Genomic DNA, 54901 nt, shown 5'->3' with positions numbered 1-54901 from the left:
GCAGGTCGCCTTCAGCCAGTGGCTGCTGCAATTGCCTGAGGACACCCTGGTCGAAACCGATAGCAAGACGCTCTGTCCGGCCTGCGGCGCGCCGCCGGTGGCGGGAATGATCCGTCACCAGGGCAAGCACGCCGGCCTGCGCTACCTGTCCTGCTCACTGTGCTCCTGCGAATGGCACTACGTGCGGGTCAAGTGCAGCCACTGCGCCGAGAGCAAGGGCCTGGCCTATTACTCGCTGCAGCACGAAGGCGCCGCCAGCGACCAGGCGCCGCTCAAGGCGGAGACCTGCCCCGGTTGCCAGTCCTATCTCAAGCAGTTCTACCTGCAGCACGACAAGCATGCCGAGGCTCAGGCCGACGACCTGGCCAGCCTTGCGCTGGATATTCGTCTTGCCGAAGACGGCTACCTGCGCATCGCACCGAACCTGCTGCTGGCGCCGGGAGGCTCTTCGTAGGGCGGATAACCGCGAGCGGTTATTCGCCCTACACTGACTCCAGCCATCGTCCCCAGCACAAGGTTCGTTCATGACCTCGGTACGCCTGCCCTCCATCGACCGCCTTCTGCGCAGCCCGGCCTGCCAGCCACTGCAGCGGCGCTATGGCCGCGAGGCCCTGCTCAAGACCCTGCGCGACCTGCTCGACGAACTGCGCGAGCCCGCGCGCCACGGCCAGTTGGCCGCCGTCGAGCTGGAAGAGTCCGTACTCGCCGGACGCGCCGGCGAACGTCTCGCAGCGCACCACGCCAGCCGCGTGCGCCGGGTGTTCAACCTAACCGGTACCGTGCTGCACACCAACCTTGGCCGCGCGCTGCTACCCGAGGAGGCCATCGAAGCGATCACGCTGGCCGCCCGCTACCCGCTCAACCTCGAATTCGATCTCGCCACCGGCAAGCGCGGTGACCGCGACGACCTCATCACCGGGCTGATCCGCGAGCTCACCGGCGCCGAAGCCGTCACCGTGGTCAACAACAACGCTGCCGCCGTGCTGCTGGCGCTGAACAGCCTGGGTGCGCGCAAGGAAGGCATCATCTCCCGTGGCGAACTGATCGAGATCGGCGGCGCCTTCCGCATCCCCGATATCATGGCCCGTGCCGGCGTGAAACTGGTCGAGGTCGGCACCACCAACCGCACCCACGCCAAGGATTACGAGGCCGCCATCGGCCCGCGCTCCGGCCTGCTGATGCGCGTGCACACCAGCAACTACAGCGTCCAAGGTTTCACCGCCAGCGTCGCTACCGGGCAACTCGCGCAGATCGCCCGTGCCAACGGCCTGCCGCTGCTGGAGGACCTGGGCAGCGGCACTCTGGTCGACCTCACCCGCTGGGGCCTGCCCAAGGAGCCCACCGTGCAGGAAGCCCTGCGCGACGGTGCCGACATCGTTACCTTCAGCGGTGACAAGCTGCTGGGCGGCCCGCAGGCCGGGCTGATCCTCGGCAGCAAGGAACTGATCGGGCGGATCAAGAAAAACCCGCTCAAACGTGCCCTGCGGGTCGATAAGCTGACCCTCGCCGCGCTGGAAGCCGTACTCAACCTCTACCGCGACCCGGATCGCCTCGCCGAGCGCCTCACCAGCCTGCGTCTGCTCAGCCGCGCGCAGGCCGATATCCGCACTCAGGCCCAGCGCCTGGCTCCCGCCCTGGCTGCGCTGCTGGGCGAGCGCTGGAGCGTCGGCGCCGTGGATGCCCTGGGCATGATCGGCAGCGGCGCCCAGCCGGTCGCGCGCCTGCCCAGCGCCGCGCTGTGCCTGCGCCCGAACCAGCCCAAGCGCCAGCGCGGCCGTGCGCTGCTGGAGCTGGAAGAACGTCTGCGCTGCTTGCCGATTCCGGTACTTGGCCGCATCGACGACGACGCCCTCTGGCTCGACCTGCGCCAGCTCGACGACGAGCCCGCCTTCATCGCGCAACTGCCGTTGCTGGGCGAGGCCGAGGCGTGATCGTCGGCACTGCCGGGCACATCGACCACGGCAAGACTTCCCTGCTGCGCGCCCTCACCGGCATCGAAGGCGACCGCCGCCCGGCCGAGCGCGAACGCGGCATCACCATCGACCTCGGCTACGTGTATGCCGACCTCGGCGACGGCGCGCTCACCGGCTTCATCGATGTGCCGGGTCATGAACGTTTCGTCCATAACATGCTGGCCGGCGCCAGCGGCATCGACCTGGTGCTGCTGGTGGTTGCGGCCGACGACGGCGTGATGCCGCAGACCCGTGAACACCTCGCCATTGTCCAACTGCTAGGCATCCGCCGCGCCGTGGTCGCATTGACCAAGGCCGACCGGGTGGCGAGCGAACGGGTGCAGCAGGCTGCCGCTGAGGTGCGGGAACTGCTCTCTGAAGGGCCATTTTCCGGCGCCCCGATCTTCCCGGTGTCCAGCGTCAGCGGTGAAGGTATCGAGGCGTTACGTGGAGCGCTTGCCGACGCGGCCCGCGAGACTCGCGAACGCGCTGCAAGCGGCGGGTTCCGGCTGGCCGTGGACCGCGCCTTCAGCGTCAGTGGTGCCGGTATCGTCGTTACAGGAACGGCCTTTGTCGGCACCGTGAATGTTGGCGATGAACTGCTGCTGGGCAGCGCCGGCCGGCGTGTTCGCGTGCGCGGCCTGCATGCGCAGAACCGCCAGTCGCAGCAGGCCCACGCCGGTCAGCGCGTCGCGCTGAACATTGCCGGCGAGCGCCTCGGCGTGGAGCAGATCCGCCGGGGCGACTGGCTGCTGGCAGCGGATCTGCACGCGCCGACCACGCGCATCGATGTCGAACTGCGGCTGCTGCCCGGCGAAATCCGCGCCTTTGCACACTGGACGCCGGTGCATGTGCATCTCGGCGCGCAGGACGTCACCGGTCGCGTCGCCCTGCTCGAAGGCGAGCGCCTGTTGCCGGGCGAGCGGACCTTCGCGCAACTGGTACTCAATGCGCCGGGCCACGCGGTGCACGGCGACCGCTTCGTCCTGCGCGACCAATCGGCCCAGCGCACTCTGGGCGGTGGACGTGTGCTGGATCCCTTCGCCCCGGCGCGCAACCGGCGCAGCGCCGAGCGTCTCGAACAACTCAGGGCATTGCAGGGCGATGGCCTGGAGAGCGCGCTGCCGATTCTTCTGGCACAGGCCCGCAATGGGCTCGACCCCGCCGTGCTGGCGCGCCAGTTCAACCGCCCAGGCGAAGCGGATCTGCCTGCCGACGTGCTTCGCATCAACACCCGTCTCGGCCCCAGGCTATTCGCCGGGGAGCGCTGGGGCTCACTGCAGCATCAACTGCTCGACGCCCTGCAACGCTTCCACGACGACGCCCCCGACGAACTCGGCCCGGACCGCGACCGGCTGCGCCGTTACGCTTTCCCGCAACTGGAGCGTCCCGTTTTTGTCGCCCTGCTGGAAAGCTTGCTGGCAACCCAGAGCATCGATAGCAGCGGCCCTTGGCTACATCTGCCGGACCACCGTGTGCAACTGGGCGAGGCCGACGAGCGCTTGCGCGACCGGCTCTGGCCGCTGCTGCTGGCCGGTGCGTTCGACCCGCCCTGGGTTCGCGATCTTGCCCGCCAACTGGCCGTGGAGGAGGGCGACGTTCGCCTGTTGCTGCGCAAGCTCGCTCGCCTGGGGGAGTTGCACCAGGTGGTGAAGGACCTGTTCTACCCGGAACAAACCGTGCGCACACTCGCGCGGCATGCTCTGCAACTGCGCGACGAAGCCGGCATCATCCGCGCCGCGGCGTTCCGTGATCGCATCGGTACAGGACGCAAACGCTGTATCCAGTTGCTGGAGTACTTCGACCGCATCGGCTTCACCCGCCGCTTCGGCAACGAACGGCGCATCCGCGAGGACTCCGCTTTGGCGATCCAGGAGTGATGAGCGGGGGCGTGGTTCTACTCTTTCGACTCGTTCATCCCGCCAGACGCGGCGATCTCCGTTGGCGTCCGCTCCAGCGCGGCGATCAGCTCCATGTCCTGGCGCAGTCGCAGAGCCAGGGCGGCGACGCCACGGAGCGTGTTCCAGTCCGTCCGCGGCACCTTGGGAATCGTCAGGATCGATTCCTCAACGGCGGACTCGTAGATCGAAATCGTCATCTCGCCGTAGTTCTCGAGATGGCACTTGCAGCGGTACGGCAAAAAGCTGCTTTCAAGAATTCGCTTGGCCTGGAGATAGGTTTGCATGATGGGTCGCTCCGCCACTTGGCTCCCGGGCAGGAACGCACAGGATGTAATTGGATCATCAAGATAGCCGCTGAAACGGTGGTGGGCGTAGCATTTCGCGACGTCTGGAGCGAGCACCGGGCGGGCCTGTTCACAACGGCGCGGCGGCATAGCGCACCGTAGGGCGCCTGGGATGTGCTAGGGTTCGGTCGCGGCAGGATCTATCCCCGCCAGCAACTCCCGCAATGGAAGCTCCACGGCGGCCGGCGCAGCAAACAAAATGGAAGGCAATCACGCCCGGTGGCGTGGCCGGGCTTCAAACCCGGTGGGGGACGGCAGCCGTTCCTGGGTGGGTTCGACTCCCACTGCCTTCCGCCAATTTCCTTGCCTACAGCCCGCATGGTTCCGGGTTTCCGGTTCAGCCTGGGAAGACACTTCGACGTATCGAAAAACTTTCAGTGCGGTGCACCCGCGCCAGCCAGCATCCAGGACGGGATGTCGTTCCTGCCGCGCAGGAAGCGCCATACGTCGATGTGGTCGTCGCGCTCGATGCAGAAGGCCAGATATCGCTGGCGACACGTATCCGGTGGCTCACATGAAGAATGGGAGATGCCGTGGTGTTCGTTGCCACGGCTTATCCGGGGCAGGCTATCACTGCCCCCACATCATCCGCTGTTGCTGCGCCGAGTAATCGTCGCTCTGCAATTGCACGCGAGTGGGCTGGCGTTCGAGGTTGTCTTCGCCGAAGGATTCACGCACCGGGGACTCGATGGCGTTGAAGTGGCTGTAGCGCGGGGCATCGGCGCAGCCGGCGAGGGTGATGCAGGCGAAGGTGACCACGGAGAGCTTGAGCATGGGGGCGTCCTCCAGAAGTGAGCTTCGAGCTTCTGCCGGGAGGATTAACGGTGGATTAACGTGGCGCCTCCGATGCTGCTCGACTGCCCCGGTCAGTCCAGTACGTTGTGGAGTACCTCGTAGATCAGGCCGGTGGCGAGCGTGACGAGAATGAGGTCTGTGCCTGCTTGCTGCCATTCGTAACCGTCGTAATGAGGGAGGCGGCCGATCAGGCGGCCGTCGAGTTTCTTGGCGATGCCGGGAGGCAGCGGTTTGCCGCGAGCGAGGTTTTTCTGGATGCCGGGCGGCAGCGAGGCCCCGGGGCTCCAGTAGTTGCGATTGTCATCGAGGATGACGCGCACGCCGCCGATATCGATCTGTGGCCCTCCCTGCCAATTGCCACCGCTCTGATTCTGGTTGCCGTGCTGGGCACCCTTGTCATGTCCCTTGCCCTTGCTGTTCCCCGGATCTGCCAGCAGGGTCGGGGATGTGCCGAATACGGCGAATGCCAGCAGGGCAGCCACTACGGATTTTCGTCTGGATTGGTGCATGTCGACTCCCAAGGGGCGCTGGTTCATCGGTTAAGCATAGCGTGCACGCGGGGCACTGCAGCAGCCCGTTTCGCTACTGCACTGGGAAGTCGAAATAGGTGTTCGGGTACGGCTCGGCTTTGAGCGTGTAGTGCCACCACTCGGCGGCGTAGGGTTCGAAGCCGTGGCGCAGCATGGCCTGGCGCAGGGTTTCGCGGTTGCGCGTCTGGCTGGGAGTGATCAGCGGGGTACCGTGCCGGGAGATGGGGCCGAAGAAGTCGAACGGGCTGCCCATGTCGAGTTCGTCGCCGTTGCCGGCGTCGACCAGCGTGAGGTCCACGGTGCTGCCGCGCGAGTGGCCGGAGTGCCGGGCGATGTAGCCGTCGCGGAACAGGCTGCGTTTGTCGATGCCAGGGTAGTAGCGCGCCTGGTTGCGGGTGTCCTGTAGGTTGGCGGCCCAGCGCTTGAAGGCCTCCACGGCGCGCTGCGGACGGTAGCCGTCGAAGATTTTCAGGGCCAGGCCACTCAGGGCGAGGTCTTTTTCCACAGCGGCCAGCGCCTGGGCGGCGGGTTCGGCAAGGATGATGCGGGGCGTGAGGTAGCCGTCGATGGGCTGGCCGACGAAGTTGTCGCTGCCAGCGTAGCGCACATCGTAGCGGGCGGATTTCAGGACTTGGTCGAGGTAGACGAAGCCGGGCTGCGAGGGCTGCTCGGCTCGCAGCGGCAGACAGACGGACAGAAGCAGCAGGAGCGGGAGACGCCAGTATCGGGCCGCGCCTGCGCAGGTCACGGACGCAGGGCCTGGACCCCATCGTCGTCGGGGTCGAAGTTGTCCAGGTACATGCGTTGGGCGAAGGCATCGAGCGCCTGCCGGCCCTGCAGAAAACGATCACGGACGGCGGCCCAGTCGTCGGGTTTCATGCGCACCATCCAGCCTTCGCCGTAGCAGTCCTGATTGATCAGGCCGGGGCGGCGCACCACGGCTTCGTTGCTGGCGAGGATGTCGCCGGCCAATGGGCTGCGGGCGGAGGAGGCGGCCTTGGCGAATTCGACGACGCCGAAGCTGCGGTCGGCGTCGATGTGCCAGCCGTCGCGCTTGGGGGTGAAGGCGAATATCTGGCCGTACAGCGCGCAGCCGTAGGCGGTCAGGCCCAGGGTGACGGCGCCGCCGGGCTCTTCGCGCAGCCAGAGGTTGTACTCCGGGGCGTAGAGCAGGCCGTCGGGGAACTCCAGGCCGTGCAGCTTCACAGGGTCAGTACCCGATCGTATTCGAGGATCATCCGCGCCAGTTCACCACCACTGGCGACTTCGTCGATCTCCTCCATGAGCCGGCTCTCGTCGATGGGCACGCCCGGTGCGCGGCACATCAGCAGGCGAGCACCGGCTTCCTTGGCCTGCTGGATGAAGTGGCTGACGGGCTCTCCGCCTTCGGCGGCGTAGAGGTGGTCGGACACGTCCTGGAACGCCAGGCGGGTGCCCTCGCCGCTGAGGAACAGGGTGACCTGGGCGTCCATGCAGGCGAGCAGGGTGGCGGTGTAGAACGGCGCGGCGCAGCGCGCCGGGGTACTGGGGCCACTGCTGACGATGATCAGCACCCGCTGTTGGTCAGGCGTGCTCAAGGGTTTTCTCCAGTTGTATCAGGGCGACGCGCCGGCCTTGCGGGTCGATGCGCTCGACGATGGCCTGCGGACGGTAGCCCAGCCGGGTGTAGAGCAGCAGACCGGCGGCGTTGGCGTTGAAGCAGGACACCTTCATCAGCCGTGCCTTGTACTGGTCCCGGGCGAGTTTCTCCATGACGTCGATCAGGTACTGCGCCACACCATGCCGTCGCGCCCAGGGCGCCACCATCATGTTGCCCAGGGCGCAATGTTCGTTGAGTTGCCACTGGTAGAAGTTGGCGAAGCCCGCCGGGCGCCCCTCCAGCGTGGCAAGGGTGCTGCCACGGCGTTCGGCGATGGCGGCGGCAAGCTGCGCGACTGTCAGCGGCCAGCTCGCCTTGGGGTAGCAGTAGAAGAGTTCGTCGCGATCCTGCGCAAAAAGCACTACCTCGTCGAGGTCGCTGGCAAGGGCGGGGCGATGATCGAGGGCTGGATGTTCCACGGCTGTTCCCGGCTCAGTGGGGAGGATATTGCGAGAGGACTTTCTGCACCGTCTCGCGGATCGCCGCTTCGCGCTCGGCGGGCGATGGCGGGCTGCTGCGCATGACCTGCTCGCCGCTGCCGCGCCAGACCAGTTTGCCATCCTTGCCATCGAACAGGTCGACCTGGATGGTGGCGACCTTGTAGGTGACGGTGCGGGTTTCGGCCATCGGTGGCGGCCCCCAGTAGCCGCCCCAGTAACCACCCCAGTAGCCGCCGTAGTTGGTGGTGACCTGGTCCTGGCGCTGGTCGACGATCAGGTAGGCGCGCACTTTGACGTCGCCCCGATTGCCGTCCTGGGCCTGGCGCAGGCCGCGTTGTTCGAGCTGGTCGGCGACCGACTGGCTGATGCGTTGTTCGGTGAGGTCGCTCTTGATCCGCGGGTCGTCCGGACGGTATTCGAACGAGGGTTGCGCCCAGCTCCAGGTCTGGTAGAGGGCGAAGTCGCGGGTGGTGTCGTAGTCACGGCTGAGACTGGTGGTCTCGCAGGCGGCCAGGCTCAGCAGAAGGCCCAGCAACAGCAAACGGCGGATCATGGTGGGAATACTCCTGACAGAGTTTCCATCCAAGCGCAGAGTCTGCGCAAAGGCAAGCGGCAGAGCGCTTGAGCGGTGTCGCCGGCGGGCCAGGGCTCAGCCTGGCGGATAGCCGTCCATTGCCTTGCGCGCGGCTTCGCGCAGGGCGCGGGCCTGGTCGTTCTGGCTGTCGCCTTTCTCGTACTCGGCGCTGCCGCTCCACACTTGCTGGTGGCTGCGGGCGTCGAACAGTGCGATGCGGACCACACTGACGGTGACCACATAGGTGCGGGTGACGGGATAGTAGCCTCCACCGTACCAGGGATCGCCCCAGCCGCCGTAGTAGCCGCCGCCGTAATAGTCGGTGACCTGGCGGGTGCGCTGCTCGCTGGAAAGGTGCGCGCTCACGTAGAGGTCGGCCGGCGCATTGCCGCGTGCCGGGCGCAGGCCGCGCTGGTCGAGCGCTTCGCTGACCGCGTCCTGCAACGGGCCGCCGAAGCCGCTGCCGTCGTTCCAGCTCCACGAGCGGTAGTGCCCGTAATCCAGTGGCGGCGCCGGATAGCTGCCGGGGTCGAGGCCGGGGTTCGCCGCCGACGCTGGCGCGGGCGGCATTGGCAGCGAGGTGGCGGTGTAGGGATTGCTGCCCTGGCAGGCGGCCAGGGCGCCCAGGAGCGTTAGCAACAGCAGGCGACGCGACATGACGGACTCCCGCACGCGGATGACGATTGGCGTGCGCTAGCGAAACTATGCACCTATTCCTGTGGCCGGCACAGCCAGTGCAGGTAGCGGCCCAGCCCCGCGAACGCCGGATGCCGGCGGTATTGCAGTTCCATTTCCACCAGGTCCAGCGGTTCGGCCTTGTGCTGGAACTCCACCGGCATGTAGTCGTGGAACACGCGCACGCCGCTGCGCGCCTCGATGCTCCAGTGTCCGCTCATGGCCGCCTCCAATGCGCGGGGATCGAGCGGCTCCTGTGGGGTAAGGCTCTGTCCTTCGCCGGCAAAGCGGTTCTTGCGCAGCTTACGGAAATGGCCCTTGAGCAGGTTGCGGTAGATCAGCGCATCGCGGTTATAGAAGGCCAGCGACAGCCAGCCGTCGGTGTGGGTCAACTGATGCAGCACCGGCAGGATTGCCAGCGGCTCGGCGAGCCATTCGAGCACGGCGTGGCAGATCACCAGGTCGTAGGGTTGGTTGAGCTGGCCGAGCAGGTCCTGCCAGGGCGCCTCGATGAAGGTGGCCTCCAGGCCGGCTTCCCCGAAGCGCTGGCGTGCGCCTTCGAGCATTGGTGCGGCTGGCTCGGCGAGGGTGACGTCATGTCCCCGGCCGGCCAGCCACAGCGACATATGGCCGAGCCCCGCGCCGATATCCAGCACGCGCAGCGGGCGTTCCGGCAGCGCTTCGGCGAGGTCGGCCTGGAGCACCGCGAGACGGATCGCGCCCTTCGCGCCGCCATAGATCTTCTCGGCGAAGCGCGTGGCCAGTTCGTCGAAGTGGCGGTCGCCCTGGCTCATTTGGCGCCCCCTTCGATGAAGCGTCGCTCACTGTCGGCCAGCTTGGCGCGTACCGCCTGCTCCATGTCGATGCCCAGCTCGGCGCACAGCAGCAGGAGATACAGCACGATGTCGCCAATTTCCTGGCCGGCGTGGGCGAGCTTTTCCGGCGGTAGCTGGCGCGATTCGTCCTCGCGCAGCCACTGGAAGATTTCCACCAGCTCGGCCATCTCGACGCTGGCGGCCATCGCCAGGTTCTTCGGGCTGTGGAAGCGCTGCCAGTCGTTGTGGTCGCGGATCGCGTGCAGGCGCGCGGTAAGTTCTTCGAGGTTCATGCAGGTCTCGCGGGAAAGGCCGGGACCGCATAGCTTCGGGCTTCGCGCCCGAAGCATCAAGGCGTTGCGTCAGCCTTCGAGGGGCCGCCAGGTTCCGGCCATGTGCGGCAGGTCGTCCTTGCCGCGCAGGCTGAACTGCCCGGATGGCGCCGCTTCGCTGGCCAGCAGGGAGACGGAGGATGGCAGCAGCACGGGCTTCTGGAAGCGCACGTCGACCCGATAACCGGCCATTGGCAGACGATCGCCCAGCGCTGCGAGGCTGCGTGCCTTGTTCCACAGGCCGTGGGCGATGGCACGGGGGAAGCCGAACAGCTTCGCGCTGAAAGCTGAGAGATGAATCGGATTGTAGTCACCGGCCACTCTTGCATAGCGCCGGCCGATGTCCGCCGGGCAGTTCCACTGGTCGAGCGGTTCGAGCGGCAGTTCGGCGAATTCCTCGCGCGCCGGCGGCGCGCCGTCCATCCGCATGCCGCGGAACAGGACGCGGCTGTCGCCTTCCCAGAGCAGCCCCAACTGGTCGTGCAACTGGGTGATGATGCTGAAGGTCACGCCTTTCTCATGGGGTTGCAGGTCCGCCACGCGCACGCTGACGTTGAACGGGCCCAGCCCGCCCAGCGGTCGTAACACGCTGATACGGTTTTCCAGGTGCACCAGACCCAGCAGCGGGAAGGGGAAGTTGGGCGCGGTGAGCAGCCCCATCTGCAGGCCGAAGGCGAGGATATGCGGGTAGGTCGGCGGCAGCAGATGGTTGTCGCTGAAGCCGCAGACCTTGCGGTAGCGCTCCAGGTGCTTCGGATCGACCGTCACCGGGCAACGCAGGCCGCGGGTCGGCAGGCTGCGGCCACGCACGCCGCGACGCAGGGCGGCGCGGATGAACAGGCCGGGCAGGGCGGGTGGAGCGGACAGGTCGAGCCAATCGCGGGACATCGGGTATCTCCTGGCAAGTAGTGACCTCAGATTAGCCGCCGTCCGTTGGCGGACATTGGCCGTGGCTACGCGGTGCACGGCAGGCAGGTCAATGTGACCCACGGATTGCCCGGATATTTCCCGCAAGCCGTTTCGCGATTCTCTTGAGAGGCGATGGGAAAGCTGCCTAAGATGGGCCCGCCTCATGGATAACTAGAAAAAACACCATGCGTGATCTGACCGACGATGTGGCGCTGATGCGCCCGGTGATCGACGCCCTGCGGGCCAGCGGCACCGATCCCGACCGAGTGCTGGCGCGCGTCGGCTTGCCTGCCGGCACCCTGCCCGCCGGACGCTTTCCGCACAGCGCACAGAATCTGTTCTGGAAGGCTGCCGCCGACGAGTGCGGAGAGGAGCACGTGGGCCTCTACCTGGCCGGACACCTGCCTGCTTTCCACGGTCTGCTGCTGGAATACCTGTTCCTTTCCAGTGCGACGTTCGGCGAGGGTCTGCGCCATGCGCTGCGCTATGTGCGCCTGCTCTCCGATACCCTGAACGCGCGCCTGGAAATCGAAGGCGAGCGCGCCGTGCTGCTGCTCGGCCAGACCGCTGGGACCAACCGGCATTTCCCGGAAATGCTCGCCGGCGCGGTGATCCGCCTGTTCCATGCCCTGACCGAGGGTGAGTTCAAGCCCCGCGAGGTGCAACTGATGCACAGCGAGGGCGCGCCCGCCGAGCGTTACCGCGAGGTCTACGGTTGCCCGGCGACGCTGTCGGCGGACCGTTACGCCCTGGTGTTCGATGCCTGCGTGCTGGACAAACCTTCGCGTCATGCTGCGCCGGAGTTGCTGCGCATGCACGAGTCGCTGGCGCGCCGGCAACTGGCGGAAGTCGAACGCCTGGATCTGGTGCGCAAGGTGCGCGAGCTGATCGGTGTGCTGCTGGTGGATGGCGGCGCGACGCTCGAACAGGTCGCCGCGCGCCTGGACATGCCCGCCCGCCGGCTGCGCGAGCGCCTGGCGATGGCGGGGGTGCGCTTCAACGATCTGGTCACGGACTACCGCTGCCGCCTCGCCAAGGAACTGCTGCTCAAGACCGACGAGCGCATCGAGGTGATCGTCGAGCGCACCGGCTTTTCCGAGCCGAGTACTTTCTACCGCGCCTTCAAGCGCTGGGTCGGCGAGACACCGGTGGAATTCCGCCGCCGTGGCCGTCCGCAGACGCCGGCGGAGTGATCGAACACCTTCGAGCAGCCGCGTGAGTAGGCTTTGCGCGCATTTCCAGCCCAGGAGTCTCCCGATGCAAAGCCCAACCCGCAATACCCTGTTGTTCAGCACCGTTCTGTTGGGCTTGAGCCAGCTCTCACTGGCCGATGAAACGGGCGAGACGGCGTTCTCCCGCCTGGATCGCGACGGCAATGGCTATATCGAAGCGAGCGACATGTCGGCGATGCGCGAGCGGATGTTCCGCCGCCTGGACCGCGACAGTGACGGCTTCCTCAGCCGCCAGGAACTGACGCCGCCGGCGCAGAGCAGCCATCCCGCGCCGAGTGCGGTGGTCTGGCCCGATGCGAACGGTGACGACAAGGTCAGCATGAGCGAATTCCTGGCCCAGGAGCCGGCGTTGATTCTGCGCGGCGACCGGGACGGCGACCATCGGCTGAATGCCGATGAGTTCCGCCAGTTGATCGCCTCGCGCGGCAACTGAGCGGCCGGGGCGAGGGGCGCGAGCGCCGCTGAGACGCCCCCTCGCGCGGGAGCGGACGACTCCGCCCCGTGCAGGTTTCGATGCGGTGGGGGATCAGGCGCCCAGCAGGCTCTGCCCGCACACTCGCAGCACTTGTCCGCTCACCGCGCCGGAGCCCGGCTGGGCGAACCATGCCACCGCTTCGGCGACATCCTGCGGCAGACCGCCCTGGCCCATCGAGTTCATGCGCCGGCCCGCTTCGCGGATGGTCAGCGGTATGGCGGCGGTCATCTGGGTTTCGATGAAACCCGGCGCCACCGCGTTGATGCTGATGCCCTTCTTGCCCAGCGCAGGCGCCCAGGCTTGCGCCAGGCCGATCAGACCGGCCTTGCTCACCGCGTAGTTGGTCTGCCCGAGATTGCCGGCGATCCCGCTGATGGAGGCCAGCAGCACTACGCGGCCGTCATCGTGCAGCTTGCCGGCGTCCAGCAGTGCCTGGGTCAGCACTTGCGGGGCCTTGAGGTTCACGTCGATCACCGAGTTCCAGAATGCCTCGCTCATTTTGGCGACGGTTTTGTCGCGGGTGATACCTGCGTTGTGCACGACGATGTCCACGCCATCGGGCAGCGCTTCGATCAGTTGCGCGCCGGCGTCCGTTGCGCAGATGTCCAGCGCCACGCCACGCCCGCCCAGGCGTGCGGCGAGTGCGTCGAGTGCGTCCTTGGCTGGAGGCACGTCCAGCAGCACTACGTCGGCGCCGTCGCGGGCCAGGGTCTCCGCGATGGCCGCGCCGATGCCGCGGGCGGCGCCGGTCACCAGGGCGCGCTTGCCCACCAGCGGGCGGCTCCAGTCCTGTACCTGCTTCCCGTAGGCCGAAATACGGATCACCTGGCCGGAAACATAGGCGCTCTTGGGGGAGAGGAAGAAGCGCAGCGCGCCTTCTAGCTGGTCTTCCGCACCCTTGCCGACGTATACCAACTGCACGTTTCCGCCACGGCGGATTTCCTTGCCCAGGGAGCGGCTGAAGCCTTCCAGGCTGCGTTGCACGCTGGCGGCGATGGGGTCCTTGAGGGATTCCGGCGCGCGGCCCAGGATCACCACATGGGGGCACTTGTCCAGGCCCTTGAGCGCGCCCTGGAAGAACGTGCGCAGCGAAAGGGTCTGCTCGAAACGGGTCAGGCCGCTGGCGTCGAAGACGACAGCCTTGAGCCGGGGGCCGTGCTCGGCGGTCCAGCGCGGCAGGCCGTACTGGCCGTCGGCGAAGGAGAACACCGCGTCGGTCAGGCGTTCGCTGAAGGGCAGCACCGCTTCGTTCAGGCTGCCTTCGCCGCCGAGCAGCAGGGCTCCGTCAACCGGCCGGGTGCGCCCGGCGCTCCAGCGCTCCAGGCGCGCCGGCGCAGGCAGGCCAAGGGCGCCGACCAGGCGGCGGCCGACGTTGGAGTTGGCGAAGGCGATGTAGCGATCGGTCATGGAACGGGCTCCTGCACGGATTCTCGAAGTGGGGACCACTCTACGCAGCCGGTGGTTCGCCGCAATTGACCGTGCTGACCTGCGCGACGGCGGGGCGGCCAATGCGACGCGACCGGCTAAGGTTAGGCTCTGTACGCAACGTCGCCGAGCGGCGGCCGGGCCTGCGCCCGGCTCTGCCACGGCGCTTCGCCTCAAGAGCCTAGTCCGAGCGTACAACGTCGCTCACCCAGTCAGGAGCCTTGCATGACCCAACTGCGCCGGGTCGCCATCGTCGGCGGCAACCGAATTCCCTTCGCCCGCTCCAACACCGTGTACTCCACGGCGAGCAACCAGGAGATGCTGACCTCCGCGCTGGACGGCCTGATCGAGCGCTACAAGCTGCACGGCGAGCGCCTGGGCGAGGTGGTCGCCGGCGCCGTGCTCAAGCACTCGCGTGACTTCAACCTGACCCGCGAGTGTGTGCTCGGCACGCGGCTGGCGCCGGAAACCCCGGCCTACGATATCCAGCAGGCCTGTGGAACGGGGCTCGAGGCCGCCATCCTGGTGGCCAACAAGATCGCCCTGGGGCAGATCGACAGCGGTATCGCCGGCGGAGTGGACACCACGTCCGACGCGCCCATCGGGGTCAACGAGGGGTTGCGCAAGATTCTGCTGGAAGCCAATCGCGGCAAGTCCAACGGCGAGAAGATCAGGAGCCTGCTGAAGATCCGCCCGCGTCACCTGATGCCGCATATTCCGAAGAACGGCGAACCGCGCACCGGGTTGTCGATGGGCGAGCATTGCGAATTGATGGCGCAGACCTGGGCCATTCCGCGCGATGAGCAGGACAAGCTGGCGTTCGAGAGTCACCACAAGCTGGCCGCCGCTTACGAAGAAGGTTGGCAGAACGACCTGATGACGCCGTTCCGCGGCCTGGTGCGCGACCAGAACCTGCGCCCGGACATCAACCTGGAAAAGATCGGCACCCTGAAGCCGGTATTCGAGCGCGGCCCGCGCGGCACGCTGACTGCGGCCAACTCCACGCCGCTGACCGATGGCGCCTCCGTGGTGCTGCTGGCCAGCGAGGAGTGGGCCAAAGCCCGCGGCTTGCCGATCCTCGCGTACTTCAAGGATGGCGAAGCGGCGGCGGTGGACTTCGTCGGTGGCCATGAGGGCCTGCTGATGGCGCCGGTCTATGCGGTGCCGCGCCTGCTGGCGCGCAACGGCCTGACCCTGCAGGACTTCGATTTCTACGAAATCCACGAAGCCTTCGCCGCCCAGGTTCTGTGCACGCTCAAGGCCTGGGAGGACGCGGAGTACTGCAAGGAGCGTCTGGGGCTCGATGCGCCGCTGGGTTCCATCGATCGCAGCAAGCTCAACGTCAAGGGCAGCTCGCTGGCCGCCGGCCACCCGTTCGCCGCTACCGGCGGACGCATTGTCGCCAACCTGGCCAAGCTGCTGGAGGCCGCCGAAAAGGGGCGCGGGCTGATCTCTATCTGTGCTGCAGGCGGCCAGGGTGTGACCGCGATCCTGGAAAGGTAATCCAATATGTCGGGACGGTCGTTCCGTTCCGCGATGTAACAGCAACTCCGTGACTTCAGGCGGTGCCGCGCAAGCGGTGCCGCCTTTTTTTTACCGTGCGGTGTAGCCCCTGGCGCTGCACTTGCGTTCTAGAAAGCGCATCAGCCGCCCTGCAGCATTCCGGGATGGATGCGCTGGGCGAATGGCGTGGAAAGTATCAGCGAGGTCCGGCTGGTGCCGAATTGCGCCAGGCGGTCGATCAGTTCTTCCAGCTCGCGGGTGCAGCTCACCGCGACCTTGAGCATCACGCAGGATTCGCCGGTGATGCGGTAACAGTCGATGATCTGCGGGATTTCCAGCAACGGGTCGAGCATGCTGCTGCTGCGATGGTCGTTCAGCCGCATCTCGATCAGGCACTGGATCGAGCGCCCCATCTTCGTCAGGTCTACGCTCGCGTGGTAACCGGTGATCACCCCGTCGGCTTCCAGCCGCGCCACGCGGTCGGCGACGGCCGGGGGCGAAAGGTTGATCCGGCGGGCCAGTTCGGCGAAGGACAGGCGGCCGTTTTCCAGCAGTGCGGCGAGCAGGGCGCGGTCGTATTTGTCCATTGCTTGAGCCTCGTTTGTCGATTCAACGGATATGTATTCGAAAATCCGTCGAATAAAAAGTGTTATGCCTGCTTTAGCGTTGTCTGTGCCTTATATGGCGATGAAGGCCCTCATAAAATGAAGCGCTCTGCCTGTCTTGTCGAGCCCCACTCATGACCACTATGCCCATGCCCAGAGCCCGCGTATCCCTGACGCTGATAGCCGCGTTCTTCGCCCTCTATTTCATCTGGGGGTCGACTTACCTTGCCATCAGCATCGGTGTTGCATCCTGGCCGCCGATGCTGATGGCCGGCTGCCGCTTCGTCATCGCCGGCGCTCTGCTGTTCGGCTGGATGCTGTGGCGCGGAGCACCATTGCCCAGCTTCAGGCAATGGCTGTCGGCGGGTGTGATCGGCATTCTGCTGCTCAGTTTCGGCAATGGCGGGGTGACGGTCGCCGAACACTGGGGCGTGGCCTCCGGTGTGGCGGCGCTGGCTGTCGCCACGGTGCCGCTGTTCACCCTGGTGTTCGGACGCCTGTTCGGCAATACCACCACGGCGCTGGAGTGGGCGGGAATCGCACTCGGGCTGGCCGGCATCGTGCTGCTCAACCTCGGCTCCAACCTGCAGGGCAGCCCGGCTGGCGCTGCGCTGATCATCTTTGCGGCTGCCTCCTGGGCCTTCGGTTCGGTATGGAGTCGCCGTCTCTCGCTGCCGGCCGGCCCGATGGCCAGTGCGGTGGAGATGCTGGTGGGCGGTGCCGCGCTGCTGCTGGGCAGCCTGCTCAGCGGCGAGCGCATGACCCAGATGCCGACTGCCGCTGGCTGGGGGGCGCTGGCGTACCTGGTCGTATTCGGCTCGATCATCGCCTTCAGTGCCTACATGTACCTGCTGGCCAATGTGCGCCCGGCGGCGGCTACCAGCTATGCCTATGTCAACCCGGCAGTGGCTGTGATGCTCGGCGTGGTGTTCGCCGGCGAGCATATCGGCCTGCCCGAGGCGCTGGCGATGGCAGTGATCATCGGCGCTGTAGTGCTGATCGGACTGCCGCAGTGGCGGAGCAAGGACGCCGCCTGAATTGCGGCATGAGGTAAGCCCGAAAAGTTATTTCGCGCCGCCTGCTCATTTCGCTAGGGTATGAAACGGCCTCCGCGCGGAGGTCGTTCCATCCTCCTTTCAGTACACCCGCGCGCTACACGCACAGGCCACTGACCCACTCTCCGATCAGAGGTGTGCATGAGCCTGGCGGCGCCACTTCCCATGTTTTCCGTAGCCCATCCCACGCAACGCTGGAGCCAGGCTCTGCGTGCATCGAACCTGCTGTCGCTATCGGTACCGCGCGAGTATGGCGGCCGCGGCGCGGGCTGGGACGAAGTGCTGCAGACCGTGCGCGATCTGTCCGAGCGCGATGGCACCCTGGCGCGCCTGTTCGCCGTGCATCACCTGCAACTGGCCAGTGTGTTGTTGCTGGGTAGCCGCGAGCAGAGCGAACGCCTGCTGCCGCGTAGCGTCGAGTGCGAGTGGCTTTGGGGCGAGGCTGTGAACCACCAGGAGCGCCGCCTGCTGGCGCGGGAGCATCGGCGCGGTGGCTTCCTGTTGCAGGGCGGTCGGCACGACTGCTTCGGCGCGGAGGCGGTGGACTGGCTGCTGCTGTCGGCCTGGCATGCGCCGAGCGATGGCTTGCTGATCGCCGCGCTGCCGACCGATCGGGATGGCCTGGACCGCTTCGAGCCCAATGGCGGCAGCCTTCTGCGCTGCCACGAAGTGCGCCTGCATCCCGAAGACATCCTGCAGCCACCGGGCCTGCCGTGGACGCCCCGTGCGCAGTTGCGGGGCAGCCTGGCGGCGCTGCTGCAGGCCAACCTCGCCCTGGGGCTGGCCATGCGCGTCTGCGATGGGTTGCCTGCGCGCACGATGGTGGGCGGTTTGCGGCGGATCGTCGGGTTGGGGCTGCGCCTGTCCGAGCAGGCCACCGTCTCCCTCGAGTCGGCGCTGCTGGCCGGCAACAGCCTGAGCTTCACCCGCGGCGCCGCGCTGGCAACGCTGGTGGCGGAAACCGCGGTGGTAGCGCAGCAGGCGGTGGAGCTTGGATTGCGCCAGGAGGGTGTGCGCGCCAGATTGCTCGCCGGAGCGACCTGAGGCGCCGTATCACAAGGTCTGTAGCGCTTTCGAGACAAGCGCGGCTGCTCATAAGTTAAGAACTAAATATTATTTATTCGAAGTTTTTTATATCGCTAATCTAGCTTTACCGGACCGCCGGACACCGTTTCACCCATACGAATCCCGTCCCGTGGTCCGTCCCTCTCTGGAGGCCGGCCCCGCCGTTACCCCAGAGGAAACACCATGAACAAACCTCGTTTCGTACGCCGTGCCCTGGCCGGCGTCGCTGTTGCGGCCGCGCTGTTCTCCCAGACCGCCGCCTTCGCCGACATCACGCTCGGCTACCAGACCGGCATCGACCCGACCAAGGTTCCCCAGGCCGATGGCACCTATGAAAAGGTCATTGGCGAGAAGCTCGACTGGCGGCGTTTCAACAGCGGCCCGGAAGTGATCGCCGCGATCGCCTCGGGCGATGTCCAGCTCGGCAACATCGGCTCCAGCCCGCTGGCTGCGGCCACGTCCCGCGGGCTGCCCATCGTCGCCTTCATCGTCTCCGCGCAGATCAACTCGGCGGAAGCGCTGGTGGTGCGCAATGGCAGCAAGATCGAGAAGCCCGAAGACCTGGTCGGCAAGACCATCGCCACGCCGTTCGTGTCCACCTCGCACTACAGCCTGCTGGGCGCGCTCAAGCACTGGAAGATCGATCCGGCCAAGGTGAAGATCGTCAACCTCAATCCCACCGAGATCGCCGCCGCCTGGCGCCGTGGCGACATTGACGGGGCCTTCGTCTGGTCGCCCGCGCTGGGTGAGATCAAGAAGTCCGGCAAGGTGCTGACCGATGCCGCCGAAGTTGGCCAATGGGGCGCGCCGACCTTCGAGGTCTGGGTTGCCCGCAAGGACTTCGCCGAGAAGCACCCCGACGTCATCGCCAAGTTCGCCAGGGTGAGCCTGGATTCCTTTGCCGACTACAACGCCCACAAGGCCCAGTGGACCGCCGACTCCGAGCAGGTGAAGAAGATCGCCCGGCTGACCGGCGCCGATCCGAAGGACGTGCCCGAACTGCTGGCGGGCTCCGCATTCCCCGAAACCCAGGCGCAACTGTCGTCCGCGCTGCTGGGTGGCGGCACCGCCAAGGACATCGCCGGCACTGCCGCCTTCCTGAAAGAACAGAAGCGCGTGCCTTCGGTGCTCAAGGACTACTCGCCCTACGTCAGCGCCGAATACGTGCGCCAGGCCGAAAGCGTGCAGGTCGGGCAGCGCTGATCACGTGCTCTTCGCAGGAGCGGGCGTGCTCGCGAATACCGGCTGGCATTGAAGCTCCGGCCGGTCCGCGGGCAAGGACCAGGCACCCCGCGCTCCTGCAAAGGGCGCAACGCATTTCTTCTCACCCTACGGAGGGCAGAACATGAGCCGTCTGACGGCCGAGGCGGTCAGCCTCACTTTCCAGCAGCAGGGGCGCGAGCGCGTCGTGCTGCAAGACCTCACTCTCAGCCTGGCCAAGGGCGAATCGCTGGTGGTGCTCGGCCCGTCCGGCTGCGGCAAGTCCAGCCTGCTCAATGTGCTGGCGGGCTTCCAGGAGCCCGACCGTGGCCGCGTACAGATCGATGGTCGGACGCTCGACGGCCCCGGTGGCGAACGCGGCGTAGTGTTCCAGGACGATGCACTGATGCCCTGGCTGACGGCGCTGGAGAATGTCGCCCTGGGCCTGCGCATCCGTGGCGTCGGCGCTGCGCAGCGCAATGCCCGTGCCCAGGAGGTGCTGAAGCTGGTGGGGCTGTCGGAGCACGCCGACTACTCGATTTCGCAACTCTCCGGCGGCCAGCGCCAGCGCCTGGGCCTGGCCCGCGCGCTGGCGGTGGAGCCGGATTTCCTGCTGCTCGACGAGCCTTTCGGCGCCCTCGATGCGCTGACCCGCGAGCGCATGCAGGTACTGACCCTGGACCTCTGGCGCAAGACCGGCAAGGGCCTGTTCCTGATCACCCACAGCGTCGACGAGGCGCTGTTCCTGGCCACCGACCTGGTGGTGATGGACGGCCCGCCTGCGCGGGTGGTCAAGCGCCTGTCGCTGGACTTCGCCCAGCGCTACGCCGCCGGCGAGCCGGTGCGTTCGATCAAGTCTGATCCCGAAATCGCGCGCCTGCGCCAACTGCTGCTGGATCTCTTCCTGGAAGAGGCACTGGATGAACAGGAGGCCGAGCATGCCCACTGAAACCCTTGCCGGAAAACTCCCGGCTGCCGCGCCGAAAGCCCGCATCGTGCCGCGCGACCGGCGCCGCTGGGCCGCCGCCGGCAGCGTCGGCGGCATCCTCGTGCTCTGGTGGCTGGCTACCCACCTGGGTTGGGTCGACACGCTGTTCCTGCCCGCGCCTGAGCAACTGCTGGAGGCGTTCCGCCGGCTGCTCGAGGAGGGCTACGTCGATGCCAGCCTCTGGCAGCACGTCGGCACCAGTCTGCTGCGTGTGCTGCTGGCGCTCGGCGCGGCGGTGCTGACGGCGATTCCGCTGGGCATCCTGATGGGCATCAATCCGCTGGTTGGCGCTGCGTTCGATCCGCTGGTGGAGTTCTACCGTCCGGTGCCGCCACTGGCCTACCTGCCGCTGATCGTCATCTGGTTCGGCATCGGCGAGCTGTCCAAGGTACTGCTGATCTACCTGGCGCTGTTCGCGCCGCTGCTGATCGCCACCGCCGCCGGTGTGCGCCGCGTGGACAAATCGCGCATCCAGGCGGTGCGCTGCCTGGGCGCCAATCGCTGGCAGGTGGTGCGCCACGTGATCCTGCCCAGCGCGCTGCCTGAAGTGCTCACCGGCCTGCGCATCGCCCTGGGTGTGGGCTGGTCGACCCTGGTGGCCGCCGAACTGATCGCCGCCAATCGTGGCCTGGGCTTCATGGTGCAGTCCGCCGCGCAGTTCCTCGCCACCGACGTGGTGGTGCTGGGCATTCTGCTGATCGCCGCCGTCGCGCTGAGCTTCGAGCTGGGGTTGCGCTGGGTGCAGAAGCGCTTCGCCTCCTGGGAATAGAACCGACCGCTGCCTTTCAGACACGCCGAACCGACTCCCTCGCCCAGATGGCGAGGGCCGGGGGAGAGCATGCCTCTTCCCGTGAACCTCACGAGAGAACACGAACATGACCAGCCTGACCATCGAACCCATCAGCCCGGCCCTGGGTGCCGTCGTTTCCGGCGTGCGCCTGGCCGATCCGCTGGATGACACGGCGCAGCGCCGGATCGAGCAGGCACTGCTCGACCACCAGGTGCTGTTTTTCCGCGATCAGCCATTGAGCCCGGCCCAGCAGGCGAGCTTCGCCGCGCGTTTCGGCGATCTGCACATCCATCCGATCTACCCCAGCTCGCCGGAACAGCGCGAGGTGATCGTGCTCGACACCGCCGTCACCGACGTTCGCGACAACGCTATCTGGCACACCGATGTGACCTTCCTGGAAACCCCGGCGCTGGGTGCCGTGCTTGCCGCCAAGCAGTTGCCGCCCTACGGTGGCGACACCCTCTGGGCCAGTGGCATCGCGGCTTTCGAGGCGTTGTCCGGGCCGCTCCAGCGCCTGCTCGACGGGCTCACCGCGACCCATGACATCAGCAAGTCGTTCCCCCAGGAGCGCTTCGGCGCGACCGACGCCGACCTGGCTCGGCTGGAGGAAGCGCGCCGCAAGAACCCGCCGCGATCGCACCCGGTGATCCGCACGCATCCCGTCACCGGGCGCAAGGCGCTGTTCGTCAGCGACGGTTTCACCACCCGCATCAACGAGCTGGAACCGGCGGAAAGCCGCGCCATCCTCGACCTGCTGTTCGCTCATTTCGCCCGCCCGGAGTTCACCGTACGCTGGCGCTGGAGGGAAAATGACGTGGCGTTCTGGGACAACCGTGTCACCCAGCACTATGCGGTGGACGACTACCGGCCGCAGCGGCGGGTGATGCACCGTGCGACCATCCTCGGGGACAAACCGTTCTGACTTGTCCTGTCCATGACATCCGCAGGGCTGCTCGCCGGGCCCTGCGCGGTTTCGATGACACGCGGTTCGCCAACGCGCGCTCTGCACGGGAGAACGCCGCGGCTCGGAAATTCCTTCATTCCCCCTGACTTGAGACAACGACGCCGCACCGCAGACCGCATTCGTCGCCATTCCGGGTCGCGACGAATGGCGCGCTGACCTACGCTTTGGCAGTTCCGCTTCATCAAGAGACTGCCTACATGCAAGAACGGATTCCCGACGAATCGAATCTCGCCGAACTGACCCTGCGCGGTCTGGTCCTCGGCGCGCTGATCACCGTGGTATTCACCGCGTCCAATGTGTACCTCGGCCTGAAGGTCGGCCTGACCTTCGCTTCGTCGATTCCCGCAGCGGTCATCTCGATGGCCGTGCTGCGCTACTTTTCCGGCTCCAACATCCTCGAAAACAACATGGTACAGACCCAGGCTTCGGCGGCCGGCACCCTGTCCTCGATCATCTTCATCCTTCCCGGCCTGTTGATGATTGGCTACTGGAGCGGCTTCCCCTTCTGGCAGACCGCGGCGATCTGCTCCATCGGTGGCATTCTCGGTGTGCTCTACACCATTCCGTTGCGCCGGGTGATGGTGGTGCAAAGCAACCTGCCGTACCCCGAAGGTGTGGCGGCGGCGGAAATTCTGCGGGTCGGCAGCCAGGACGAAGATGAGCAGCAAGCCGAGGGCCGGGCGAAGAAAGACACGGCGCCGGGCCTGCGCGACATCCTTTCCGGCGGCCTGGTCGCCGCTGCCTTCAGCCTGCTCAGCAGCGGCTTCAAGTTGCTCTCCGAAGGCTTCAGCTACTGGCTAACCGCCGGGCAGGCGGCATTCCGCCTGTCCACGGGCTTCTCCCTGGCGCTGGTCGGTGCCGGCTACCTGATGGGCATCACCGCAGGCATAGCGATCCTCATCGGCGTGGTGATCGCCTGGGGCGTTGCGGTGCCGCTGCTTTCGGTGAACAGCGTGCTGGCCGCCGGCCAGAGCATGCCGGAACTGGCTACCAGACTGTGGACCAGCCAGGTGCGCTTCCTCGGCGCCGGCACCATCGGCATCGCCGCATTGTGGACCCTGGCGACGCTGTTCAAGCCGATGGTACAGGGCGTCTGGGCGTCGCTCAGCGCTGTGCGCGGTCGTGGCGAAGTGAGCGACCTGCGGACCGAGCGCGACATGTCGGCGAAGTGGATCGCTGCCATTGCCGCGTTCCTGCTGGTGGCGCTGTTCGTGGTATTCGCCTACTTCCTCGGCGAGGCCGCGCCGGACCTGCATGGCTTCGGCTTCTGGGGGCTGGTGGCGGTCTGCGTGATCTTCGCCTTCTTCTTCGGCTTCCTGATCGCCGCCGCCTGTGGCTACATGGCCGGCCTGGTCGGCTCGTCGAGCAGCCCGATTTCCGGCATCGGCATCATTGCGGTGATCCTGGTGTCGCTGCTGATCCTCGGCGTCGGCTCGCTGGAGACCGGCTTCCTCGACCGAGAGGGCGGCAAGCTGGCCATTGCCCTCGCGCTGTTCACCACCTCGGTGGTGATCGCCATCGCGGCGATTTCCAACGACAACCTGCAGGACCTGAAGACCGGCTACCTGGTGGGGGCGACGCCGTGGCGGCAGCAGGTGGCGCTGATCGTCGGCTGCCTGGTTGGCGCGCTGGTGATCCCGCCGGTGCTGGAGTTGCTGTACAACGCCTACGGGTTCACCGGCGCCCTGCCGCGCGAGAGCATGGACCCACAGGCCGCGCTGGCCGCGCCGCAGGCGACGCTGATGAAGGCCATCGCCAGTGGGATTTTCCACAACGAACTTAACTGGAACATGATCCTGATCGGCGTGGCCCTGGGCATCGCGCTGATCCTGGTGGACATCCTCCTGCGTCGCACCGGCAAGGCCAGCCTGCCGGTGCTCGCGGTCGGCCTGGGTATCTACCTGCCGCCAACCATTGGCATGACCCTGGTAGTCGGGGCGGTGCTCGCCTGGCTGCTGGAAACGGCACTGAAGAAGCGCGCTCAGGCGGCCGGGGTGAGCGAGGATAAGTATGCCGACGAGCCCAGGCGCCGTGGCGTGCTGCTGGCTTCCGGGCTGATCGTCGGCGAGAGCCTGATGGGGATCTTCCTCGCCGGGGTGATCGGCACCACCGGCAAGGACGCGCCGCTGGCGCTGGTCGGCGCCGGCTTCGAGGAAACCGCGCAATGGCTGGGGCTGCTGGTGTTCGTGGCGATCTGCGTGCTGTTCTATCGCAAGGTGCTGACCGGCACGCGCGGCTGACCCATCGCTGTGCAGCGAAAAGGCGCCTCCGGGCGCCTTTTTCCTTTGTGCCGGGGTCAGCGCACCAGGTGCAGGAACTGCAGGTGCCGTTCGTACTGGTCGAGCATGTCGTTGATGATCTGCTCCTTGCCGTAGCCCATCAGGTCATAGTCCTGACTGCCCTCGGCGAGATGTACCTCGGCGCGGAAGTAGCGGCGGTTTTTCAGGTGCAGGCCGCCCATGCCGGCACGGGCGAACGATGGTGTGAAGTAGCCGCGCATCGATACCTGGTAGAGGAACGGATGCTGCTCGCCGTGGCCGATCTCAAGGCCCAGTTCCAGGTTGCTCGGGTCGAGGTCGCTGTCCACGCGCAGGCCCTTCTCCTGGAACACCTCAGCGACCTCGGCGATGGCCGGGGCGACCACGCCGGTCATGAAACGATAAACCTCGTCGCGGGTCGGGAAGTGCACCGCCTGGGAGATGCGCCGCTTCCAGCCGCCGGGCTTGGCGGACGGTGGGGCGAGGGAGTGGGCACGTGCGCGCTGGCGCTGCGATTCGAGGTAGAACGCCTTGTGCAGGCCCCACATCATCAGCAGCAGGATCAGCGAGAAGGGTAGCGATGTGAGCACCACCGCTGACTTCAGCGCGTCGATGCTGCCGGCGAACAACAGGCCGCCAGTGACCAGCGCGGTGGCCACGCCCCAGAACACTCGCAGCCATTTCGGCCCATCGTCGTCGGTGTCGCCGCCGTGGGCGGAGAGGGTGGAGAGCACTACGGTGCCGGAGTCCGCCGAGGTGACGAAGAACACGAAGCTCACCAGCACGGTGACGGCGATCACCAGGCGGCTGCCGGGATAGTTCTGCAACAACTGGTAGAGCGCCATCGAGGGCTCTTCCACGGCGACCCGGCCCAGTTCGCTGAAGCCGTGGTTGAGCACCTGGTCGAGGGCACTGTTGCCGAAGATCGACATCCACGCCAGGGTGAAACCCAGGGGGATGAACAGCACGCCGAAGACGAACTCGCGAATCGTCCGGCCACGCGAGATGCGGGCGATGAACAGGCCGACGAAGGGGGCCCAGGCGATCCACCAGGCCCAGTAGAACACGGTCCAACCGCCCAGCCAGTCGCCGCCCTCGCCATAGGCGTAGAGGTCGAAACTCTTGGTCGGCAGGCTGCCGAGGTAATCGCCGATGTTCTGCACCAGGGTATTGAGCAGGTGCTGGGTGGGGCCGGCGAACAGCACGAACAGCAGCAGCGCGCAGGCCAGCAGCATGTTGATGTCCGACAGCAGCCGGATACCTTTGTCCACGCCGGAGACGGCGACCAGGATGGCTGCGCCCATCATCAGCGCGATCAGCGTCATCTGCACCGGATGGCTATGGGCGATGCCGAACAGGTAGTCCAGGCCAGCGTTCAACTGCAGCACGCCGAAGCCCATGTCCGCGCCCAGGCCGAACACCGTGGCGATGATGCCGAAGCAGTCCACGGTATAACCAATGGGGCCGTTGATGCGCTTGCCAATCAGTGGATAGAGCGCCGAGCGCAACGCCAGCGGCAGGTTGTGGCGGTAGGCGAAGTAGGCCAGCGCCATCGCCACCAGGGCGAACACGCCCCAGCCATGCAGGCCCCAGTGCAGGAACAGCAGTTGCATCGCCTGGCGCGCGGCTTCCCGCGTGCCAGCATCGCCCTGGGGCGGGTGCAGGAAGTGCGTCAGCGGTTCGGAGACGCAGAAGAAGAACAGCGTGATGCTGATGCCGGCGGCGAACAGCATGCCAGCCCATGACAGGTAGCTGAATTCCGGCTCGTCGTGGTCGGCGCCGAGCTTGATCTTTCCGTAGCCGGAAAGCGCGGTGACCACCACGAAGATCAGGTACAGCGTCATCGCCAGCAGGTAGTACCAGCCGACCGTGCCGGAGGCCCAGGCCTGGGCGGCGAGCAGCCATTCGCCGGCGCGTTGCGGCTGGCTGATCACGAGGATGGCGAAGAGCAGGATCAGCGCCGACGCACCGTAGAAGACCGGTGGGTTCATGCGCATGCTGGGTGGGGGTGTTACGGACTGAGTGGGAGATTGTGCTGTGGACAAAACGGGCGGGGTTCCTCGTGTTTTTCCTTGAACGAGCATTCAATGAAAACACGGGGTGGCCTTCCAAGGCCAATCGGCGGGACCGATGGTCCCGCCGCCGGCCCTGTACGAGGGCCGAGCGGAGCGGGTACTGCTTTACTTGCGGCGGGCTTTCTTGGCCTGACGAATCTCACGGCGTTCCGGATCGACCTGGGCAGGTACGTTCAGGAAAGCGGTGGCGGCGAAAAAGCTGGCAAGAGCGGCAAAGCTGGTCACGATAGTCTCCAAGGGCGCCGGGGAAATTGGGTCCCGACTGCCTGGTAGCCATTTTCCCTGATGATTGTGACAAATTGAAGTGAATGGTCTTGATGGTCTGTATTGATCTGGTCGATGAGGCTGATTTTCAGCATGTTTGTAGTTGAATGTCTCGAATTTGACGTTCGGATCAGGATTCCCTGCTGTCACCGAGCGAGTAGGCGAATCGTTTCACTGCGACCGTTCGTCGCCTTTTAGTGAAACGGTTCAGCGCCATGCCTTGTGTCACCGTGCCTGGAGGCTTCGCGGGCGTCGCTCGAAGAGGCCGCGGCTGCGCAATGAACCTGTCCAGGCGTGCACGCCGTTCGAATTTCGTGAGCCTCGTGGACTAAAAAGTCGCGTAGCACAGATGTCGAGATGGATCCGCTAGAAGCCTGAAATCTTGAACTGATACGCAAGTTTCTACCGGAAACCGGCAAATCGGCCCTAGCGATTGACTTGTTTATTCCGTTAGTCTCCGCCGCGGGACAAAAACAACCTAAAGGGAGCATCACGATATGGACTTCAAACGTACCGCTATTGCCGCTGCATTCTTCGCTTCGCTGGCCGGCTGCCAGACCATGACCACCAACCAGGCCATCGTCCCGCTGCAAGCCGCTACCGCCCAGATGATCGGCCTGGCTTCGTCGGATGAGCTGGTTGTCAGCGATGTCAAAGCCGGCCAGCCGGACGCGCTGGGTGGCCAGGAACTCTCCTACGTCGCCACCACCACCAAGGGCCGCGTGTTCAACTGCACCTCGCGCATGATGCCGGGCCTGCTGACCGATCCGGCCAAGCTGACCAACCCGTCGTGCACCCCGGTGGTCGTGCACTCCAACACCGCTACCAAGTAAGGCCGACCTGTCGCCCGTGCGCGGCCCGTCGGGTCGCGCTGGCGACTACGCGCATCGTTCAGCTCCGCTCTCGCTCCAGGCGTTGCAGCAGCGCGCGCAGCTGCGCTTCGACGCCGGGCTGGCGCACCAGTTGCTCCAGCGCTTCTGCATCGATTCCCCCCTCGCCGCCGGCACCCGCCGCGCCGCCTGAAAAGTTCAGGTGCTCCGGGCGAATCTCTTCGTCCGGGCTGACCAGCAGGGCGAAGTGAATGACGTTTTCCAGTTCGCGGATGTTTCCCGGCCACGAGTAGCTTTCCAGTGCCTGCTGAGTGTCGCTGGCGATCTGCGGCACGGGCAGTTCCAGGCGCTGGGCGTGAACGCCGAGGAAGTATTCGGCCAGCGGCAGGATGTCGCCGACGCGCTCGCGCAGGGGCGGCAGCGTCAGGTTGCCATCGTGCAGGTACTGTTGCAGCCCTTCGAGGAACTTGCCGGCACGTACCGCCTGGACAAGGTCGAGGCTGGTGGCCGCCACCAGGCGTACGTCCACCGGCACCGGTTCACGGGCGCCGACCCGCAGCACTTCACGCTCCTGCAATACGCGTAGCAGCTTGTGCTGCAGCGACAGCGGCAGGTCGGCGATTTCATCGAGGTACAGCGTGCCGCCGTTGGCCGAGCCGAACCAGCCGGCACGGCTGCCTACCGGGCCGTTGTGGGCACCCGGCGCGTAGCCGAACAGTTCTGCCTCGGCATAGTTGCGGCTGAGTGCGCTGCAGCTCACCGCGACGAACAGGCCGGGGCGCTCGCTGGCGCGGTGGATGTGCCGGGCCAGCAATTCCTTGCCGGTGCCGGTCTCGCCGTGGATCAGCACGGGCTGCGGCAGCGGCGCCAGGCGCTCCACTTCGTCACGTACCTGATGCGAGCGTGGGTCGAAGAACACCAGCGCCTTGGCGCGGATGCTCAACGGGCTCTTGTCGGCATCGGGAAAGGTCAGCAGCGGCAAGGGCGCGTGTGGTGCATTCATGGAAATTCTCCCTCTGCGTTACAGCGCGTCCAGCGCCTGCAGGAAGTCGGTGACGATGTCCTCGCTGTCTTCGATGCCCACCGACACGCGGATGGTGCCGTCGTGGATGTCTAGCGCGGTCAGGGCTTCGGCGGACAGCGCGCGGTGCGAAGTCTTGCCGGGATGGGTGATGCTGCTGGCGACGCCGGCAAGCGAAGGCGCGAAGGCCGCCAGGCGCAACGCGCCGATCAGTGCGTCGACCTGGTCCAGGCCGCCTTTCAGGGTGAAGCTCAACATGCCCGAGTGCCCCTTGCGGAACAGCCGGCGTGCCAGTTCATGGTCGGGGTGCGACGGCAGGCCGGGGTAGTACACGCGGTTCACACGCGGATGGGTTTCCAGGGCTTCGGCCAGCGCCTGGGCGTTGCCCGAGTGGGCGCGCATGCGCAGGGCGAGGGTCTTGGCGCCGCGGAAGGTCAGCCAGCTTTCGAACGGGCTGGCGCTGCCACCGGCGTTGATCTGGAAGCGCCGCGCGGCGGCGACCCACTGGGCGTCGCCAACCAGTGCGCCACCCATCGCGTCGCTGTGTCCGTTCAGGTATTTGGTGGTGCTGTGGATCACCAGGTCGGCACCGTCGCGCAGCGGCTGGTAGAGCACCGGCGAGAGGAAGGTGTTGTCCACCAGCAGCTTGAGGCCGCGACGCTTCGAGAGGTCGGCCAGCGCTGGAATATCGCTGACCCGCACCAACGGATTCGACGCGGTTTCGGTATAGATGAGCCGGGTGGCAGGCGTGATCGCCGCTTCCACCGCTGCCAGGTCATTGAGGTCGAGGAGCGTGGCGGCGATGCCGAAGCGCGCCAGTTCCTTTTCGATCAGGCTCTGGGTGGTGCCGTACAGCTCGCGGCTTGCGATCAGGTGATCGCCGTTGCCCAGCACGCCCAGCAGTGCGGCGGATATCGCCGCCATGCCTGACGCCGAGAACAGGGCGTCTTCACCGCCCTCCAGGTCGCGCAGGAGTTCTTCCACGGCGCTGTGATTGGGGTTGCCTATGCGCGTATACATGTAGTTGTCGGGGTTGCCGGCGAGGAAGTCGTCAACCTGCTCCAGCGAGTCGTAGACGAACACTGAGCTCTGGTAGATCGGCTGGCTCTTGGCGCGGGTAACCATGCGCCGGTCGGCGTCATGGCCGCTGTGCACCGCGCGGGTGGAGGGGCCTTTGGTTGATTCGCTCATGACGGATACCTCGTGAAGCCTGCTCGATGCCTGCCTGCATTCGTCCATTCCGGGGCGGGCAGGCTCAAAGAAAAACGCCGGTGGAACCTGCCCACCGGCGTCGAAGCGGGCGCGCAACGGCGCGCCCTGCGTGGGAGTCGTTGCGCCCGGCATGGGGCCGGGCGGCTGGATCAGAAGGCCGGCACCACGGCGCCGTTGTACTTCTTCTCGATGAAGGCTTTGACTTCCGGGCTGGTCAGGGCGGCGGAGAGCTTCTTCAGCGCGTCGCTGTCCTTGTTGTCCGGACGGGCCACCAGGTAGTTCACGTACGGCGAGTTGCGGTCTTCCAGGATCAGCGCGTCCTTCACCGGGTTGAGCTTGGCTTCCAGCGCGTAGTTGGTGTTGATCAGGTCCAGGTCGACCTGGTCCAGCACACGCGGCAGCAGGGCGGATTCGAGCTCCTTGAACTTCAGGTTCTTCGGGTTCTCGGCGATGTCCTTGGGAGTGGCCAGGGCGTTACTCGGATCCTTCAGCTTGATTACGCCAGCCTTCTGCAGCAGGAGCAGGGCACGGCCGCTGTTGCTGCCCTCGTTGGGCAGGGCGACGGTAGCGCCGTCAGGCAGTTCGTCGATGGACTTGTACTTCTTCGAGTAGCCGCCGAAGGGCTCGACATGCACGCCGGTCACGGTGACCAGGTTGGTGCCCTTGCCCTTGTTGAAGTTGTCCAGGTACGGCTTGGTCTGGAAGTAGTTGGCGTCCAGGCGCTTCTCGGCAACCTGTACGTTGGGCTGCACATAGTCGGTGAAGACCTTGATCTCCAGGTCCACGCCTTCCTTGGCCAGGGTCGGCTTGATCAGCTCGAGGATTTCCGCATGGGGAATCGGTGTGGCGGCGACCACCAGTTTCTCGCTGGCAAAAGCCGAGGTGGTGAAGGCGGCGGCGAGGGCAGTCAGAAGCAGCAGTTTCTTCATTGCGATGTCCTTGTGGGGCAGATGACCGCTGGCGTCTGTACTGGCCGGGATGGGGCCTGCGAACGGGCGGTGGAGTCGATTCCACAGCTCTTTCGGCTGTGGTTGGGAGCCACCTTATCCAGTCTTTTTATTCCAATAAAATACTAATTTTTCATTTTGATATTCCATTTTTATAATAAAAGGCTGAGACAAGCTGTCGCGCGACACCCAGTCGCGCGGCATCCCACCACGGCGGCGCGTGTCGGATGGCGGCGTAATATCGGGTTGCTTTCTTGAGCGGCGTCAATGCAGATGGCGGTCCATTCTGATTGAGCGGCGAAATTAAGCCGAACCGGCGCCAGACCGGTGGTTCGATATACAGACTCACGCAAGAACGCCCTGCGCATGCGCAAGGCACGGTGCCCAAGCCACCAGGGTGGCGGGCGTCAGCCTGAAGAGGAATCGTCATGTTCGGATTAGAGGCGCTCGACCTGGCCCGTATCCAGTTCGCCTTTACCGTCTCCTTCCACATCATCTTCCCTGCCATCACCATCGGCCTGGCCAGCTACCTGGCGGTGCTCGAGGGCCTGTGGCTGAAGACCCACGAGGAGGTCTACCGCGACCTCTATCACTTCTGGTCGAAGATATTCGCCGTCAACTTCGGCATGGGCGTGGTCTCCGGACTCGTCATGGCCTACCAGTTCGGCACCAACTGGAGCGCCTTCTCGGCGTTCGCCGGCAGTATCACCGGCCCGCTGCTGACCTACGAGGTACTCACCGCGTTCTTCCTCGAAGCGGGCTTCCTCGGCGTCATGCTGTTCGGCTGGCACCGCGTCGGCCCCGGCCTGCACTTCTTCGCCACGGTGATGGTGGCCATTGGCACGCTGATTTCCACGTTCTGGATCCTCGCCTCCAATAGCTGGATGCAGACCCCGCAGGGGCACGAAATCGTCAATGGTGTTGTGGTGCCGGTGGACTGGGTGGCGGTGATCTTCAACCCGTCGTTCCCCTATCGCCTGGCGCACATGGCCATTGCCTCGTTCGTCGCCACCGCGTTCTTCGTCGGTGCCTCGGCGGCCTGGCATCTGCTGCGTGGCCGCGACAACCCGGCGATCCGCAAGATGCTCTCGATGGCGATGTGGATGGCGCTGATCGTCGCGCCGATCCAGGCGATGGTGGGCGACGCCCACGGCCTCAACACCCTCAAGCATCAGCCGGCGAAGATCGCCGCGATGGAGGGCCACTGGGACAACAGCAGCGGCGAACCGACTCCGCTGATCCTGTTCGGCTGGCCGGACATGGAGCGCGAGGAAACCCGCTTCAAGGTGGAGATCCCGGTGCTTGGCAGCCTGATCCTCAACCACAGCCTGACCGAGCCGATCCCCGCGCTGAAGGACTTCCCCAAGGCTGACCGGCCCAACTCCACCGTGGTGTTCTGGTCGTTCCGCATCATGGCCGGCCTGGGCATGCTGATGATCTTCATCGGCCTGTGGAGCGCCTGGCTGCGCTGGCGCGGCCGGCTGTTCGAGAACCGCGCCTTCCTCAAGCTGGTGTTGTGGATGGGGCCGTCCGGCCTGATCGCGATTCTTGCCGGCTGGTTCACCACCGAAATCGGCCGCCAGCCGTGGGTGGTCTACGGGCTGATGCGTACCGCCGATGCGGTGTCCAACCATAGCGTCACGCAGATGAGCGTGACCCTGGTGATGTTCGTGGTGGTGTACTTCTCGCTGTTCGGCGTGGGCATCGGCTACATGATGCGCCTGGTGCGCAAGGGACCGATCACCCATGAAGGGCGCGAAGCCAGCCACGGCGGCGCCGGCCAGCAGCGCACTCCGGCGAGGCCTCTGTCGGCTACCGCGGAAGGCTTGGACGATGATGAAACCGATAGCCCGGCAGGGAGGAACTGAATCATGGGAATCGATCTTCCGCTGATCTGGGCGATCATCATCATCTTCGGTGTGATGATGTACGTGGTAATGGACGGTTTCGACCTGGGCATCGGCATGCTCTATCCGTTCTTCAAGGACGAGGGCGACCGCGATGTGATGATGAACACCGTTGCGCCGGTGTGGGATGGCAACGAGACCTGGCTGGTGCTGGGCGGGGCGGCGCTGTTCGGCGCCTTCCCGGTGGCCTACTCGGCGGTGCTCTCGGCGCTCTACCTGCCGTTGGTACTGATGCTGGTGGGGCTGATCTTCCGCGGCGTGGCTTTCGAGTTCCGCTTCAAGGTCAAGCCGGCCAAGCGGCATATCTGGGACAAGTCGTTCATCGTCGGCTCTCTGGTGGCGACCTTCTTCCAGGGCGTGGCGCTGGGTGCGTTCATCGAGGGCATTCCGGTTGTCGATCGGCAGTTCGCCGGCGGTCCGCTGGACTGGCTGGCGCCCTTCCCGCTGTTCTGCGGTGTTGGCCTGGTTGTCGCGTACAGCCTGCTCGGTTGCACCTGGCTGATCATGAAGACCGAAGGCCGCCTGCAGGAGCGCATGCACGACCTGGCGCGCCCGCTGGCGCTGGTGCTGCTGGCGGTGATCGGCATCGTCAGCCTGTGGACACCGCTGGCCCACCCGCCGATCGCCGAACGCTGGTTCAGCCTGCCGAACCTGTTCTGGTTCCTGCCGGTGCCGCTGCTGGTGCTGCTGACCTTCTATGCCCTGCTGCGCTCGGTGGCGCGCAACGACCACGTGCTGCCTTTCCTGCTTACGCTGGCCCTGATCTTCCTCGGCTACAGCGGTCTGGGCATCAGCCTGTGGCCGAACATTATCCCGCCGACGATGTCCATCTGGGATGCCGCGGCGCCGTCGCAGAGCCTGGGCTTCATGCTGGTGGGCGCGTTGTTCATCATTCCGTTCATCCTCGTCTACACCGCGTGGAGCTACTACGTGTTCCGCGGCAAGGTGAAGCACGGCGATGGCTACCACTGAGGGCTGCGCCATGACCCATAAAGAACAGGGCAAGGCTCCGCTGCGCAAGCGGCTGGGCTGGCTGGTACTGATCTGGGTGTTGAGCGTCGCCGCGCTGGGCGTGGCGGCCTGGCTGATGCGGCTGTTCATGAGCGCGGCCGGGCTGGGGACGCCGCACTAGATCGTCCGCTCCAAGAATCCCATCCGGGCGCCGTCCCCCGGCGCCCGTTCCCACATCCCCCGCAGGTACGTCCTGCGGGGGATTTTTTTGCCTGGCGTTGCGGTTGAGTCAGTGCAGCCTGTCGCGCTTGGCCAGGGTCGGGAACAGCTTCATCCAGAGGCCGGTAACCACCAGCGTGCCGACGCCGCCGAGCACCACCGCCGGCACCGTGCCGAGCCAGTGGGCGGTGACGCCCGATTCGAATTCGCCGAGCTGGTTCGAGGCGCCGATGAACAGGCCGTTGACCGCGCTCACCCGGCCGCGCATTTCATCCGGGGTTTCCAACTGCACGAAGGCGCCACGGATCACCATGCTGATCATGTCCGCCGCACCCAGCACCACCAGTACCGCCAGGGAGAACCAGAAAGAGGTCGAGAGGCCGAAGGCGATGGTGGTGACGCCGAAGATGCCGACCGAGAGGAACATGATCCGTCCGACATTGCGCTCGATGGGGAAGCGCGCCAGCCAGAACGACATCAGCAACGCCCCTACAGCCGGCGCAGACCGCAGCAGGCCCAGGCCCCAGGGCCCGGTGAGCAGGATGTCCCTGGCGAACACCGGCAGCAAGGCGGTGGCGCCGCCCAGCAGCACCGCGAACAGGTCCAGCGAGATGGCACCGAAGATGTCCGGGCGACTGCGGATGAAGCGGATGCCTGCCAACAGGGACTCCAGCGTGGCCTTGCCCTGGGTGGCGGGCGCCTGGCGTGAGGGCAGGGTCATGACCAGCACGCAAGCGATGAAATACAGCACGGCGGTCGGGGTATAGACCCAGAAGGCGCCGAAGGCATAGAGGAAACCACCGAACGCCGGCGCGGCGATGGTCGCCGCCTGCATCGCCGACGCTGATGCGGCCACCGCCCGCGGGAACAGCATGGTGGGCACGATGTTCGGCAGCAGCGCCTGGGTCGTGGGCATCTCGAACGCCCGCGCGGTGCCCAGCAGGAAGGCCATCACGAAGATCATTTCGCGGGTCACGCTGTCGGTGCTGGCTCCAGCCACCAGGGCGACGGCCACCAGCCCCTGGCCAATCTGGCAGATCGAGGCGATGCGGCGGCGGTCGTAGCGGTCGGCGACGTGGCCGGTGTGCAGCATGAACAGCACGCGCGGCAGGAACTCCACCAGGCCGACGAGGCCGAGGTCCAGCACGTTGTGGGTCAGCTCGTAGATGTGCCAGCCGATGGCCACGGTGATCATCTGGAAGGCGCTGGCGGTGCAGACACGGGCCAGCCAGAAGGCGAGGAAGGGGCGGTGACGCAGCAGTGACGTGGCTTCGACGGACATGTCTGAATTATTCGTTAGGTCGCTAAGCAAGGGTCGCGGAGCGTAGCACGGCGTAACACTTTTTCGCTTGTGCCGAGCGAAGACGATGTTCGGTAAGCGCCCTTTGGTCGGCGAGCGAGCAGGTCGTCCGATTGGTAGGCGGCGCGGCAAGTTGTCAGCTTGACTTTGCCACGGGGGGGTGGATTACGTTAAAGTTGACATGTGAGTCAGGTTTTTTCTGTGGTTTTCGAGTCCGACGTCGCCCCCACACGTCAACGATTCCACGCCCTCCGAGCTCTTACCGGCATTAGAAAACGACATGGGCGGGCCTTCACCGTCCAGAGGATGAACCATGTCCAACCGTGATATTTCCCGGCGTGCCTTCCTGCAAGGCGGGCTGATCGCTGGCGTCAGCGTGACGCTCGCGCCGCTCGGCAGCCGGGCCTTCGCTGCCCTGATGGAAAACAGTGTGACCGTCTCGCCCCAGAAGTGGATGGGTAACGACGGCAAGGCGCGTTTCCGCAACGACGCCCTGTCCAAGGTCTGCGGCAACAAGGTGTTCGCCCGCGACATCCGCTCCAAGGACATGCCCGGCTGGCCCCAGCAACAGGGCCACGCGATGCTGCTCAAGACCATCAAGGCCGACCGCATCTTCGAGGGCATCGACCTCTCCTGGCTTGGTGCCGAACTGCAGCCGGACCGCATCGTCACCGCCGCCGACCTGGACAAGGACGGTATCGCCTTCCCCGAGGCCCATGCGCCGGACCCGCTGCTGCCGCCGGGCAAGGTGCCGATGTTCATCGGCCACCCTGTCGCGATCCTGATCTGGAATGACTTCGAGCGCTTCCGCCAGGCCAAGTTGAAGATGAAGTTCAACGACAAGGCCATCCGCTACGGTGCGCAGGCTCCGCTGTACCAGGGTGACCCCTACGGCAGCTTCCGCTATGTGCGCGTGGGCGGTGCGACTTCCGCCGATCCGGATGAGTTCTCCAGCCTCAAGGACTCGATCCTGTTCCCGATGATCCGCGAGCGCAAACCGGTGTGGAACCAGCAGCCCAGTCAGCACGGCGACCTCACCGAGCAGGGCCTGTTCTACGCGCAGAAGATCAAGGACCAGATCGACAATCCGCCCCAGGACTGGCTGGTCTTCGACGAGCGCTACAAGACCCCGTCCATCGAGCCGGCGGCGATGGAGCCGGACAACGGCAACGGCTGGTACGACGCGGCAAGCAAGACCCTGCACTTCGTGGTGGCCACCCAGTGCCCGTTCGAGGCGGCGTACGAGACGGTGCACATGATCAAGCCGTCGCGCTTCGGCCTCGACAAGCTGAACATCCACCCCGGCTACACCGTGGGTTATGGCTCCAAGGACCACAACATCTTCGTCTTCTACGCAGCCCTTGCGGCGCTGTACGGAGCGGGTGTGCCGATCCGCCTGGCGAACGACCGCTACGAGCAGTTCCAGAGCGGTATCAAGCGTCACTCGTTCGACATCCATTACCAGTTGGCGGTGGACAAGAAGGACCTGTCGTTCAAGGTCTTCCGCTCGGAAATGAGCGTCGACGGTGGCGGCCGTGCGAACTACAGCGCCTCGGTGGCGGCGGTGGGCGCGACGGCGGCGCAGTCGATCTACTACATGCCGCAGAATGACCTGCAGGTGACTGCCTACCATTCGCGCGCAGTCGAGGCTGGCTCCATGCGTGGCTACGGAACCCTGCAGAGCATGGCGGCGACCGAGATGATGGTCGATGAAATCGCCGGCCGCCTGGGCGTCGATGCCATCGAGCTGCGCCGGGTCAACGCCCTCAAGTCGGGCATGAAGAACACCCAGGGCGCGGTGCCTGCCGGTGCGCTGCGCCTGCACGAGATTCTCGACAAGGCCGCGGCCCACGAGTGGTGGAAAACCCGCGATGCCCGCAAGAAGGAAATGGACGCCAAGGACCCGGACAACTGGTATGGCGTCGGCTTCGCCATCTGCCAGAAAGACTTCGGTACCGGCTCGGAAGCACCGATGGCGAGCATCGAGTTCGATGCCGACGGCAAGGTGCGCATGCGCCATATCGGCATCGAGATCGGCACCGGCATGTCCACCTCCCAGGCGCTGGTGGTAGCCGATTTTCTCGGCAAGCCGGCGGACGAGATAAAGACCGCCGAAACCCAGTGGCCGGAGCTGCAACTGCTCAGCGGTGAAGACCCCTACACCATGAGCCAGGCCACCCAGGATGAGAAGCTGCGCAACCCGCGCTGGGTCGGCAAGTACGCCTCGGCGTCGTCGGCGACCAACTCGGCCTACTACTTCAGCCACGCCTCCCGCGAGGCAGCGCGTGTGCTGTTCAACCACGCGCTGTGGCCGGCGGCGCTGGAAATCTGGCGGCAGGGCCCGTTCGGTGGCGCCGCCAACCCGCTGGTGGTGCGCCGTGAAGACGCCCACTGGGTCGATGGCAAGCTCACCGCCAACGGCCTGGAGCCGCTGCCGTTCGCGCAACTGGCCAAACTCGCCCACGAGCGCGGCATGGTCACCGGCGTTTCCGTGCATGGCTTCAACCGCTGGAGCTGGGCGGAGTGCGAGTTCGTCATCGACGGCGTGCGTGATCGCCTGCCGCTCGACGCGCTGGCCGTCAAGTATGGCGATGGTGCGCCGGGCGTGAAGAAGGCGCAGATGAACAGCGCAGGTTTCCATCTTCTGGACCGGCAGAACGTGGCCTATCCGCCGACCCAACTGAACAATGCGGCGGTCACCTACTACAGCCCGGTGGCGACCATCGTGGAAGTGAAGGTGAACAAGGGCAGCGGCGAGGTCTCGGTGCTCAACCATCACAGTTGGATCGAGTGCGGCCGGGTGCTGGTGCCAGAACTGGTGAAGGGGCAGATCGAAGGCGGTACCGCGATGGGTATCGGCCATGCGCTGCTGGAAGAGATGCCGCTGTACGAAGGGGGGCCGGGCGAGGGCGACTGGAACTTCAACCGCTACCGTCTCCCGAAGGCCAAGGATGTCGCCGTGTGGCAGCAAAGCTCGGAAATCCTGCCGCCGCTGTCGCCCAGCGACCCATCCAAGGGTATCGCCGAGGTGGTGATGATCCCGGTGGTCGGCGCCATCGGCAATGCCGTGGCCCATGCCATCGGCAAGCGCGTCCGCGACCTGCCCATCACCCCCGTTCGCATCAAGGAGGCCCTCCGTGGCTAACCGTCCGCTCAAGCTGACCATCAACGGTCAAACCGTCGGCCCGGTCGAGGTTCCCGATGACCTGCCGATGATCGACTACCTGCACGAATACCAGAACCTCACCGGTTCGCGCCTGGGCTGCGGCCAGGGTATCTGCCACGCCTGCGTGGTGATCGTCGACAACCCCGACGGCACCAGCGAGGAAGTGCGTACCTGCATCACCGGCGCACATTACTTCGAGGGCAAGAAGGTGCGCACCATCGAGGGGCACGCCAAGCGTGGCGAGGATGGCGGCGTTGCCGAGCTCAATCCGATCCAGCAGAAGTTCGTCGACCGCTTCGCCTTCCAGTGCAGCTACTGCGCGCCGGGCTTCGTCAATGCCGCCACGGTGCTGGTGGAAAAGGCCCAGCGCCAGCCGCTGAAGAAGAGTGAGCTGGAGGCGACCATCGAAGCCAGCCTCGGCCACCACATCTGCCGTTGCACCGGCTACGTGCGTTACTACGAGGCCACGCGCGAGGTGCTCACCGACCTCGGCCTGGTCAAGGAGGGTTGAGCATGCAGCGCATTCTTTCCAGTCTCGCACTGGCCGCGGGCCTCGGCGCAGCCCTGGGTGTCCAGGCGGCGGAGCAGGATCAGGTCAAGCGTGGCGAGTATCTGGCCCGTGCGGCCGACTGCATGGCCTGCCACACCGCCGAGGGCGGCGCGCCGTTCGCCGGCGGCCTGCCGATCGAGTCGCCGTTCGGCACCATCTATGGCAGCAACATCACTTCGGACAAGCAGTACGGCATCGGCAGCTACAGCGCCGACGAGTTCTTCGCTGCGCTCACCGAGGGCAAGCGCAAGGATGGCGCAAACCTGTATCCGGCGATGCCATACACCTCCTACCACCTGGTCAAGCGCGAGGATTCCGATGCCATCCACGCGTACCTGATGACGGTGCCGGCGGTGAATCGAGCGGCGCCGCAGACCAGCCTGAGCTTCCCGTTCAACGTGCGCCTGGGCCTGTCGGGCTGGAACATGCTCTACGGCAAGAGCGTCCAGTTGCAGAGCGCCGAAGGCAAGAGCGAAGCCTGGCAGCGTGGCCAATACATGGTGGAAGTGCTCGGCCACTGTGGCGAGTGCCACACGCCGCGTAACGACATCGGTGCGCTGCAGCAGGACAAGCGCCTCACCGGCGGCCTGCTCAACGGCTACCTGGCACCCAGCCTGCTGGCCCAGGACCTGGCCGAGCGCGGCTGGACCACCGCCGACCTGACCAGCTTCCTCAAGCACGGCATGAGTGCCCAGGGCAGCATGTTCAACGAGATGTTCCCGGTGGTGCATCACAGCACCCAGCACCTCGAAGACAGCGATCTCGCGGCGATGGCGACCTACCTGCTCGGCGACCAGCCACCGCAGGCGAAAGTCGTGCAGAGCGTGCCTTTCGAGCAGCTCAGCGACAGCGCCAAGCGCGGCCGCCAGCAGTACCTCAATGTCTGTGCCGGCTGCCACGGCGTGGAAGGCGAGGGCAAGCCGCACATCGCCGTTGCGATGCAGGGCAACACTACCCTGCGCCTGGCCGATTCGCGCAACCTGGCCAAGGTGGTCCTCGAAGGTATCCGTGAGCAGCAGTTCACCGGTTTCGAGCGCATGCAGCCGATGCCGGGCTTTGCCGACAAGCTTGGCGACCAGGAACTCGCCGATCTGATCAACTACCTGCGCCAGGCCTGGGGTGGCCTTCCGGGTGATCTGGGCGTACAACAGGTCGCTCAGCTGAAGTCGGAGTAAGCCGTGCAGCATCTCGATCTGCAAGTGGTCCGCCAGGCGCTGAAGTGGTCCGTTGCCGGTCAGCGCGTCTGGCTGTGCACCGTGCTCTTCACCTACGGCTCGGCGCCTCGCGCGCCGGGCTCGCTGCTGGCGGTCAACGACAGCGGGCAGTGGGTGGGCTCGCTGTCCGGCGGTTGCGTCGAGGATGACTTCCTGGAGCGTGTCGCCGATGGCGAGTTCGCCGAACCGGTGGTCGTCGTGCGGTATGGCGATGGCAGCGACACGCGTTCGAACATCCGGCTGCCCTGCGGCGGCATTCTCGACGTGCTGGTGGAAAACCTGCCGTCGGACTGCGACGTGCAGGCGCATCTGCGCGAGCTGGAGTCGGCGCTGCTCGGTCAGCGCCGCCTGCTGCGCGAGGTGAGCCTGGCCGACGGCGCGCGCCGCCTTAGCGACGACCATAGCCACGGTCCGCGTGTGGAACGCGATGCGGCCAGCGTGCACCTGCGCGTTGGTGCCGCCCAGCGCCTGCTGCTGGCGGGGTACTCCAGCGTTGCGCATTTCTGTGCGGAGTTCGGCAAGGGGCTGGGCTTCGAGGTCATCCTCTGCGACCCGCGTGAAGAGGCGCTGGATGGCGTGGTGCTCGATGGCATCGAGATCCGCCGCGAGCTGCCGTCGATCTTCATCGCCAACGGCGGCTGCCATGCCGATACGGCGGTGGTGGCGCTGACCCACGATCCGAAGATCGACGACCTGGCGATGCTCGAAGCCGTGCGCACCGAAGCCTTCTACATCGGTGTGATGGGTTCGCGTACCACATCGCAGAAGCGTCGTGAGCGGTTGAGCCGTATCGGCGGCTTGAACGAAACCGAACTGGCGCGCATCCATGCGCCGATCGGCCTGAACCTGGGCAGCAAGACGCCGGCGGAGATCGCCCTGGCGGTACTCGCCGACATTCTTCGTACCCGCAGCGGCATCGCTCGCGAGCATCTGTGATGATCGTTGCGCTGGTTCTTGCCGCCGGCCAGGGCAGGCGCTTCGGCACCGACAAGCGCCGCGCCGGGCTGGAGGGCTCGACGCTGCTTGCGCGCAGCGTCGAGCGTGCGCTGGAAGCGTTTGGCGAGGTACGGGTGATCCTGCGCGTCGGCGAGCGGGCCGAGGACTTCGGTCTGCCCGCCGGCTGCCGCGTTATCCACAGCCCGGACGCGGCGTTAGGCATGGGCCACAGCCTGGCGGCGGGTGCCGCTTCGCTGTGCGACAGCGATGCCCGCGCGGTGGCCGTACTGCTCGGCGACATGCCGTGGATCGCGCCGTCCACGTTGCGGCAACTGGCCGATGCTGCAAGCGCCTCGACCATCCTCTTTCCCCTCTACGACGGCCAGCGCGGCCACCCGGTACTGTTTGGTCGGGACTTCTGGCCCAGGCTCGCCGACCTGCGCGGCGACGAGGGCGCTCGCGCCGTGGTGGCGGTGCATCGGGAGCGTTGCGTGTCGCTCCAGGTCGACGACGCTGGCGTGCTGCGCGACGTCGATACCCCTGAAGCGCTGTTGCGCTGGGCTGCTCGAGCGTGAGCGAAGCCCGCTCCCGCGAATGCGCCGCGTACCCGCTCGGGCTGGCCGTTCCGTACCCGTAGGCGGGCCTGCGATACCCATCGATTCGGTGCGCAGACGGCATGGGTATGGCTGCGCTGTCCCCATACCGCATGCCTGGGGTCCGGCTCAGTTGCTTGCCAGCCACTGGGCGATGCGCGGCCAGATTTCCAGGCTGGCGTTGCGCGAGAGCAGCAGGCGGTTGTGGCTGTAGTCCTCGCGGAAGCCGTTCGCCTGCCCGCATAGCAGCCATTGCGCCTGCGGCGTGGCGAAGGCTTCCACCAGTGCCCGGCAACCCGCCTGCGGTGCGATGAAGCGGTCTCCGCTGCCGGCCAGGCCCAGTACCGGGATGGCGATGCCGGCAAGCCCGGCCAGATAGTCGAAGCCGTCCAGCGAGTCGAAGCGCCGGCGCAGGTTCCATTGGCACCACTGGCGCATCAGCCGTGCGCTTTCCGCTTCCGGCCCTACGTTCTTCGGTCGGCTTGGGGCGATACGCTGCCAGCGCAGGACCCAGTCGAACGCCTGGATAGACAGGCGATGGCGAAGACTGGTTCCGGCGGCGGTAGCCTGGGAACCCAGCAGAACCATCGCGCGCAGGCGCCGCTCGGCCAGCCGTGGGTTACGCGCGGCCCACATGGAGGCGATCAGTCCGCCGCCGGAGTGGCCGATCCAGGCCGGCGCGGCCTGCCCGCTACGCTGCCTGACCGCATCGAGAATCGCCGGCACGTCGTATTCGGCGACATCGTCGAAGCTGTGGAGGAAGTCGTTGCGTTCGCTGTCGCCGTGGCCGCGCCAGTCGAACAGCCAGCAGGCGAAGCCCTGGGCACCGAGGTAGTTGGCCAACCCGAGGCAACTGCGATGGTTGGAGAAGGTGCCGTGGGTGAGGATCACCGGCGGGCCGTTCTCCGGGCCGATGCGCCGCAGCGCGAGGTTGATGCCGTCGACTGTGCGGATCAGTTCCGGCGCGGGGAGGGCGGGTTCGGCGGCGGTCATGGCGAGCATCCTGACTGGGGGCGACCCATGCTGCTCCGGCGCGTTTTCCGGAGCAATCCCGCCAGGTCACTTCGTCGCTTTCAGCACCACGAATTTCGGATTCGCCGCCACCTGGTCGACGCCGCGGAACAGGCGTTTGAGCTTGGCGTGGTAGCCCAGGTGACGGTTGCCGACGATCCACAGCTCGCCGCCGGTGACCAGCGCCGCACGGGCCTGCTGGAACATGCGCCAGGCGAGGAAGTCGCCGACCACCTGCTGCTGGTGGAAGGGTGGGTTGCACAGCACGAGGTCCAGCGAGTCCGCCGGCTGGCCGGCCAGGCCGTCGTCGGCATGGATATCCACGGGGCGCTCGCCCAGGGCGGCCAGCCAGTTTTCCCGCGCCGACTGCACGGCCATGTAGGACTCGTCCACCAGCGTCAGTTCGGCCTGCGGATTGGCCAGGGCGAAGGCGATGCCCAGGACGCCGTTGCCACAGCCCAGGTCGGCGGCCCGCACGGCGTGGTGGAAGTGCGGCAGGTGCGGGAGGAAGGCGCGGGTGCCGATGTCCAGGCCGTCGCGGCAGAACACGTTGGCGTGGTTGAGCAGGGTGAGTGGAGGCTTGTCCAGGCGGTAGCGCGTGGGGTAGGGCGAGGCCGGTGCCGGACGTTGCTCGGCGCTGGCGATCAGCAGTCGGGCCTTCTTCACCGCCAACGAGGCGTGCATCGGGCCGATGTATTTTTCCAGCAGGTCGCCGGCGGCGCGTGGCAGGTGCTTGATCATGCCGGCGGCGACTACCTTCGCGCCCTGCGCCAGTTGGCCGTGCAGGCGAATCAGTTGTTCTTCCAGTAGCGCGAGGGTCTTGGGTACGCGCACCAGTACGTGGTCGAACGGCCCCTGCGGTCTTTCGCTGGCGGGTACGAAGGCCAGCGGGACGGCGCCCAAACCGTTGCGTTCGAGGTTGCGCTGCAGGGCAATGTAGCCCAGGTGCGAGTCGCCGCTGCTGGTCAGGCAAACATGGGGTGCGAGGCTGGCAGCGAGTGCGCCGAAGCTGTCGTTGAGCACCAGCACCCGGCTTTGCGTGCTGACGCCCTGGTCGTGCAGGTGGCTGAGCAGATACTCGTCCGCCGCGTCGAAGGCCTGCAGAGGCTCGCCCTGCTGTTCGGGATGGCGGACCAGATCGAGCTGGGCAAAAGGACTGGCGAGGACGGGCATGGGGCTCTCGAAGGAAATATGGGGTGATTCTTGACTTGACGTTCGATGCAACGGGTTTTGGACGGCCGCAATGCGGTTGTCATGAATCTGAGACGTGGTTGGCTGTCGGCTGCTTGTGCGGACCCGCGTAATATCGAAAAATTATCGCCTATCCGCCCCGCGTTCGTCTGCGTGGCGGCTTACCAATAATAACCGGGCGTCCTTAGCGACCCGGTAGGGCCAGCTCCCGGGACCATCTCCCGCCGACCTTGCGGCCACCTCCTGACAAGTCTTCACGGAACCTCGACACGCGAGCCCGCTCGCGCGCCGGGCTATTGCCATTGCATAAGGATATCGATGTACAAGTCGTTTTTCGGGGTGGCGCTGTCCGCTCTGTTCACCCTGGCCCAGCCGGTTTTCGCCGATGAGCCGATCCTGATCAAGTTCTCCCATGTAGTTGCCGACGACACCCCGAAAGGGCGCGGTGCGCTGCTGTTCAAGAAGCTGGTGGAGGAGCGTCTGGCCGGCCAGGTGAAGGTCGAGGTATTCCCCAATTCCACGCTGTACGGCGATGCCGAAGAGTTGCAGGCGCTGCGCGACGGCAAGGTGCAGATGCTGGCGCCGTCGCTGTCGAAGTTCGAGGGATACACCAAGCAGTTGGACGTCTTCGACCTGCCGTTCCTGTTCGATGACCTGGAGGCGGTGAAGCGCTTCCAGAAGCGCGACAAGAGCCGCGAGCTGCTGCGCTCGATGGCCACGTCGGGCATCTATGGGCTGGCCTACTGGAACAACGGCATGAAGCAGCTCTCCGCCAACCGCGAACTGCGCGCACCCGCCGATGCCAAGGGCCTGAGCTTCCGCATCCAGCCGTCGTCGGTACTCGACGCGCAGTTCGGCCTGCTCGACGCCAAGGCCGTCCGGCTGCCCTTCGCCGAGACCTTCAAGGCGCTGCAGGACGGCAAGGTGCAGGGCACCGAGAACACCTGGTCGAACATCGGCAGCCAGAAGCTCGACAGCGTGCAGCCGTTCATCACCGAAACCAACCACGGCGTGCTCAGCTATATGCTGATCAGCAACCAGAAGTTCTGGAACAGCATGCCTTACCCGGTACGCACTCAACTGGAGGCGATCAGGAGGAGGTGACGGTTGAGGTAAACAAGGACGCCGAAGCACTGAATCAGAAGGAACGCGAGCGCGTGCTGGCCAATGGCAAGGCACACATTGTCAGCCTGACCCCGGTCGAGCGCGAGGCCTGGCGCACCGCCATGCAGCCGCTGTGGAAGCAGTTCGAGGGCGAGATCGGCAGCGACGTGCTGCGCGCTGCCCAGGTGGTCAACCGCAAGCGCTGATTCCTGGCAGGCCCCGGTGCGGGGAAATCGGTTACGGTCGGCCTGGTGTTGGCCGTGATCGCTTGCGTGGAGGATGACCACAAGCCTTGCGGGTGTTTCTGGCGCCGCCAATACGGGAAAATGATCGGGTCCCTGCAAGAGGAGCGGACGATGACCGCCAGCGAAGAGAAGTTCACCCGCCAGACCCTGCTGGAAGTGCAGACTCTGACGCCCAGCCTGTTCACCCTGCGCACTACCCGCGACAGCGGCTACCGCTTCCGTGCCGGGCAGTTCGCCCGCCTGGGCGCGTACAAGCCCGGCGGCAGCATCGTCTGGCGCGCCTACTCGATGGTGTCGGCGCCCCACGACGATTTTCTCGAATTCTTCTCCATCGTCGTTCCGGGCGGGGAGTTCACCAGCGAGCTCAGCCGGCTGCGAGTCGGCGACCAGTTGCTGGTGGACCGCCAATCCTTCGGTTTCCTGACCCTCGACCGCTTCCCCGATGGCCGCGATCTCTGGATGCTCGCCACCGGCACCGGCCTCGCCCCGTTCCTGTCGATCCTGCAGGACTTCGAAGTGTGGGAGCGCTTCGAGACCATCAAGCTGGTCTACAGCGCCCGTGAGGAAAAGGAGCTCGCCTATCGCGACCTGATCGCCAGCCTCGGCGGGATGGAGCACCTGGCAGAGTACTTCCACAAGCTGCAGTTCATTCCGGTGGTCACCCGCGAGCAGATCCCCGGCTGCCTGAATGCGCGGATCACCACGCTGATCGAGAACGGCGAGCTGGAGCGCGCTGCCGGGCTGGAGCTCACGCCGGAACATTCGCGGGTGATGCTCTGCGGCAATCCGCAGATGATCGAAGACACGCGGGCGGTACTCAAGGCACGTGGCATGAGCCTGGCGCTGACGCGCAAGCCCGGCCAGATCGCGGTGGAGAACTATTGGTAACGGCGCTTCGATAGATTTTGAAAAGATTGTCCACTTAGGAGGCGGGCGCTTTGACCGTAGGATAAGCGTTCGTTTTCCCTTCACTGGACCCTGATGGACAGTCAAAGTACCACGCCGACCCCGGTAGCTCCGGTGGCCGGCGAACCTCCCCCGGCATCCGCGTTCGCGAATGATGCTACCCAGCCTGCCACGGCGCGTACCCAGCGAGGTCGACCGATATGGAATGGCTGATGGACCCCACGGCCTGGCTCGGCCTGCTCACCCTGATCCTGCTGGAGCTGGTGCTGGGCATCGACAACCTCGTCTTCATTGCGATCCTCGCGGACAAGCTGCCGCCGCACCTGCGTGATCGCGCGCGGCTGATCGGCCTGTCGCTGGCGCTGTTGATGCGCCTGGGCCTGCTGGCCAGCATCTCGTGGCTGGTGACGCTGACCGCGCCGCTGATCGAAGTGTTCGGCAAGACCTTCTCCGGACGCGACCTGATCATGCTGTTCGGTGGTCTGTTCCTGTTGTTCAAGGCGACCCTCGAACTGCACGAGCGCCTGGAGGGCCGCGTGCATCAGGCCGGGGGCAAGCGCGTGTACGCGGCCTTCTGGCCGGTGGTGGCACAGATCGTGGTGCTTGACGCGGTGTTCTCCCTCGATGCGGTGATCACGGCTGTGGGCATGGTCGACCAGTTGGAAGTGATGATGATCGCGGTCATCTTCTCCATCGGTCTGATGATGGTCGCCAGCAAGCCGCTGACGCGTTTCGTCAATGAACACCCGACGGTGATCATGCTGTGCCTGGGCTTCCTGCTGATGATCGGTTTCAGCCTGACCGCCGAGGGGCTGGGCTTCCATATTCCGAAAGGCTATCTGTACGCCGCCATCGGCTTCAGCCTGCTGATCGAGATGGCCAACCAACTGGTACGCTGGCGCCGCCAGAAGAGCCTGCGCGGCCAGCGTGGCCTGCGCCAGCGGACCGCCCATGCGGTGCTGCGCCTGATGGGTGGCAAGGTCGAGGCCGATGAAGTCGGTGATGAAATCGCCGACATGGTGGGCCCGGACGATGGCGGCGATGCGCCGTTCCACCGTCGCGAGCGAGTGATGATCAGCGGTGTGCTGGGCCTGGCCGAGCGCCCGGTGAAGGCGGTGATGATCGACCGCCAGCGCGTGCACCGCGTGGACGTGGCCGACAGCCCGGAGAACATTCGCCGTGCGCTGCTGGAGTCGCCGTACTCGCGCCTGCTGGTGATCCGTGACGGCAATATCGACGAGCCGCTGGGCTTCGTGCACAAGAAGGAGCTGTTCGCCGATCTGCTGCAAGGCCGCGAGCTGGACATCCTGCCGCTGCTGCGCGAGCCGCTGAGCCTGCCGGACAGCAGCACGGTGCTGAGCGCGCTGGAGCAGATGCGCGAGGCGTCGACTCACCTGGCCTTCGTGGTCAACGAGTTCGGCGGCTTCGAAGGCATGCTCAGCCTGACCGACGTGCTGGAGGCCATCGCCGGCGAACTGCCGGACGCCAGCGAGGTGTCCGGTACGGATATCGAAGCGGATTCGCGCGGCTATCGCGTGGACGGTGCGGTAACGCTGGCAGCGTTGGCCGAGCGGGTGGGCTTCCATGCCCGCCCGACCGCGGAGTATCAGACCCTGGGTGGCCTGGCGCTGAAGCACCTTGGCCGCTTGCCGGCCAAGGGCGATACGCTGGAGCTGGGCGGCTGGCACCTTGAGGTGCTCGATGTCAGCGAGCGCCGGATCGGCCACCTGCTGCTCATACCGCCGGCCTGACGGACCGCGGCGGCTCAGGGAGCGCGGTTACGCTGCTCCTTGAGCAGGTCGCGGATTTCGCTCAGCAGTTCCTGGTCCTTGGTCGGTGCGGCTGGCGCGGCTTCTTCTTCGCGCTTGAAGCGGTTGATCGCCTTCACGCCCATGAAGATGGCGAAGGCCACGATCAGGAAGTCCAGGCAGGTCTGGATGAATTTGCCGTAGGCCAACACCACCGCGGGTGTGGTGCCTTCGGCGGCCTTGAGGGTGATCGCCAGGTCGGAGAAATCCACCCCTCCGATCAGCAGGCCGATGGGCGGCATGATCACGTCGCCGACGAAGGACGAGACGATCTTGCCGAATGCGGCGCCGATGATGATACCGACGGCCATGTCGACCACGTTGCCCTTGACGGCGAAGGCCTTGAATTCGCTTAACAGACTCATGCGTGAACTCCTTGTAACGGAAAGAGGGACAGGGGCAGTTTAGCGGTCCGCCGTGATGCGAGCACCTTCAATTGCCGTGACCAGCGGCGTTGGGACGTGCGTTCCGGTGGTCTAGGCTTAGTGGGCAACCCACCCGCAGAGGAGGCCTGTCATGCCGCTCGAGCACCATCCGCTAGTCCGCGAGTTTCCCGACCAGAAGGCTCTGATGACCCGGTTGCATGGGAACGACGCCCATTTCACCAGGCTGGCCGCCAGCTACGAGGAACTGGACCGCAAGATCTACGACATCGAGGACGGCCGTGAGGCGATGGACGACCTCTCTCTCAACTCCCTCAAGCTGCAGCGCGTGACGTTGAAGGACGAGATCGCCGACCTGCTCAGGCGATCCTCCTGAGCTTGATTGAAGTCAAGGGTGTGGGGGGGAGCGAGGCGTAGGCTCCTGTCATCTTTTTCCTGCTGGTGCCACCGCCATGCGCAAATCCATCTCCACTCTCGGCAAGTCCTCCGTCAAATCCCGCGATGCCCTGCGAGCGCAGGAACGCCTGGTCCGGCTGAAGTTGCAGTACGAGTTGCTGGACCAGCGTATCGGTCGCGTGGAGGAGGGCATCGAGCGCCCCGAATGTACCTTGGCTTCGCTGCTGATGCGCCGCGAAAGCCTCAAGCACGACATGGAGTGCCAGTATCGCCGCTTGGCGGGCTGATACGCTCCGGCTCCACCGCGAAGGAGCGAGTCGTGCTCGCGCGCCGCGCAAGCTGCGCTCCTTCCTCTGATTCTACGTATTCCGCTCTCGTTCGAGAGATCGAAAACAGGTCCTGAAGCGCCTGGCCCGATTGGCTATGATGCGTGCTTTGTCTTCGACGGAGTCCGCCAATGGCCAAGGCCAAGCGCATGTACGGCTGCACCGAGTGCGGCGCCACCTATCCGAAATGGGCTGGCCAGTGCCCTGATTGCGGCGCCTGGAACACCCTGGTCGAGACCGTCGTCGACGCCACGCCCACCGGCGGCTCCGGCAGCAGTTCCGGGCGCGGCGGCTGGGCCGGGCAGCAGGCCAACATCAAGACCCTTGCCGAAGTCAGCGTCGAAGAGATGCCTCGTTTCTCCACCGCCTCGGCGGAACTGGACCGCGTGCTCGGCGGCGGGCTGGTCGATGGTTCGGTGGTGCTGATCGGCGGCGACCCAGGTATCGGCAAGTCCACCATCCTCCTGCAAACCCTCTGCAACATCGCCACGCGCCTGCCGGCGCTCTACGTCACCGGCGAAGAGTCCCAGCAGCAGGTCGCCATGCGCGCCCGCCGCTTGGGCCTGCCGGAAGACAAGCTCAAGGTGATGACCGAGACCTGCATCGAAAGCATCATCGCCACGGCGCGCCAGGAGCGGCCGAAAGTGATGGTGATCGACTCGATCCAGACCATCTTCACCGAACAACTGCAATCGGCCCCGGGCGGTGTCGCCCAGGTGCGCGAGAGCGCAGCACTGCTGGTGCGCTTCGCCAAGCAGAGCGGTACCTCGATCTTCCTGGTTGGTCACGTCACCAAGGAGGGCGCGCTCGCCGGCCCGCGCGTGCTGGAGCACATGGTCGACACCGTGCTGTATTTCGAGGGCGAGTCCGATGGCCGCCTGCGCCTCTTGCGCGCGGTGAAGAACCGCTTCGGCGCGGTCAACGAGCTGGGTGTGTTCGCCATGACCGACCGCGGATTGAAGGAGGTCTCCAACCCATCGGCGATCTTCCTCACCCGCGCCCAGGAGTCGGTGCCCGGCAGCGTGGTGATGGCCACCTGGGAAGGCTCGCGGCCGATGCTGGTGGAGGTGCAGGCGCTGGTGGACACCAGCCACCTGGCCAACCCTCGCCGCGTCACCCTGGGCCTGGACCAGAACCGCCTGGCGATGCTGCTGGCGGTGCTGCACCGCCACGGCGGCATCCCCACCTACGACCAGGACGTGTTCCTCAACGTGGTGGGGGGAGTGAAGGTGCTGGAGACGGCGTCGGACCTGGCCTTGATGGCGGCGGTGATGTCCAGTCTGCGCAACCGGCCGCTGGATCACCAGTTGCTGGTGTTCGGCGAGGTGGGTTTGTCCGGCGAGGTGCGTCCGGTACCCAGTGGCCAGGAGCGTCTCAAGGAGGCTGCCAAGCATGGCTTCAAGCGCGCCATCGTGCCCAAGGGCAATGCGCCGAAGGAATCGCCGCCTGGCTTGCAGGTCATCGCCGTGACGCGCCTGGAGCAGGCGCTCGACGCGCTGTTCGAGTAAGGTCTGCGCGGATGGCTCGGTTCCCGCTTAATGCCGGGCCCCGTTCGTGATCGGATACGCAGGATGGGTGGAGCGTAGCGATGCCCACCAGGAGCCGCGTGCGGGGGATGCTGGAGCAGGCCCCGCTCAATGCTCGCCCAGCAGCGTCAGCTCGCGTTCCAGCAGGGTTTCGTCGCCGAGGTTGAGCTCCACCAGGCGGCGCAGGTGGCTGATCGAGTCGAGGTCAATATGCCGGCAGGTGAAGCCCAGCAGCCCCTCGCGCTCCCACGCCAGGTCCGCTTCCATGTACACGTTGGCATCGAAGCCCAGGTAGATGCGTACCTGAAGCGGCTCGCCGGCTACCACATCCCAGTGTTCGGGGCGCTCGACCAGCAGCCCCTGCAATGACAGGTCCAGCAGGGCGACCTTCCAGCGCCGGTCGCCCTGGCTGATTTCTGTCCCTGCATCGAAGGCGATGCGTTGAAAGCGCCGCCGCTCGGCATGATCGTCGCTCATGTCCTGGTACTCCGGCCAATCGGGTTCGCCTCACTATAGACAAGCACCGGTCAACATGTCCTACCGGTGTTTAGGAGGATTTACCCGACCGGCAAGCCTGCTTCCGGTTTGACAGGTAGCCGCCCCTCGCCAAAGCTCCTTGGGCGGAAATCAAACACTCAACTGCGGAGCGCAGAGCATGGACAAGAAACTCCTGAGCAAGGGGCTGATCTTTGGTGTTTTGAGCGCTGCCAGCCTGTTGGCGCAAGCTGACGAGGCAGGGCAGAGCGGCAAGGGTTGCGGGTGGGGCAACATGGCATTCGAAGGTCAGCGTGGCCTGTTCCCGCACCTGTTGGCCACTACCACCAACGGCACTTCCGGCAACGCCACCTTCGGCCTTACCTCCGGTACCAACGGTTGTGACGCCAACCAGCGCATCACCTATGGCGGTCGCTCGATCTTCGCCATGAATGGCATGCTCGACAACATCGCCGAAGACATGGCCAAGGGGCATGGCGAGGCGCTGGATGCCTATGCTGTCCTGCTGGGCGTTCCGACCAAGGATCGCGCGCACTTCGCCCAGGTGACTCAACAGCACTACGGAGAAATCTTCGCTGCCCAGAACACCACGGGCGAACAAGTGCTGAACAACACCCTGGAAGTCATGAGCCGCGACCAGGTTCTTTCGCGCTACGCCAAGCAGCCGGTCTGATCCAGAACCGCTCGTACGAGCCCGCCTACCAGGCGGGCTTTTCTTTTGGGCAGGGTGGCCGGCGCGTTTCGACGTCCGGCAATAAGCACGTAACCGCTCTAGACTAAGGTCGTATGAATGGGTCGTGGGAAAAGACTAGAATTTTTCTGCGAATTCTCGCCTTCAAACTGTCGGAAGCCTCGCTATGAACAATAACAACAACCTGCTGCGTCACCTCGCATGGCTGGTGGTGGCGATAGTCGGTGCCTTTGCATTAGGAGTCGTGGCGCTTCGCCGCGGCGAAGCCATCAATGCGCTGTGGATCGTCGTCGCAGCCGTTGCCATCTACCTGGTTGCGTACCGCTATTACAGTCTGTTCATCGCCACCAAGGTGATGCAGCTCGACCCCAATCGAGCGACCCCCGCGGTCCTCAATAACGATGGCCTGGACTACGTCCCGACCAACAAGCACATCCTTTTCGGTCACCACTTCGCCGCCATCGCTGGCGCCGGCCCGCTGGTCGGTCCCGTGCTCGCGGCGCAGATGGGCTACCTGCCCGGCACGCTCTGGCTGATCGCCGGTGTGGTGCTGGCTGGCGCCGTCCAGGACTTCATGGTCCTGTTCATTTCCAGCCGGCGCAACGGTCGCTCGCTGGGTGAGCTGGTACGCGAGGAAATGGGGCAGGTGGCGGGGACCATCGCTCTGTTCGGCGCATTCCTGATCATGATCATCATCCTCGCGGTACTCGCCCTGATCGTGGTGAAGGCCTTGGCCGAGAGCCCGTGGGGCATGTTCACCGTGATGGCGACCATCCCGATCGCGATTCTCATGGGTGTGTACATGCGCTACATCCGCCCAGGCCGTATTGGCGAGATTTCCGTGGTTGGCGTGGCCCTGCTGCTGGGTTCGATCTGGCTGGGCGGGCAAGTCGCCGCCAGTCCGGAATGGGCTCCGGTGTTCACCTTCCACGGCGTGCAGATCGTCTGGATGCTGATCGCCTACGGTGCCATCGCCTCGGTGCTGCCGGTATGGCTGCTGCTGGCGCCGCGGGACTATCTGTCGACCTTCCTCAAGATCGGCACCATCGTCGCCCTGGCCATCGGCATCCTGATCGTCTCGCCGGAGCTGAAGATGCCTGCCCTGACCCAGTTCACCGACGGCACCGGCCCGGTGTGGAAGGGCGGCCTGTTCCCGTTCCTGTTCATCACCATCGCCTGTGGTGCCGTTTCCGGCTTCCACGCGCTGATCTCCTCGGGCACCACGCCCAAGCTGCTCAACCGTGAACCCGATGCACGCTACATCGGCTACGGCGGCATGCTGATGGAGTCCTTCGTGGCCATCATGGCAATGGTCGCTGCCTCGGTGATCGAGCCGGGCATCTACTTCGCCATGAACAGCCCGCCGGCTGTGGTCGGTACCGACGTCAACGCGGTAGCCGCCACTGTCAGCAGCTGGGGCTTCGTGATTTCTCCGGAGGTGCTGACCCAGACCGCCAAGGATATCGGCGAAACCACCATCCTCGCCCGTGCCGGTGGCGCGCCGACGCTTGCCGTGGGCATTGCGCACATCCTTCACCAGGTGCTGCCGGGTGAGAACACGATGGCCTTCTGGTACCACTTCGCGATTCTCTTCGAGGCGCTGTTCATCCTCACCGCGGTGGATGCCGGCACCCGTGCCGGTCGCTTCATGCTGCAGGACCTGCTGGGCAACTTCGTGCCGGCCCTGAAGAAAACCGACTCCTGGGGCGCCAACATCGTCGGTACCGGCGGCTGCGTGGCCCTGTGGGGCTGGCTGCTGTACCAGGGCGTGGTGGACCCGCTGGGCGGCATCAATACCTTGTGGCCGCTGTTCGGCATCTCCAACCAGATGCTTGCCGGTATCGCGTTGATGCTCGCTACCGTCGTGCTGATCAAGATGAAGCGCCAGCAGTACGTCTGGGTGACCGCGCTGCCGGCTGCCTGGCTGCTGATCTGCACCACTACAGCCGGCCTGATCAAGATCTTCGACAGCAACCCGGCGGTCGGCTTCATCGCCCTCGGCAAGAAGTACTCGGCGGGCCTGGATGCCGGGCAGATCATCGCCCCGGCCAAGGACATCGGCCAGATGCAGCACGTGATGATGAACGCCTACATCAATGCCGGCCTCACCGTGCTGTTCCTGCTGGTGGTGTTCAGCGTGCTGGTGTACGCCATCAAGGTAGGCGCCAGCGCCTGGAGCAAGAAGGAGCGCACCGACAATGAGGCTCCGTTCCAGCCGATCCCGGACGCCTGACGGAGGTAGATCATGTTCAACGACCTCAGCCGCATGGGTAAGTACCTCGGGCAGGCCGCTCGCATGCTGGTCGGCATGCCCGATTACGACACCTACGTTCAGCACATGCAGAACAAGCACCCGGACAAGACTCCGATGACCTACGAGGAATTCTTCCGTGAGCGCCAGGAGGCGCGCTACGGTGGCGGCAAGGGACGCCCCATCCGCTGCTGCTGATCGGCGGCGTGGCCGATGCCGCGTTGCCAGTGGCCGGGAAAGTGCCCTTCTACTGCAGTAGACTCCGCCTTTTCCGGCCACTGGCGCCTTGCCTCGGTTGCCTCGCCGACGTTTCATCGAGCGTTGGACGGGCCGCGAGCGATCGCGGCCCGTTTTCATTTCTGATTGCCTGGATGTTCCCATGACCGATTCCGCAAGCGCACCGCAGATTCCGGTAACCGTCCTCACCGGCTTTCTCGGAGCCGGCAAGACCACCCTCCTCAAGCACATCCTCAAGGCCGAGCACGGTCTGAAGATCGCCGTGATCGAGAACGAGTTCAGCGAGACGCCCATCGACGGTCAACTGCTGGGCGACGACGCGGTGCAGGTGATGACGCTGTCCAACGGCTGCGTCTGCTGCACCATCAACACCGACCTTGAGCGCGCCCTCTACGTCCTGCTGGAGCGCCGTGACAACGGCGAACTGGACTTCGACCGCCTGGTGATCGAGTGCACCGGCCTGGCCGATCCGGCACCGGTGGCGCAGACCTTCTTCGTCGACGAGACCCTGCGCGAGCGCTACCTGCTCGACGGCATCATCACCCTGGTGGACGCTGCCAACGCTGACCGCCATCTGCAGGAAGCCATCGCCCAGGCCCAGGTTGGCTTCGGTGACCGCATCCTGGTGAGCAAGCGCGACCTGGTTTCGCCCGAGCAGTACGACGCCCTGCTGGAGCGCC

Annotated in this window: 54 protein-coding genes, 1 tRNA gene and 1 pseudogene (2 of these 56 only partly in view); 33 read left to right on the top strand and 23 right to left on the bottom strand. The window is 65.6% G+C overall.

All coding sequences use genetic code 11. The features are described from left to right. The 3 genes from fdhE to selB all read left to right on the top strand — a co-directional run. Window positions 1-454, top strand: the final stretch of a protein-coding gene (gene fdhE, locus OU419_RS24750; RefSeq protein ID WP_254472457.1) for a formate dehydrogenase accessory protein FdhE. Its footprint begins 479 nt before the window's first position; 454 of the gene's 933 nt are visible here — the last part of the coding sequence; the start codon falls outside the window, past its left edge; the stop codon is at window positions 452-454. A gap of 70 nt (window positions 455-524) precedes the next feature. Beyond that, window positions 525-1931 (top strand): L-seryl-tRNA(Sec) selenium transferase, encoded by a 1407-nt coding sequence (gene selA / locus OU419_RS24745; protein WP_254472458.1) that lies wholly within the window; start codon window positions 525-527, stop codon window positions 1929-1931. Beyond that, window positions 1928-3832, top strand: coding sequence for a selenocysteine-specific translation elongation factor (selB, locus tag OU419_RS24740; RefSeq protein WP_254472459.1), 1905 nt, complete (start codon window positions 1928-1930; stop codon window positions 3830-3832). The genes selA and selB overlap by 4 nt, the downstream gene beginning before the upstream one ends. A gap of 17 nt (window positions 3833-3849) precedes the next feature. Here selB and OU419_RS24735 read toward each other — a convergent pair whose 3' ends face one another. Beyond that, window positions 3850-4137, bottom strand: a complete 288-nt coding sequence (locus OU419_RS24735) for a DUF1652 domain-containing protein (RefSeq protein ID WP_254472460.1) — start codon at window positions 4135-4137, stop codon at window positions 3850-3852. Between the two features lie 261 nt (window positions 4138-4398). Between OU419_RS24735 and OU419_RS24730 the strand changes: the two genes are divergently transcribed. Next, window positions 4399-4494, top strand: a tRNA-Sec gene (locus OU419_RS24730). Window positions 4495-4767: 273 nt separating this feature from the next. Here OU419_RS24730 and OU419_RS24725 read toward each other — a convergent pair. From OU419_RS24725 to OU419_RS24675, 11 genes are all read right to left on the bottom strand, one after another. Continuing rightward, window positions 4768-4971 carry a hypothetical protein gene (locus OU419_RS24725; protein ID WP_254472461.1) on the bottom strand — a complete coding sequence of 68 codons (204 nt, stop codon included), beginning with the start codon at window positions 4969-4971 and terminating at the stop codon, window positions 4768-4770. Window positions 4972-5063: 92 nt separating this feature from the next. Further along, entirely contained in the window at window positions 5064-5501 is a 438-nt protein-coding gene (locus tag OU419_RS24720) for an anti-virulence regulator CigR family protein (protein WP_254472462.1), read from the bottom strand. A gap of 73 nt (window positions 5502-5574) precedes the next feature. Beyond that, on the bottom strand, window positions 5575-6270 hold the full coding sequence (locus OU419_RS24715) for a M15 family metallopeptidase (RefSeq protein ID WP_254472463.1): 696 nt from the start codon (window positions 6268-6270) through the stop codon (window positions 5575-5577). After that, window positions 6267-6728: a glycine cleavage system protein H gene (locus OU419_RS24710; protein WP_254472464.1), complete on the bottom strand. Its 462-nt coding sequence runs from the start codon at window positions 6726-6728 to the stop codon at window positions 6267-6269. Before OU419_RS24710 ends, OU419_RS24715 begins: the two co-directional genes overlap by 4 nt. Further along, on the bottom strand, window positions 6725-7099 hold the full coding sequence (locus OU419_RS24705; protein ID WP_254472465.1) for a DsrE family protein: 375 nt from the start codon (window positions 7097-7099) through the stop codon (window positions 6725-6727). Before OU419_RS24705 ends, OU419_RS24710 begins: the two co-directional genes overlap by 4 nt. Next, window positions 7086-7580 (bottom strand): GNAT family N-acetyltransferase, encoded by a 495-nt coding sequence (locus tag OU419_RS24700; protein WP_254472466.1) that lies wholly within the window; start codon window positions 7578-7580, stop codon window positions 7086-7088. The genes OU419_RS24705 and OU419_RS24700 overlap by 14 nt, the downstream gene beginning before the upstream one ends. A 13-nt stretch (window positions 7581-7593) precedes the next feature. After that, entirely contained in the window at window positions 7594-8154 is a 561-nt protein-coding gene (locus OU419_RS24695; protein ID WP_254472467.1) for a DUF4136 domain-containing protein, read from the bottom strand. Between the two features lie 96 nt (window positions 8155-8250). Then, the gene (locus OU419_RS24690; protein WP_254472468.1) at window positions 8251-8832 is read right to left on the bottom strand and encodes a DUF4136 domain-containing protein; all 582 of its coding nucleotides are present in this window, start codon (window positions 8830-8832) and stop codon (window positions 8251-8253) included. Window positions 8833-8885: 53 nt separating this feature from the next. Further along, a complete protein-coding gene (locus OU419_RS24685) occupies window positions 8886-9644 on the bottom strand; it encodes a methyltransferase domain-containing protein (protein WP_254472469.1) in 759 nt (252 codons plus the stop codon). Continuing rightward, entirely contained in the window at window positions 9641-9958 is a 318-nt protein-coding gene (locus tag OU419_RS24680; protein WP_254472470.1) for a nucleotide pyrophosphohydrolase, read from the bottom strand. The genes OU419_RS24685 and OU419_RS24680 overlap by 4 nt, the downstream gene beginning before the upstream one ends. Before the next feature lie 69 nt (window positions 9959-10027). Continuing rightward, window positions 10028-10885, bottom strand: a complete 858-nt coding sequence (locus OU419_RS24675; protein WP_254472471.1) for a MaoC family dehydratase — start codon at window positions 10883-10885, stop codon at window positions 10028-10030. Window positions 10886-11091: 206 nt separating this feature from the next. Here OU419_RS24675 and OU419_RS24670 point away from each other — a divergent pair, with 206 nt between their 5' ends. Together OU419_RS24670 and OU419_RS24665 are read left to right on the top strand one after the other, a co-directional pair. Next, complete coding sequence (locus tag OU419_RS24670) at window positions 11092-12099, top strand: AraC family transcriptional regulator (RefSeq protein WP_254472472.1); 1008 nt, start codon at window positions 11092-11094, stop codon at window positions 12097-12099. Between the two features lie 64 nt (window positions 12100-12163). Further along, complete coding sequence (locus OU419_RS24665; RefSeq protein ID WP_254472473.1) at window positions 12164-12571, top strand: EF-hand domain-containing protein; 408 nt, start codon at window positions 12164-12166, stop codon at window positions 12569-12571. A 93-nt stretch (window positions 12572-12664) separates the two neighbouring features. Here OU419_RS24665 and OU419_RS24660 read toward each other — a convergent pair whose 3' ends face one another. Next, a complete protein-coding gene (locus OU419_RS24660) occupies window positions 12665-14020 on the bottom strand; it encodes a 3-oxoacyl-ACP reductase (protein ID WP_254472474.1) in 1356 nt (451 codons plus the stop codon). Window positions 14021-14263: 243 nt separating this feature from the next. Here OU419_RS24660 and OU419_RS24655 point away from each other — a divergent pair, with 243 nt between their 5' ends. Further along, window positions 14264-15541, top strand: a complete 1278-nt coding sequence (locus OU419_RS24655; protein ID WP_254472475.1) for an acetyl-CoA C-acetyltransferase — start codon at window positions 14264-14266, stop codon at window positions 15539-15541. 140 nt (window positions 15542-15681) lie between these two features. Here OU419_RS24655 and OU419_RS24650 read toward each other — a convergent pair whose 3' ends face one another. Continuing rightward, window positions 15682-16128 carry an Lrp/AsnC family transcriptional regulator gene (locus OU419_RS24650; protein WP_254472476.1) on the bottom strand — a complete coding sequence of 149 codons (447 nt, stop codon included), beginning with the start codon at window positions 16126-16128 and terminating at the stop codon, window positions 15682-15684. 167 nt (window positions 16129-16295) lie between these two features. On the opposite strand from OU419_RS24650, the gene yedA reads away from it, so the two are divergent. The 7 genes from yedA to OU419_RS24615 all read left to right on the top strand — a co-directional run bounded on the left by yedA (window position 16296) and on the right by OU419_RS24615 (window position 24448). After that, entirely contained in the window at window positions 16296-17183 is an 888-nt protein-coding gene (yedA, locus tag OU419_RS24645) for a drug/metabolite exporter YedA (protein ID WP_254472626.1), read from the top strand. Between the two features lie 183 nt (window positions 17184-17366). After that, the gene (locus tag OU419_RS24640; protein WP_254472477.1) at window positions 17367-18245 is read left to right on the top strand and encodes an acyl-CoA dehydrogenase family protein; all 879 of its coding nucleotides are present in this window, start codon (window positions 17367-17369) and stop codon (window positions 18243-18245) included. A gap of 204 nt (window positions 18246-18449) precedes the next feature. Next, window positions 18450-19469: a taurine ABC transporter substrate-binding protein gene (gene tauA, locus OU419_RS24635; RefSeq protein ID WP_254472478.1), complete on the top strand. Its 1020-nt coding sequence runs from the start codon at window positions 18450-18452 to the stop codon at window positions 19467-19469. A gap of 142 nt (window positions 19470-19611) precedes the next feature. Next, complete coding sequence (locus OU419_RS24630; RefSeq protein WP_254472479.1) at window positions 19612-20415, top strand: taurine ABC transporter ATP-binding protein; 804 nt, start codon at window positions 19612-19614, stop codon at window positions 20413-20415. Further along, complete coding sequence (locus tag OU419_RS24625) at window positions 20405-21223, top strand: ABC transporter permease subunit (protein ID WP_254472480.1); 819 nt, start codon at window positions 20405-20407, stop codon at window positions 21221-21223. The genes OU419_RS24630 and OU419_RS24625 overlap by 11 nt, the downstream gene beginning before the upstream one ends. A 106-nt stretch (window positions 21224-21329) precedes the next feature. Further along, window positions 21330-22166, top strand: coding sequence for a taurine dioxygenase (tauD, locus tag OU419_RS24620; RefSeq protein WP_254472481.1), 837 nt, complete (start codon window positions 21330-21332; stop codon window positions 22164-22166). A 239-nt stretch (window positions 22167-22405) separates the two neighbouring features. After that, the gene (locus OU419_RS24615) at window positions 22406-24448 is read left to right on the top strand and encodes an OPT family oligopeptide transporter (RefSeq protein WP_254472482.1); all 2043 of its coding nucleotides are present in this window, start codon (window positions 22406-22408) and stop codon (window positions 24446-24448) included. Between the two features lie 56 nt (window positions 24449-24504). On the opposite strand, the gene betT is transcribed toward OU419_RS24615, so the two are convergent. Further along, entirely contained in the window at window positions 24505-26457 is a 1953-nt protein-coding gene (gene betT / locus OU419_RS24610; RefSeq protein ID WP_254472483.1) for a choline BCCT transporter BetT, read from the bottom strand. Window positions 26458-27302: 845 nt separating this feature from the next. Here betT and OU419_RS24605 point away from each other — a divergent pair. After that, window positions 27303-27638, top strand: coding sequence for a hypothetical protein (locus OU419_RS24605; protein WP_254472484.1), 336 nt, complete (start codon window positions 27303-27305; stop codon window positions 27636-27638). 58 nt (window positions 27639-27696) lie between these two features. Here the strand turns inward: OU419_RS24605 and OU419_RS24600 are convergent, their stop codons facing one another. From OU419_RS24600 to OU419_RS24590, 3 genes are all read right to left on the bottom strand, one after another. Continuing rightward, complete coding sequence (locus OU419_RS24600; protein ID WP_254472485.1) at window positions 27697-28638, bottom strand: sigma 54-interacting transcriptional regulator; 942 nt, start codon at window positions 28636-28638, stop codon at window positions 27697-27699. Between the two features lie 18 nt (window positions 28639-28656). Further along, complete coding sequence (locus OU419_RS24595) at window positions 28657-29847, bottom strand: trans-sulfuration enzyme family protein (RefSeq protein WP_254472486.1); 1191 nt, start codon at window positions 29845-29847, stop codon at window positions 28657-28659. A 170-nt stretch (window positions 29848-30017) separates the two neighbouring features. Continuing rightward, window positions 30018-30797 carry a MetQ/NlpA family ABC transporter substrate-binding protein gene (locus tag OU419_RS24590; protein ID WP_254472487.1) on the bottom strand — a complete coding sequence of 260 codons (780 nt, stop codon included), beginning with the start codon at window positions 30795-30797 and terminating at the stop codon, window positions 30018-30020. A gap of 446 nt (window positions 30798-31243) precedes the next feature. Here OU419_RS24590 and OU419_RS24585 point away from each other — a divergent pair, with 446 nt between their 5' ends. The 3 genes from OU419_RS24585 to OU419_RS24575 are packed head-to-tail and all read left to right on the top strand — an operon-like array spanning window position 31244 to window position 33854. Further along, on the top strand, window positions 31244-32683 hold the full coding sequence (locus OU419_RS24585; protein WP_254472488.1) for a cytochrome ubiquinol oxidase subunit I: 1440 nt from the start codon (window positions 31244-31246) through the stop codon (window positions 32681-32683). Window positions 32684-32686: 3 nt separating this feature from the next. Beyond that, window positions 32687-33694, top strand: a complete 1008-nt coding sequence (cydB, locus tag OU419_RS24580; RefSeq protein WP_254472489.1) for a cytochrome d ubiquinol oxidase subunit II — start codon at window positions 32687-32689, stop codon at window positions 33692-33694. Between the two features lie 10 nt (window positions 33695-33704). Continuing rightward, the gene (locus OU419_RS24575) at window positions 33705-33854 is read left to right on the top strand and encodes a DUF2474 domain-containing protein (RefSeq protein ID WP_254472490.1); all 150 of its coding nucleotides are present in this window, start codon (window positions 33705-33707) and stop codon (window positions 33852-33854) included. 108 nt (window positions 33855-33962) lie between these two features. Here the strand turns inward: OU419_RS24575 and OU419_RS24570 are convergent, their stop codons facing one another. Continuing rightward, entirely contained in the window at window positions 33963-35174 is a 1212-nt protein-coding gene (locus OU419_RS24570) for an MFS transporter (protein ID WP_254472491.1), read from the bottom strand. A gap of 331 nt (window positions 35175-35505) precedes the next feature. On the opposite strand from OU419_RS24570, the gene OU419_RS24565 reads away from it, so the two are divergent. The 5 genes from OU419_RS24565 to OU419_RS24545 are packed head-to-tail and all read left to right on the top strand — an operon-like array spanning window position 35506 to window position 41633. Further along, window positions 35506-38337, top strand: coding sequence for a xanthine dehydrogenase family protein molybdopterin-binding subunit (locus OU419_RS24565; RefSeq protein WP_254472492.1), 2832 nt, complete (start codon window positions 35506-35508; stop codon window positions 38335-38337). Next, window positions 38330-38869, top strand: coding sequence for a (2Fe-2S)-binding protein (locus OU419_RS24560; protein WP_254472493.1), 540 nt, complete (start codon window positions 38330-38332; stop codon window positions 38867-38869). The genes OU419_RS24565 and OU419_RS24560 overlap by 8 nt, the downstream gene beginning before the upstream one ends. A gap of 2 nt (window positions 38870-38871) precedes the next feature. Beyond that, complete coding sequence (locus tag OU419_RS24555; protein WP_254472494.1) at window positions 38872-40083, top strand: cytochrome c; 1212 nt, start codon at window positions 38872-38874, stop codon at window positions 40081-40083. A 3-nt stretch (window positions 40084-40086) separates the two neighbouring features. Next, entirely contained in the window at window positions 40087-41058 is a 972-nt protein-coding gene (locus tag OU419_RS24550; RefSeq protein ID WP_254472495.1) for an XdhC family protein, read from the top strand. Beyond that, window positions 41055-41633: a nucleotidyltransferase family protein gene (locus tag OU419_RS24545; RefSeq protein WP_254472496.1), complete on the top strand. Its 579-nt coding sequence runs from the start codon at window positions 41055-41057 to the stop codon at window positions 41631-41633. Before OU419_RS24550 ends, OU419_RS24545 begins: the two co-directional genes overlap by 4 nt. Before the next feature lie 147 nt (window positions 41634-41780). On the opposite strand, the gene OU419_RS24540 is transcribed toward OU419_RS24545, so the two are convergent. Next, a complete protein-coding gene (locus tag OU419_RS24540; RefSeq protein ID WP_254472497.1) occupies window positions 41781-42644 on the bottom strand; it encodes an alpha/beta fold hydrolase in 864 nt (287 codons plus the stop codon). Window positions 42645-42710: 66 nt separating this feature from the next. Then, a complete protein-coding gene (locus OU419_RS24535) occupies window positions 42711-43835 on the bottom strand; it encodes a methyltransferase (RefSeq protein WP_254472498.1) in 1125 nt (374 codons plus the stop codon). 336 nt (window positions 43836-44171) lie between these two features. Between OU419_RS24535 and OU419_RS24530 the strand changes: the two are divergent. The 3 genes and pseudogenes from OU419_RS24530 to OU419_RS24520 all read left to right on the top strand — a co-directional run bounded on the left by OU419_RS24530 (window position 44172) and on the right by OU419_RS24520 (window position 47859). After that, window positions 44172-45163 (top strand): annotated as a pseudogene (locus tag OU419_RS24530) (TRAP transporter substrate-binding protein). Between the two features lie 150 nt (window positions 45164-45313). Next, the gene (locus OU419_RS24525; protein WP_254472499.1) at window positions 45314-46090 is read left to right on the top strand and encodes a ferredoxin--NADP reductase; all 777 of its coding nucleotides are present in this window, start codon (window positions 45314-45316) and stop codon (window positions 46088-46090) included. Window positions 46091-46308: 218 nt separating this feature from the next. Beyond that, window positions 46309-47859 (top strand): TerC family protein, encoded by a 1551-nt coding sequence (locus OU419_RS24520; protein ID WP_254472500.1) that lies wholly within the window; start codon window positions 46309-46311, stop codon window positions 47857-47859. Window positions 47860-47873: 14 nt separating this feature from the next. Here OU419_RS24520 and mscL read toward each other — a convergent pair whose 3' ends face one another. Then, window positions 47874-48281 (bottom strand): large-conductance mechanosensitive channel protein MscL, encoded by a 408-nt coding sequence (mscL, locus tag OU419_RS24515; protein WP_254472501.1) that lies wholly within the window; start codon window positions 48279-48281, stop codon window positions 47874-47876. A gap of 151 nt (window positions 48282-48432) precedes the next feature. Here mscL and OU419_RS24510 point away from each other — a divergent pair, with 151 nt between their 5' ends. The 3 genes from OU419_RS24510 to radA all read left to right on the top strand — a co-directional run bounded on the left by OU419_RS24510 (window position 48433) and on the right by radA (window position 50529). Continuing rightward, window positions 48433-48675, top strand: a complete 243-nt coding sequence (locus OU419_RS24510) for a YdcH family protein (protein ID WP_254472502.1) — start codon at window positions 48433-48435, stop codon at window positions 48673-48675. A gap of 76 nt (window positions 48676-48751) precedes the next feature. Further along, a complete protein-coding gene (locus OU419_RS24505) occupies window positions 48752-48982 on the top strand; it encodes a hypothetical protein (protein ID WP_254472503.1) in 231 nt (76 codons plus the stop codon). Window positions 48983-49152: 170 nt separating this feature from the next. After that, the gene (radA, locus tag OU419_RS24500; protein ID WP_254472504.1) at window positions 49153-50529 is read left to right on the top strand and encodes a DNA repair protein RadA; all 1377 of its coding nucleotides are present in this window, start codon (window positions 49153-49155) and stop codon (window positions 50527-50529) included. 126 nt (window positions 50530-50655) lie between these two features. Here the strand turns inward: radA and OU419_RS24495 are convergent, their stop codons facing one another. Further along, complete coding sequence (locus tag OU419_RS24495; protein ID WP_254472505.1) at window positions 50656-51024, bottom strand: PilZ domain-containing protein; 369 nt, start codon at window positions 51022-51024, stop codon at window positions 50656-50658. Window positions 51025-51202: 178 nt separating this feature from the next. Between OU419_RS24495 and OU419_RS24490 the strand changes: the two genes are divergently transcribed. The 4 genes from OU419_RS24490 to yjiA all read left to right on the top strand — a co-directional run. Further along, complete coding sequence (locus OU419_RS24490) at window positions 51203-51715, top strand: DUF3015 domain-containing protein (protein ID WP_254472506.1); 513 nt, start codon at window positions 51203-51205, stop codon at window positions 51713-51715. A 184-nt stretch (window positions 51716-51899) separates the two neighbouring features. Further along, a complete protein-coding gene (locus OU419_RS24485; RefSeq protein ID WP_254472507.1) occupies window positions 51900-53966 on the top strand; it encodes a carbon starvation CstA family protein in 2067 nt (688 codons plus the stop codon). Window positions 53967-53978: 12 nt separating this feature from the next. Beyond that, complete coding sequence (locus OU419_RS24480) at window positions 53979-54182, top strand: YbdD/YjiX family protein (RefSeq protein WP_015478970.1); 204 nt, start codon at window positions 53979-53981, stop codon at window positions 54180-54182. A gap of 181 nt (window positions 54183-54363) precedes the next feature. Next, window positions 54364-54901, top strand: the 5' portion of a protein-coding gene (gene yjiA, locus OU419_RS24475) for a GTPase (protein ID WP_254472508.1). 461 nt of this gene lie beyond the right edge of the window; 538 of the gene's 999 nt are visible here — the first part of the coding sequence; its start codon is at window positions 54364-54366; its stop codon lies off the right edge, out of view.

Origin of the sequence: Pseudomonas triclosanedens, assembly GCF_026686735.1 — a bacterium.
GTDB classification, from domain to species: Bacteria; Pseudomonadota; Gammaproteobacteria; order Pseudomonadales; family Pseudomonadaceae; genus Pseudomonas; species Pseudomonas triclosanedens.
Note: the sequence above shows the minus strand (reverse complement) of the source record. Positions and strands in the feature narration are given on the sequence as shown.

What these genes read in the sequence shown, in the direction of transcription:
- OU419_RS24575 (WP_254472490.1), top strand. Translation starts at nt 33,705, where the DNA reads ATGACCCATAAAGAACAGGGCAAGGCTCCGCTGCGCAAGCGGCTGGGC.
- OU419_RS24540 (WP_254472497.1), bottom strand. Translation starts at nt 42,644, where the DNA reads ATGACCGCCGCCGAACCCGCCCTCCCCGCGCCGGAACTGATCCGCACA.
- OU419_RS24690 (WP_254472468.1), bottom strand. Translation starts at nt 8,832, where the DNA reads ATGTCGCGTCGCCTGCTGTTGCTAACGCTCCTGGGCGCCCTGGCCGCC.
- OU419_RS24510 (WP_254472502.1), top strand. Translation starts at nt 48,433, where the DNA reads ATGCCGCTCGAGCACCATCCGCTAGTCCGCGAGTTTCCCGACCAGAAG.
- OU419_RS24480 (WP_015478970.1), top strand. Translation starts at nt 53,979, where the DNA reads ATGTTCAACGACCTCAGCCGCATGGGTAAGTACCTCGGGCAGGCCGCT.
- OU419_RS24670 (WP_254472472.1), top strand. Translation starts at nt 11,092, where the DNA reads ATGCGTGATCTGACCGACGATGTGGCGCTGATGCGCCCGGTGATCGAC.
- tauD (WP_254472481.1), top strand. Translation starts at nt 21,330, where the DNA reads ATGACCAGCCTGACCATCGAACCCATCAGCCCGGCCCTGGGTGCCGTC.
- OU419_RS24615 (WP_254472482.1), top strand. Translation starts at nt 22,406, where the DNA reads ATGCAAGAACGGATTCCCGACGAATCGAATCTCGCCGAACTGACCCTG.
- OU419_RS24695 (WP_254472467.1), bottom strand. Translation starts at nt 8,154, where the DNA reads ATGATCCGCCGTTTGCTGTTGCTGGGCCTTCTGCTGAGCCTGGCCGCC.
- OU419_RS24725 (WP_254472461.1), bottom strand. Translation starts at nt 4,971, where the DNA reads ATGCTCAAGCTCTCCGTGGTCACCTTCGCCTGCATCACCCTCGCCGGC.
- mscL (WP_254472501.1), bottom strand. Translation starts at nt 48,281, where the DNA reads ATGAGTCTGTTAAGCGAATTCAAGGCCTTCGCCGTCAAGGGCAACGTG.
- betT (WP_254472483.1), bottom strand. Translation starts at nt 26,457, where the DNA reads ATGAACCCACCGGTCTTCTACGGTGCGTCGGCGCTGATCCTGCTCTTC.
- cydB (WP_254472489.1), top strand. Translation starts at nt 32,687, where the DNA reads ATGGGAATCGATCTTCCGCTGATCTGGGCGATCATCATCATCTTCGGT.
- OU419_RS24570 (WP_254472491.1), bottom strand. Translation starts at nt 35,174, where the DNA reads ATGTCCGTCGAAGCCACGTCACTGCTGCGTCACCGCCCCTTCCTCGCC.
- OU419_RS24525 (WP_254472499.1), top strand. Translation starts at nt 45,314, where the DNA reads ATGACCGCCAGCGAAGAGAAGTTCACCCGCCAGACCCTGCTGGAAGTG.
- OU419_RS24535 (WP_254472498.1), bottom strand. Translation starts at nt 43,835, where the DNA reads ATGCCCGTCCTCGCCAGTCCTTTTGCCCAGCTCGATCTGGTCCGCCAT.
- OU419_RS24590 (WP_254472487.1), bottom strand. Translation starts at nt 30,797, where the DNA reads ATGAAGAAACTGCTGCTTCTGACTGCCCTCGCCGCCGCCTTCACCACC.
- selA (WP_254472458.1), top strand. Translation starts at nt 525, where the DNA reads ATGACCTCGGTACGCCTGCCCTCCATCGACCGCCTTCTGCGCAGCCCG.
- OU419_RS24585 (WP_254472488.1), top strand. Translation starts at nt 31,244, where the DNA reads ATGTTCGGATTAGAGGCGCTCGACCTGGCCCGTATCCAGTTCGCCTTT.
- OU419_RS24495 (WP_254472505.1), bottom strand. Translation starts at nt 51,024, where the DNA reads ATGAGCGACGATCATGCCGAGCGGCGGCGCTTTCAACGCATCGCCTTC.
- OU419_RS24555 (WP_254472494.1), top strand. Translation starts at nt 38,872, where the DNA reads ATGCAGCGCATTCTTTCCAGTCTCGCACTGGCCGCGGGCCTCGGCGCA.
- OU419_RS24505 (WP_254472503.1), top strand. Translation starts at nt 48,752, where the DNA reads ATGCGCAAATCCATCTCCACTCTCGGCAAGTCCTCCGTCAAATCCCGC.
- OU419_RS24640 (WP_254472477.1), top strand. Translation starts at nt 17,367, where the DNA reads ATGTTTTCCGTAGCCCATCCCACGCAACGCTGGAGCCAGGCTCTGCGT.
- OU419_RS24630 (WP_254472479.1), top strand. Translation starts at nt 19,612, where the DNA reads ATGAGCCGTCTGACGGCCGAGGCGGTCAGCCTCACTTTCCAGCAGCAG.
- OU419_RS24655 (WP_254472475.1), top strand. Translation starts at nt 14,264, where the DNA reads ATGACCCAACTGCGCCGGGTCGCCATCGTCGGCGGCAACCGAATTCCC.
- radA (WP_254472504.1), top strand. Translation starts at nt 49,153, where the DNA reads ATGGCCAAGGCCAAGCGCATGTACGGCTGCACCGAGTGCGGCGCCACC.
- yedA (WP_254472626.1), top strand. Translation starts at nt 16,296, where the DNA reads ATGCCCAGAGCCCGCGTATCCCTGACGCTGATAGCCGCGTTCTTCGCC.
- OU419_RS24485 (WP_254472507.1), top strand. Translation starts at nt 51,900, where the DNA reads ATGAACAATAACAACAACCTGCTGCGTCACCTCGCATGGCTGGTGGTG.
- OU419_RS24675 (WP_254472471.1), bottom strand. Translation starts at nt 10,885, where the DNA reads ATGTCCCGCGATTGGCTCGACCTGTCCGCTCCACCCGCCCTGCCCGGC.
- OU419_RS24565 (WP_254472492.1), top strand. Translation starts at nt 35,506, where the DNA reads ATGTCCAACCGTGATATTTCCCGGCGTGCCTTCCTGCAAGGCGGGCTG.
- OU419_RS24625 (WP_254472480.1), top strand. Translation starts at nt 20,405, where the DNA reads ATGCCCACTGAAACCCTTGCCGGAAAACTCCCGGCTGCCGCGCCGAAA.
- OU419_RS24595 (WP_254472486.1), bottom strand. Translation starts at nt 29,847, where the DNA reads ATGAGCGAATCAACCAAAGGCCCCTCCACCCGCGCGGTGCACAGCGGC.
- OU419_RS24490 (WP_254472506.1), top strand. Translation starts at nt 51,203, where the DNA reads ATGGACAAGAAACTCCTGAGCAAGGGGCTGATCTTTGGTGTTTTGAGC.
- OU419_RS24600 (WP_254472485.1), bottom strand. Translation starts at nt 28,638, where the DNA reads ATGAATGCACCACACGCGCCCTTGCCGCTGCTGACCTTTCCCGATGCC.
- OU419_RS24665 (WP_254472473.1), top strand. Translation starts at nt 12,164, where the DNA reads ATGCAAAGCCCAACCCGCAATACCCTGTTGTTCAGCACCGTTCTGTTG.
- OU419_RS24520 (WP_254472500.1), top strand. Translation starts at nt 46,309, where the DNA reads ATGGAATGGCTGATGGACCCCACGGCCTGGCTCGGCCTGCTCACCCTG.
- OU419_RS24685 (WP_254472469.1), bottom strand. Translation starts at nt 9,644, where the DNA reads ATGAGCCAGGGCGACCGCCACTTCGACGAACTGGCCACGCGCTTCGCC.
- OU419_RS24605 (WP_254472484.1), top strand. Translation starts at nt 27,303, where the DNA reads ATGGACTTCAAACGTACCGCTATTGCCGCTGCATTCTTCGCTTCGCTG.
- OU419_RS24735 (WP_254472460.1), bottom strand. Translation starts at nt 4,137, where the DNA reads ATGCAAACCTATCTCCAGGCCAAGCGAATTCTTGAAAGCAGCTTTTTG.
- OU419_RS24680 (WP_254472470.1), bottom strand. Translation starts at nt 9,958, where the DNA reads ATGAACCTCGAAGAACTTACCGCGCGCCTGCACGCGATCCGCGACCAC.
- OU419_RS24720 (WP_254472462.1), bottom strand. Translation starts at nt 5,501, where the DNA reads ATGCACCAATCCAGACGAAAATCCGTAGTGGCTGCCCTGCTGGCATTC.
- OU419_RS24650 (WP_254472476.1), bottom strand. Translation starts at nt 16,128, where the DNA reads ATGGACAAATACGACCGCGCCCTGCTCGCCGCACTGCTGGAAAACGGC.
- OU419_RS24660 (WP_254472474.1), bottom strand. Translation starts at nt 14,020, where the DNA reads ATGACCGATCGCTACATCGCCTTCGCCAACTCCAACGTCGGCCGCCGC.
- tauA (WP_254472478.1), top strand. Translation starts at nt 18,450, where the DNA reads ATGAACAAACCTCGTTTCGTACGCCGTGCCCTGGCCGGCGTCGCTGTT.